Raw genomic sequence first — 57671 nt, 5'->3', positions numbered from 1 at the left:
CATCAACCACGCGATCGGGCAAGGCTTTAGAGCCAATCCTAATCGAAAACATTGCCTTAGGGTGAACGAGTCGTTTCAATTCACGGGAACCCTGTAACAGCAGTAAAATTACTCGAATGACCTTAATCCCACCCGCAGTTGAGCCACCACAGCCACCGATAAAACTCGAAAACATTAATAGTATGGGTAAAAATAAGGGCCACAGATGGAAGCTATCAGTGCCAAATCCAGCCGTAGTGGCAACTGAAACTGCCTGAAATAAAGCATGATCTAAGGTTTCTTCTGGCGAATCATAAATACCAGAACGATAAAGCGTGAAGAAACAAATCGCTGTGAGAATAAGTTGAATCGCCACCAGCATCTTAAATTCAGCATCTTTAAAATAGACTCTAACGTTAATCCCACGTCGTGAGAATGCCGCAAAATGCACGCTAAAGTTAACCGCAGAAACAATTAAAAAGAACACACAAATAAGATTAATAGTAGGACTATCGAAATAGCCCATACTGGCATCGTGGGTCGAAAAACCTCCGATGGCTATGGTCGAAAATGAATGACAAATGGCGTCAAAAATACTCATGCCCGCCCACCAATAAGCCGTCGCACAGGAAATCGTTAGCAGTAAATAGATATACCACAGTGCTTTAGCAGTTTCGGCTATCCGCGGGGTCATCTTACTGTCTTTCACAGGCCCCGGAATTTCAGCGCGATAAAGCTGCATTCCTCCCACACCGAGCACAGGTAAAATAGCCACTGCGAGCACAATAATCCCCATGCCGCCAAGCCATTGCAGCATATGGCGGTAAAACAAAATGGCCTTAGGTAAAAAATCGAGCCCGACAATGACAGTGGCTCCGGTGGTGGTTAACGCAGAAAAAGATTCAAAGAAGCTGTCTGTCCAGCTTAAGTCTGGCTGACTCGAAAAGATAAACGGCAAGGCACCAATAGAACCCAGTACAGTCCAGAACAGCACGACAATCAGGAAGCCCTCTCGCGTACGCAATTCTTCTTTGCAGTGGCGGTTCGGATACCAGAGCCAAAAACCAATAAATAGGCTAACAAAAAATGCCTGCATAAACGCCGTGCCGCCGCCATCGTTATACCAAACAGCGATCAGTGCTGGTGGCAGCATAGTGATTGAAAATAAACCAATCAGCAGGCCTATGATTCTAATTATGGTTTTATATTGCATTACGCGAGTTCAATTATTCCATTGGCTGTAAAGGTATTTTCAGCATTTGGGCTATTTTGGCATAATTTACGCAGGCATCACAGCTCAAACTCGGGCCTCAAACTTCCTTGACTCAGTGTCGCCAGCGACTCACAAAGCCATGCCTGTTGCTCTCGCCCTATCTCAAACACAATATCGACCGCTGCGGCAAATTGCTTATCGATGATCACGGCATCCACTTGCTGTAATAGATGCTCGACATCGCGCAACTGCGCATAATCACAATGCAACTTGGCGGGATACCGTAACTGTTTGAGTCGCGTCGGTAATTGAATCAAGCCTTGCCTTAAGCCCGACGTATAAGCCCGAACGAGTCCACCTACGCCTAGCTTAGTACCGCCATAGTAACGCACGACAACGGCGCCAACTTCGCCAATATGTGCCCCTTGCAACACAGCTAACATAGGGCGGCCTGCACTGCCAGCGGGCTCACCGTCATCACTCGAACCAATTAAGACGCTATCATCCGGTGCGCCAGCAACAAAAGCTGAGCAATAGTGGCTTGCGCCGGGATAGTCACGCTTTATGTCAGTAAGTACTAACTTTAATTTATCGACGCTATCGCAATGAAAGAGAAAAGAGATAAAGCGACTATGCTTTATCTCTTCTTCAATGACGATTTCATCACAGGGAACGTTATAACTTTCGAGCACGAATTCGCCCTAATCTATTTTCAAACATCAATCGGCTAAACCGAGCTCACGGGTCATGTTCTCGTTTCTATCTTGATGCACTATGACGTTATCTTCGATACGAATACCGCCAAAAGGCCTTAACTCATCAATCGTTTGCCAGTTGATCTGCAGGCCACGACTATCTTGTTTAAGCTCATTGAGCACAGTATCTATGATGTATAACCCAGGTTCCATAGTCAGCACTTGGTTTGGCGCTAAAATGCGGGTGCAGCGCAAGAATGGATGGGCCTCGGGCGCCGCAATATGGGTACCGCGCTCATCGTGGGAGAAGCCACCCACATCATGCACTTGTAAACCTAACATGTGGCCTAAACCATGGGGGAAGAAAGCACTGGTAATGCCTTGATCAACCAAACCTTGGGCATCACCCGTGGCTAAATCAAAATCCAATAGCATTTGCGCGACTTTAGCGTGAGTCGCTAAGTGTAAATCAGGATAACGCACGCCAGGGCGCATCATGTCGATGAGCTCCAGCTGCGCCTTATTCATCGCAGCGATCAACTCATCGAAACGATTCTTCTCAAATGCATAGGTTCTAGTGATATCAGACGCATAGCCAAAGTAACTCGCGCCCGCATCAATAAGAAAAGACAAACGTTTCGCAGGGCTTTGATGCTCGAGCGCGGTGTAATGCAAAATCGCCGCATTTTGATTAAGAGCGATAATATTGCCGTAAGGCACTTCATTTTCGCTCTGGCCCACGGCAGATAAATAATGCTGTTGGATCTCGAACTCACTCGCACCGTTATAAAACGCATTTTTAGCAGCCAAATGTCCCTGCACCGCAATTTGGTTGGCGCGGCGCATACATTCCAGCTCATATTCAGTTTTAGTGGTTCTGTGGTAATGCAAATAGCTCATCACAGCATCGGGATTGCGACTGGTAAAACCCAGCACTTCGGCTACATCTAAATGCTCACCCAAATAAGCCCAATTAACTGTGTCTTTAGGTAACAGCTCAGCGACCTTATCGGCCTTAGTTAACAGCTTAATATCAAAATGCTCGGTCCAGAACATATCCGGCACATCGGATACTTTGTGCCAAAAATCCACAGGACGATAAAAAATCAGCTGCGGCTTATCGCGACCATTGACGACTAACCAGCAATTCGGATTATCCAACACTGGCAACCATGCCTTGAAGTGCGGGTTTGCTTTAAAGGGATAATTGATATCATCCAAAAACATCCGATGCGGCTGACCCGAATGGATCACTAAACCAGACAAGGCTTCTCGAGACAAAATCTCTGCGACTCGGCGGTTTAACTCGGCAATATGGGCACGATAGTGATGAGCCAACTGATCCATTTGTCATCTCCTGCAATGAATAAAAGTTAATATTATGAGCCAAATTTGCCCACATAATCTTAATCTGATCATGAACAACAGATTCAATCAAAACGTTAAACTGTCACTCAATCTAAAATACATGGCTGCTGAATAAAGAGCATTAAAGCGATAACATCATGATTATTTTTAATAATTCTATTCAACCCTAGCATGGCTACAGCGTTTAAACGTCTAAGGAAAACAGCCACAAAGACCTATTTATCCACAAAGTGATTTAACGCATTCTAGGTGTTCTACACTCTGTGCAGTGTATCACAAAGGTGAAAAATCACTCTAGCCGACAAGAAATTAAACAGTCGTTTAAATTGGGTGTTGTAATTTATCGAATTTCGAAGCACACTGGCACACAACTGGTCAAATGATGGCCGAAGCTGCTGTGAGATAGAGAGTCGTACTAGCACCAACACATAATGGTGGGTATCACTTTTAAGCCAAAAGGAAGCAAGCAATGATCTACCAAAGTCCTACAATTCAAGTTGAGTTACTCGAGGATAATATTGCCAAGCTGTGCTTTAACGCACCCGGTTCGGTGAACAAATTCGACAGAGAAACCCTCGCTTCGCTCGATGCCGCATTAGACAGCATCAAGCAAAATTCCAATATCAAAGCGTTAGTGCTGACCTCAAGTAAAGATACCTTTATTGTGGGTGCCGACATTACCGAATTTTTAGGCCTATTCGCACAAGATGACGCCGTACTGCTCTCTTGGGTTGAACAAGCCAACGCTGTCTTCAACAAACTCGAAGACTTACCTTTCCCAACAGCATCTGCAATCAAAGGCTTTGCCTTAGGTGGCGGCTGTGAAACCATTCTGGCAACGGATTTTCGTATCGCAGATACCACAGCCAAAATCGGTTTACCTGAAACTAAACTCGGCATCATCCCAGGCTTTGGCGGCACAGTTCGTCTGCCACGTGTGATTGGTGCAGATAACGCACTTGAATGGATCACCACAGGTAACGACCAACGCGCTGAAGATGCACTGAAAGTCGGTGCTGTGGATGCTGTGGTTGCGCCAGAAGCATTAGAAGCGGCTGCGATTCAAATGCTCAAAGATGCTGTTGCTGAAAAGTTGGATTGGCAAGCGCGTCGTAACCGCAAGCTGTCTGCACTAACACTGCCAAAACTTGAAGCTATGATGTCATTCACCACAGCCAAAGGCATGGTGTTTGCGGTTGCGGGTAAACACTACCCTGCACCAATGGCCGCAGTAAGCGTAATTGAGCAAGCATCAACTAAAGGCCGCACCGAAGCACTGCAAATCGAGCATCAAGCCTTTATCAAACTGGCTAAAACTGACGTTGCTAAAGCGCTTATCGGTATCTTCCTTAATGATCAATTCGTTAAAGGCAAAGCGAAAAAAGCGGGTAAATTAGCCAAAGAAGTGAAAAACGCTGCCGTATTAGGTGCTGGCATTATGGGCGGCGGTATCGCCTACCAAAGCGCCAGTAAAGGCACACCGATTGTCATGAAAGACATTGCCCAGCCAGCATTAGATTTAGGCCTCAATGAAGCCGCCAAACTGCTGTCTGCCCAAGTTGCTCGTGGTCGTTCAACGCCAGAAAAAATGGCCAAAGTGCTGAACAACATCACGCCTTCATTGGATTATGCTGCGCTCAAACACAGTGATGTCGTCGTTGAAGCCGTTGTTGAACATCCAAAAATTAAAGCACAGGTTTTAGCCGAAGTTGAAGGCTATGTGAGTGAAGATGCAATTATCGCGTCAAACACCTCAACGATTTCAATCAACTTGCTCGCTAAGAGCATGAAGAAACCTGAGCGTTTCTGCGGTATGCATTTCTTCAACCCAGTGCACAAAATGCCGTTGGTAGAAGTTATCCGTGGTGAGCACAGTTCTGAAGAAACCATCGCCTCTGTTGTGGCTTACGCCAGCAAAATGGGCAAAACCCCAATCGTGGTAAACGATTGCCCAGGCTTCTTCGTTAACCGCGTACTCTTCCCTTACTTTGCAGGCTTTAACGGCTTACTTGCCGAAGGTGGCGACTTTGCTGCAATCGACAAGGTAATGGAAAAACAATTCGGTTGGCCAATGGGCCCTGCTTACCTGCTCGACGTAGTGGGTTTAGACACAGGTCATCACGCCCAAGCCGTTATGGCTGAAGGTTTCCCTGATCGAATGGGTAAATCAGGCACTGATGCGATTGATGTGATGTTTGAGAACAAACGTCTTGGCCAGAAAAATGGCAAAGGTTTCTATGTCTATTCAGTCGATAGCCGTGGTAAACCGAAGAAAGATGTCGATCCAACGAGCTACGGCCTATTGAAAGCGGCCTTTGGCGAGTTAAAAGCCTTTGAAGCCGATGACATTATTGCCCGTACTATGATCCCTATGATCATCGAAACCGTGCGCTGTTTAGAAGAAGGTATTGTCGCATCACCAGCCGAAGCGGATATGGGCCTAGTTTATGGCTTAGGTTTCCCGCCATTCAGAGGCGGCGTGTTCCGTTATTTGGATACCATGGGTGTCGCAAACTTTGTGGCCTTAGCAGACAAATATGCTCACTTGGGCGGTCTGTATCAAGTCACAGATGCGATGCGTACATTAGCAGCCAATAACGGTAGCTACTACCAAGCCTAATTAGCGGGAAAGGAATTTAATCATGAAACAAGCTGTTATCGTAGACTGCATCCGTACTCCGATGGGCCGCTCAAAGGCTGGCGTATTTCGTAATGTACGTGCAGAAACTCTGTCTGCCGAATTGATGAAAGGTCTGTTGCTGCGTAATCCGCAACTCGACCCAAACCTAATTGAAGACGTGATTTGGGGTTGTGTGCAACAAACCCTAGAGCAAGGCTTCAACATTGCCCGTAATGCTTCACTATTAGCCGGCATTCCAAAGACCGCTGGCGCTGTGACGGTTAACCGCCTATGTGGTTCGTCAATGGATGCTATCCATCAAGCTGCGCGGGCGATTATGACTGGCATGGGCGACACCTTTATTATTGGTGGCGTAGAACACATGGGCCACGTGCCTATGAGCCATGGTGTCGACTTCCACCCAGGTCTTGCTAATAACGTGGCAAAAGCCTCTGGCATGATGGGGTTAACGGCTGAAATGCTGGGTAAATTGCACGGTATTACCCGTGAGCAGCAAGATGCTTTTGCGGTACGTTCTCATCAACGCGCTTATGCAGCCACAGTTGAAGGCCGTTTTGCTAAGGAAATCTATGGCATTGAAGGTCACGATGCTAACGGTGCCTTAATTAAAGTCCTCCAAGACGAAGTGATCCGCCCAGAAACCACAATGGAATCTCTAGCAGCACTGCGTCCGGTATTTGATCCAGTCAACGGTACTGTCACTGCGGGTACTTCTTCTGCACTGTCTGATGGCGCTTCAGCCATGTTGATCATGGAAGAATCTAAAGCGCGCGCACTTGGCTTACCAATTCGTGCACGTATTCGCTCTATGGCGGTTGCGGGTTGTGATGCTGCGATCATGGGTTACGGCCCTGTTCCAGCCACGCAAAAAGCGCTGGCTCGTGCCGGTATCACAGTTGCCGATTTAGATGTGATTGAACTGAACGAAGCGTTTGCAGCTCAGTCTTTACCTTGTGTGAAAGATTTAGGCTTAGCGGATGTGGTTGACGACAAAATCAACCTCAACGGCGGCGCGATTGCACTAGGTCACCCACTGGGTTGTTCAGGTGCGCGTATCTCTACGACGCTGATCAACTTGATGGAAGACAAAGACGCGACCTTAGGTTTAGCGACCATGTGTATTGGTTTAGGCCAAGGTATCGCCACTGTGTTCGAACGTGTTTAATTCGTTAATCGAATAATTATCAAAGCCGGAACTTGTTCCGGTTTTTTTTATGCCAAATATTCTGCCATCGTAAATATTAATATTTCTCATTTCTTCTGCTGTTCATTTGAAAATCAGTCCGTTATCGACTTAACTACAAGGGCATTACTGGCTATTGTGGACGACAACAGGCAAGCAATCATCAGCCAAATCTAGGCAGTGTAGTGCAAGGATGCAATTCGTTGTTTTACCAGAGGAATGCCTGATGCTACAAACGGAACAGACCCTTTTCGAACAAATGCGGATCACTGAGCTGGAGATCGAGTCTCGTAAAGCGCTCTTCTCTTTTACTGGGGGAGATGTAAAGGCCCTGCAATCCTTTAAGCCTATCATCGAAGAAAACATCGATAAAATCGTCGATGACTTTTACGGCTTACAAACCAGTGTGTCAGAAATTGCGCTCTTGATTGGAGACTCAGACACCCTTGCCCGCCTGCGTACCGCACAGAGAAGATATGTGCTTGATTTATTTAATGGTGTTTATGATCTTGAGTACGTAAACAATCGCCTACGGATTGGTTTAGTCCATAAACGCATTGGTGTTGAGCCCAAACTTTACCTGTCTGCGGTACACACACTCAAGGAGTTGATCTATGCAGTGATCAACGGCTCAGTACAAGATGTACGTCAAGCCGAACGTATTCGAGCCGCAATTGATAAACTCGTGCTGTTTGATGTCACGCTAGTATTCGATACTTATATTCGCAGCTTAGTCTCCGAGATTGAGAACGCTAAAGATAAGGCTGAGAAATATGCCCAAAGCATGGAAAGCAAAGTCAAAGAGCGGACCCAGCAGTTAGAAGAACTCTCGCAAACCGATCCCTTAACAGGTTTGCTCAACGTAAGGCACTTACAAGAAACCGCAACTCGCATACTCAGAGCTGCCCAAAGACGCGCCGAGCCTGTATGTGTCATCTACTTAGATGTAGATGATTTTAAATTATTTAATGACACTCAAGGCCATAGATCAGGTGATGAAGTACTTTGTGCTGTCGCAAAAGCGATTAAAGAAACCACTCGTGCTGAAGATCATTGTTTTCGATATGGTGGAGATGAGTTCTGTATCATCATGCCTAATTGTCGTGAGGAACAAGCTCGCGAGAATTTCATCACTCGGTTTAATCAAAAAATAAAACTCAGTCTAAACAATATTTCCTTAAGCTTTGGCATTACAGATACTGGCCCCTATGAATATGAAGAAGCCAATAGCTTAATTCATAAAGCCGATCAAAAAATGTATAGCTACAAACGGGCGTCCAAATTGCAGCAACAAACTATGGCAGCTGCAAATGATTTAGCACCAGAGAATAGTACAGCTGTCATCCATCCAATCTCTCAATCTCAAAGCGCTGCTGATAAAGCCGTTGAGTAATGTTAATTACTATCAGCCATAAGTTTGTTCCACGTGGAACATTTTATCTCTAGCTTTGGTAACGACAAAAAGCACACCAATCAAACCACATCACAAATTGAGACCACCAACTTGGTTTATCATGGGGGCTGGAGTAACATTAGCTAATTCTGCTTAACCGTTCAGTAGAGGTAATATGAACGACGCTTTCTCAACCGCACAGCATAGGCTCGATGCACTTGGCTTACGTTGCCCAGAACCTGTAATGATGGTGCGTAAAACGGTAAGACAAATGGCTGCTGGCGAGACACTGCTGATCATTGCCGATGACCCTGCAACGACACGCGATATTCCAAGCTTCTGTGAGTTTATGGATCACACCCTTATCGCCAGCGAAACGGCTCAGACGCCATACCAATATTTGATCAAAAAAGGACTTTAAGTCGTATCGTTTTAGCGACTTAATCATTAAAAAAGGATGTGAGGAACTATGCCAAAACTGCTGGCAATTGCCTATAAAACTGTAAAGCGCGGCCCAATGAATGAGGTTCTCTGTGCCAATGTCACCCAGTTAAATGGTGTAGAGAAAGATGTATTTGGTCGTCCTGGCAAACGCCAAGTAACTGTGCTTTCCAAACTACAATGGCAACAAGCCTGTCGTGCTATCGAGGCAGAATTGCCTTGGACGACTCGCAGAGCAAATCTGCTCGTTGATGGTCTGGTATTTAGCAGCGCAGATGTTGGTAAACATTTACAGATTGGTGAGTTACTACTTGAAATTACAGGTGAGACCGATCCCTGTAAAAAAATGGAAATTGCACATGTCGGTTTAGAAGCCGCACTCACCCCAGATTGGCGAGGAGGTGTTACATGCAGGGTATTAAATGATGCCATGATCCACCTAGGTGATGAGATAGCAATTTTCTTTCCTCGCTAATCCAATCAGCCTATCTCAGCTAGTTCTCCATACTCCTCTATAAATAGAACCAAATAACTTGGTTCTATTTCTGTTGTCCCAATCCTAATATAAATATCAGCTTTCTAGCTCGAACATCAATTGAAACAGTATTTACGTTTTCCTTCCTATCTATTTATGCGATAACTACACCAAGTATTAACAAAACTTTATCTTGTGATTAATACCGATCATGTAGCCCATAAGAACGATAACAGGAAGTGACATGTTTAACTCTAAACTTACCCCGCTTTATATTGCCCTCACTCTTGGGATGAATACCCTCGCAGTTAACGCCACAGAAACGAAAGAATCGACTTGGAATGTTAACGCTCCAGCGAATGCTCCCTTAGTGCAAGTCAAAGTTGATGTTAATGAAGGCACTTGGATGAACTTAAGTGTCAGTCCAGATGGTAAGCATATCGTCTTCGACTTACTCGGTGACATCTACCAAATTCCAGTAACAGGCGGTGAAGCTAAGCCATTAGCCCAAGGCATAGCTTGGCAGATGCAGCCCGTCTATAGCCCTGATGGCAAGCACATTGCTTTTACGTCCGATGGTGATGGTGGTGATAACATTTGGATTATGGATGCTGATGGTAAAAACCCAAGAACAGTTACCCAAGAAACCTTCAGGCTGCTAAACAGTCCAGCTTGGAGCCCAGACTCCCAGTATCTGGTTGCCCGTAAGCACTTTACCGCCAGTCGTAGTTTGGGTGCGGGCGAAGTGTGGCTATACCACGTTGCGGGTGGTGAAGGCGTTAAATTGACCGAACGTCCTAATGATGAGAAAGATTTAGGTGAACCCGCGTATTCACCCGATGGTCGCTATATCTACTTTAGCCAAGATGACACGCCGGGTAAAACATTCCATTACTCAAAGGATTCGGTCAACGGTATCTACAAAATAAAACGCTACGATACTCAAACTGGTGAGATTGAAGTATTAATCGAAGGCACGGGTGGTGCAATTCGGCCAACGCCGAGCCCAGACGGCACTAAGCTCGCCTATATTAAGCGCGATGATTTTCAGTCATCACTCTACCTACTCGACCTTAAGTCGGGAGAGACGACTAAACTGTTTGGCGAACTTGACCGTGATATGCAAGAGACTTGGGCCATTCATGGCGTCTATCCAACAATGGCATGGACACAAGATAACAAGGATATTTTCTTCTGGGCTAAGGGAAAAATTAATCGTCTGAATGTTGCCAATAAAACACTCACAGATATCCCCTTTAGTGTAAAAACTGAGTTAGCCATACAACCCTCGGTGCGCTTTAAGCAAGATATCGATAAAGACGTTTTCGATGTAAAAATGCTACGTATGGCGCAAGTCTCACCGGATGGTAGCAAAGTCGCCTTCGAAGCACTGGGGAAAATTTGGTTAAAATCCTTACCCGATGGCAGAATGTCGCGCTTAACTGATCTAGACAAAAATATTGCAGAACTTTATCCCCAATGGTCGCGCGATGGTAAAAATATTGTTTTCACCACTTGGAATGACCAAGACCAAGGCACAGTACAAGTGATTAGCGCCAAAGGTGGCAAACCTAAGCAGCTAACATCTGAACCAGGAAAGTATGTCGAACCCACCTTTTCACCCAATGGTGAACTCGTAGTGTATCGTAAAACTCAAGGCGGTAACCTCACACCAAGAACTTGGTCGCAGGAGCCCGGGCTATATAAAGTCGATATTAAAGGTAAACAAAATAGCAAGATCAGTACCGATGGCTATCAAGCTCAATTCGGTGCCAATGCCGATCGCGTCTTTTTTATGAATAGCAGCGAAGATGAAACGCCGCAATTATCATCGATCAACTTAGACGGCTTCGATAAGCGGGTTCATTACAGCAGCAAACATGCAACTGAATTTAGGGTTTCACCCGATGGTGAGCAACTCGCCTTTGCTGAACGCTTTAAAGTTTGGGTAACACCTTTTGCTAAACACGGCGAGACAGTTGAGATTGGCCCCAATGCCAGCAATCTACCTGTAAGCCAATTGAGTGCCCGTGCGGGCGAAAGTATCAGTTGGAACAGTAAAAGCGACCAACTCTATTGGACTCTTGGCCCCGAGTTGTACCAAGCCAAGGTTGACACTCAATATCGCGACAAAGATGAAAAGGCACAACCAAGCATTATCGATTTAGGCTTTACCGAAAAGGCCGATGTTCCACGTGGAACAATCGCCTTCGTCGGCGGTAAAGTGATTACGATGGAAAATGACCAGGTGATTGATAATGGTGTGGTCATAGTCAAAGACAATCATATTGTCGCCGTAGGTGATGCCAATGTTGCGATTCCTAAGGATGCGCAGATCATCGACATCAAAGGCAAATCCATCATGCCAGGACTATTCGATGCCCACGCCCATGGACCGCAAGCAGATGATGAAATTGTGCCACAACAGAACTGGGCGCTGTATTCAGGCTTATCCTTGGGTGTCACCACTATTCACGATCCATCGAATGACACTACAGAAATCTTTGCCGCATCTGAGCAACAAAAAGCAGGCAATATTGTTGGCCCACGAATATTCTCCACCGGCACCATACTCTATGGCGCAAATGCACCGGGTTACACATCGCACATAGACTCATTGGATGATGCCAAATTCCATCTTGAACGTCTAAAAAAAGTCGGGGCGTTTAGCGTAAAAAGCTACAACCAGCCGCGCCGAAATCAGAGGCAGCAAGTTATCGCTGCCGCACGTGAACTTGAAATGATGGTTGTCCCTGAAGGTGGTAGCTTGCTGCAACATAATTTAAGCATGGTCGCCGATGGACATGCTACGATTGAGCACTCACTCCCCGTTGGTTCAATCTATAACGATATCAAACAGTTTTGGAGCCAGACTAAAGTTGGTTACACGCCAACCTTAGTGGTTGCCTATGGTGGTATTTCTGGTGAAAACTTCTGGTATGATAAAACCGATGTGTGGGCACATCCACGCCTATCCATGTATGTGCCAGCCGATATTTTACAAGCAAGATCAATGCGACGCCCCCATGCACCAGAGAGCCACTACAATCATTTCAATGTTGCTAAGGTTGCTAACGAGCTCAATAAGTTAGGGGTTCACCCAAATATTGGCGCCCACGGTCAGCGTGAAGGTTTAGCGGCACATTGGGAAATGTGGATGTTTGCCCAAGGCGGCATGAGCAATATGGAAGTGTTGAAAACGGCCACCATTAATCCAGCGACGACCTTTGGTATGGAGCAGCAACTCGGTTCTATCAAAGAAGGTAAGCTCGCAGACTTGATCGTTATTGATGGTGATCCATTAGCCGACATTCGAGTCACCGACAGAGTCACTCATACTATGGTCAATGGTAAGTTATTTGATGCAGAGACTATGAATGAACTTAATGGGGATAAAGCACAGCGTAAGCCGTTTTTCTTTGAGAAAATCTAAGGGCTACTTTTAAGTCTAAGGAGAATAGCTTTCCTGTTGAGACCGTTTAAGTTTAACAAGATGAGTTCCAGCGAAGCTCAAAAAGCATGTTCCACGTGGAACATGCTTTTTTGTATTTGGATACTCTACAAGAGTTTTCTTTAATATCAGTCAGCTCAACGATTAATGATTCTAGTGGCTATGCTCAGCACAAGAATCGACACAGGCCTGATAAGCAATACACTCGACAAGGTGATCGTTCACCATACCCACCGCCTGCATAAAGGCATAACAAATAGTTGGGCCGACAAAATTGAATCCGAGTTTCTTCAACGCTTTTGACATGGCTTCAGATTCTGGTGTTTGTGCCGGAACCTGCGACATTGCCCTAATTTGATTAACTATGGGCTTACCGCCCACAAAGCTCCATAAAAAAGCAGAGAAATCCTTCCCATCGGCAGTATAGGCTAAATAACCTTTGGCATTCTTGATGATAGAGTTCACCTTCAAGCGATTGCGCACTATACCGGGATTCAACATGAGCTCCTCTACTTTCGCCTCATCGAAAGTAGCAATAATCTCAGGTTCAAAATTAGCAAAGGCCTGTTCATAGTTTTGTTGCTTCTTCAGGATAGTTATCCAAGATAATCCGGCCTGTTGACCATCTAAACACAACTTAGCAAACAGCTCCTTTGGATCATAAACAGGTCGCCCCCACACTTTGTCGTGATACTCACGATACAAGGGATCATCACTTACCCAGCCACAGCGGATCTCTTCCATGGTATATAACCTTATTGTTTTAATTAAGAAGGTAAAAAATAACCTACATAAGCAGATATCTACAAGGTATAATCGAACCCATTTTCTATTCAGGCTGACGGCAGTAGACAAGTAGACATGACGACAAAACACGACGTAAAAACATTTCAGGGTTTCATTCTCACCCTGCAGGAATATTGGGCACAGCAAGGCTGTGCAATTGTTCAACCTTTAGATATGGAAGTCGGCGCGGGTACATTCCACCCACAAACTTTCCTACGTTCTTTAGGGCCTGAACCTATGAGCAGTGCCTATGTGCAGCCATCGCGCCGCCCTACGGATGGTCGTTACGGTGAAAACCCTAACCGTCTGCAGCACTACTACCAATTCCAAGTCGTGTTGAAACCTTCTCCTGACAATATTCAAGAGCTGTATTTAGGCTCACTGCAAGCACTGGGTATTGATACTCAAATCCACGATATCCGCTTTGTGGAAGATAACTGGGAATCACCAACACTAGGTGCTTGGGGCTTAGGCTGGGAAGTTTGGCTTAATGGTATGGAAGTGACTCAGTTTACGTACTTCCAACAGGTTGGCGGCATCGAATGCAGCCCAGTCACAGGTGAAATCACCTATGGCCTAGAGCGTCTGGCCATGTATATCCAAGGCGTAGATAGTGTTTATGATCTCGTATGGACCGATGGTCCACTGGGCCGCATCACCTATGGTGATGTGTTCCATCAAAATGAAGTCGAGCAATCGACCTATAACTTCGAGCACGCCGATGTGGACTTTATGTTCACCCTGTTCGATCAGTGCGAAAAAATGTGTCAGCATTTATTGTCGCTAGAAAAACCTTTACCTCTGCCCGCCTACGAGCAAGTGATGAAAGCCTCACACGCCTTCAACCTGCTCGATGCCCGCCATGCCATTTCAGTTACCGAGCGCCAACGCTACATCTTACGCGTTCGTACTATGGCGAAAGCGGTCGCTGAATCTTATTATCAGGCACGCGAAGCGCTTGGCTTCCCAATGTGTAAGTAGAGGTAAAAACATGAATTTTGAAAACTTACTCATAGAGTTAGGTACGGAAGAATTACCCCCTAAGTCACTGCGTAAACTGGCTGAATCCTTTTTAGCTAACTTTACTGAAGAACTCACCAAAGCCGATTTAGCGTTCAGCTCAGCCGTTTGGTACGCAGCGCCACGTCGTCTGGCAATTAACGTCACTGAACTTGCCCTTGCGCAAGCCGACAAAGTGGTTGAAAAACGCGGCCCAGCAGTGAGTTCAGCATTCGATGCTGAAGGCAAACCGACTAAAGCCGCCGAAGGTTGGGCACGTGGTAATGGTATTACTGTTGAACAAGCCGAACGTTTAGTTACAGATAAAGGCGAATGGTTAGTCCATAACGCCAAAGTTAAAGGCGTCGAAACAAAAAGTTTGATCGCTGCAATGGCTCAACGTGCGCTGGATAAATTGCCCATTCCTAAGCCAATGCGTTGGGGCAATAATAAAACCCAATTTATTCGCCCTGTGCACACAGCGACTATGTTGTTAGGCAATGAGTTGATTGAAGGTGAATTGCTGGGTATCAAATCGGCACGCACTGTTCGCGGTCACCGCTTTATGGGGCTCAAGCAGTTTGAATTAGCACACGCTGATCACTACCTTGCCGACCTAAAAGAAAAAGGCAAAGTCATAGCCGATTACGAAAGCCGTAAAGCATTAATCAAAGCCGATGCCGAAAAAGCCGCCGCTAAGATTGGTGGCACAGCCGATATCGAAGATAGCCTGCTTGAAGAGGTCACCTCTTTGGTTGAATGGCCTGTGGTATTGACCGCTAGCTTCGAAGAAAAATTCTTAAGTGTACCGTCTGAAGCTTTGGTCTATACCATGAAAGGCGACCAAAAATACTTCCCAGTCTTTAATGATGCAGGCAAGTTACTGCCAAACTTTATCTTTGTGGCCAATATCGAATCTAAAGATCCCGCGCAAATTATCTCAGGTAACGAGAAAGTCGTTCGCCCACGTCTTGCCGACGCCGAGTTCTTTTTTAATACCGATAAAAAACACTCGCTGGAATCGCGTTTACCTAGCCTAGAAACCGTCTTGTTCCAACAACAGCTCGGCACCTTAAAAGACAAAGTGAATCGTATTTCTGCCCTAGCCGCCTTTATTGCCGGACAAACTGGCGCGAATGCGGTTGATGCAGCCCGTGCAGGTTTGTTATCTAAAACCGATTTGATGACCAATATGGTGATGGAGTTTACCGACACTCAAGGCACTATGGGCATGCACTACGCCCGCCTCGATGGTGAAACCGAAGCCGTTGCAGTTGCAATGGAAGAGCAATACAAGCCTAAGTTCTCTGGCGATACAGTGCCTAGTGCTGGCGTATCTTGCGCTGTCGCATTAGCAGACAAGCTCGACACCTTAGTCGGTATCTTTGGTATTGGCCAAGCACCAAAAGGCGCAGCCGATCCCTTTGCCCTACGCCGTGCCGCCATCGGTGTGCTGCGTATTATCGTTGAGAACAAACTGCCACTGGATTTAGTAACGCTGATTGCTAAAGCTCAGGAGCTCCACGGCACTCACTTAAGCAACGTCAATGCAAGCGACGAAGTGTTAGAGTTCTTAATGGCTCGCTTCCGCGCTTGGTATCAAGATAAAGGCATTGGTGTTGATGTGATCTTAGCCGTGCTAGCACGTCGCCCAACACGCCCTGCTGATTTTGATAGCCGTATCAATGCGGTATCACACTTTAGAAGCCTAGAAGCTTCTGGCGCACTTGCAGCAGCGAACAAACGTGTATCCAACATTCTGGCTAAGGTTGAAGGCGCTTTACCAACTACTATCGATGCGAGTTTGTTAACCGAAGCCGCAGAGCAAGCATTAGCGGCCAAGTTGAATGAGCTGCAACCACAGTTGGCACCTTTATTTGCCAATGCCGATTACCAACAAGCCTTAACTTTGTTAGCTGGCCTGCGTGAAAGCGTGGATCAGTTCTTCGAAGATGTGATGGTTATGGCGGATGATGAAGCATTGAAAAACAATCGCTTAGCATTGTTGAATAATCTACGCGAGCAGTTCCTGCACGTAGCGGATATCTCATTACTGCAATAATGTGCCGCTAAGCACCAATAAAAAACGCGCTTTTAAGCGCGTTTTTTATTGGCCTGATTTCTTATACCAAACGTATTAAATTACCCAATCAGAACTGCAGCAGCTTTTGATGTAAGCCATCAAATTGGGTCTGTTCCAAGTTAACTTGCTGCAGTAAATTCGCCAGTATCTCAGGGGATAATTGCCCTGCTTGATGCAGCATAGAAATCTCGCTGATCACATTCGCCCGCCATACCACTGCAGCAAGCCCCGCTTGAGGACGCGAGTTCACAGTGGCGAGCCTGTCTAATTCTGTTTCAAAGGTATTAGGTAACTGCCAATGCTTAGCAAGCAATGAACTCAAGGTTAACGATTTGGTCGTCATAACTTGTCTAAATAACCCAGAATTAGGCTGCTCTCCCGGCTCCGCCAGCACAAATGCATCGAGGAGCATTTTAAAAATAGCCAACTTGCCGACATCGTGTAATAGGCCCAATAAAAAAGCTGTATCTTGATCTTCATCGCTTAACTCACTGGCAAGAAAAGCGACCTGCATCGAATGGCGCCAAATTTCAGCCCCAAAACGACGGAAATAAATTGGTTTGATATCTAACATTTCACGCACTAAACAAGTGGTGACAAACTTTCTCAGCTGTTCACGACCAAGCTGTACCAAAGCCTGCTGTAAACTGGTGATATCCCTATCGCTACGTTTAAACGCGGGAGAATTACACAGCTTAAGCACCTCAATACTCAATAAAGGATCTCGCTCGATAAGCGCCAATAGATCCTTAATATCAAATTGTGGGTCGGCCAATTTACGATCTAACTCCAATACCTTTGACGGCAGCTTTAACACTTTTTCGGCGATGACTTGTGGCGACGCTAGGGCCTGCTCTATCTCAGCCATGACTCTACGTTCAAGATTATTCGCTACACCGCCAGTGTCCTTAACCCGTGTCGGAAATAACAAACTATAAAAGAGTGCAGATAAATCAACAGATACCACGCTAATGTCTTCGAGAGATTTAGCTGGCTTTCGCGCAGGTTCAAGCGACTTACCTAAGTCTGTCGTTGAAAAACTTTTGGGTCTCTCAACGGTCGCCGTATCACGAATATTAAAGAGTTTGTTAAAAAGTGATTTAATCAAGAAGCATCAACCTGTCATTATAAATAATTGTTAAAAGTCAGTTAAATATTGCCCATCATAAATCCATTTTGATCAGCTCAAGCCATGTATTAAGACATTGTAGACAGGCTAATACTTAGCTTAAGTGTAACATATTCAATTCATTTCGGACTTCTTCTATCCCACCATTACTGCTTTTACAAAGACAATCTTGGTTACAAGTTGAAACCTCAAAAAACTTACATTTCAACATCATTTAACTGACAATATGCTTACCATTCATAAAGGGATACGTATTTTGTCTCCCTTTAAGTGATTAACAATCTACTCGCGAGCTAACAACGGAAAATTTGATGATCGAGGTAATAAAAGCGGGTGCACTAACCACAGTTCAAGATATCGGACGCATGGGATATCGACATTTAGGCGTAACCCAAGCTGGTGCCTTAGATAGACCTGCACTCTGTTTAGCAAACCGCCTACTCTCAAATCCAGACAATACACCCGTACTGGAATTGACCTTCGGACAATCAATTTTTTTATTTAAACGCGACGCTTGGATTGCCTTAACAGGTGCCGATTTCGATGCCCGCATAGACAATAAACCCATAGTTTGCGGCTGGCGCTACTCCATTAAGGCAGGACAAAAACTCAGTCTTAGAGGGGGGAATAAAGGCATGCGTGCCTATGTTGCGATTGATGGCGGCGTTAAAGTGCCGTTAGTGATGGATTCTGCTGCAACTGATTTAACCTCAGGTATCGGTGGATTTCATGGTCGCGCATTAGAAGCTGGCGATAACCTGACCTTAGGTTCAGCTCATCCACTAAGAAGGCAAGTTGGCGCAATTCAAAAAAGTTGGAATGGGCATATTCGCACACTCGCAACAAAGCATACCCAAGCCTTCTCGTTGAAATCGCAGCAAACATTCTGGCAAACACAGTGGCAACTTTCGGCAGAAAGCAATCGTGCAAGTGCAATACTCAACGGGGAAATATTGACCTTAGCAAAACCATTTCCCGTTCAATCCCATACAGTCAAGCCCGGAGTCATTCAAGTGTCAGCTTCAGGGCAACCTTTAGTGTTACTTGCCGATGCTAAGACCACCAGCAATCATCCTCAAATAGCCGTGATTATTGAAGCCGATCTGTGGAAACTCGCGCAAACTCGCCCAGGGCAAACAGTTAAATTCGAATTAGTCGACGATGAACAAGCCGCAACGGCGCAAGCGGAATGGCATGACTACTTCTACCGACTACAACGTAGCCTAGGTTAACGAACCACTGCATAATCAAATCTACAAAATATCACCCCGTATCCCTACTAACGCCCATATCGGTTTAATTCAAATAACACACGATACTCGCGCTAATTCGCACTTAGGTTCGGTGTAACTTGCTGGCTATAAAACAGCGCCACATCTTGTAATTTCTCAGAGCTTAACGCGCTGACTTGTGATTGCATCAAAGGATCGAGTCGTAAACCGGTTTTAAAATCGACGAGCTGTTTATTAAGATAAGCTAATTTTTGTCCCTTTAAGTTTGGGAATTGCTTGGCCATAGCGATCACCGCATTGCCATGGCATGACTCACACTGTGCCGTAGCCAATGCCTGACCTCGCTCTATATCTGCTTGATAAACCTCTCCATTAACCTCTGTAGATAAGCCACATAGCGCAATTAAACTTATGATAATCGCTTTCATTTTGGCTCCTTAGGGAAAGGTTTAACTAGCACAGGCTGCAGGCTCGGTTCTAAAGGTAGACGTCTGAAGATCGTCATATCCATTTCAGCCTGCCCATAATGAGTGCTTAGATAACTCAAGGTGGGCTCCCAAGTATCCGACAAGTCCCATAAACCCTGAGTGTCTATCATCCACTGCAAAGTCTCTTTCCAAAAGGCTTTATCGCCGTGGTTTTGCACGACTATCATACTGGTATGGCAGGCATTACATTGATAGTTCACTAACTCCCAGCCAGGAGCCATGATCAAACCCGATTTAGGGTCCACTGGATACTCAGCGGCTAGCGAAATACTGGATGCCACTAGCCCAAGCAATATCAGTTTATTAATATGCGACTTCATCACACCACCCTAACGGCAATACGGTGGCAGCCGTTAAACATATATCCCTTAGGATTCCATTGCGGTTGTACGACAGGCTGACTATCACCTTCACTATCGGTCGCTTTGGCCCAGATTTCATAATAACCCTGCGACGGTAATTGCAATTCAATCTTCCATTGCTGCCATGCTGTTATGTTTTTAGGTTTTTCTAATTCAGCGGCAAACCAACGAGTGCCATAATCGTAACTGACTTCCAGCTTAACCACTTCCCGCAATCCCGCCCAAGCATGACCTGCGATAGCCATCTTTTGACCTACAGCTAATTCGGTTCCAGATTGAGGTTGAGTGATCAATGACTTCACTATCATTTCTTCAATGATTTTATAGTCTTTATCATCAACAGACTCACCTGGCGCTATCGGATATTTAGGGAGTTGATACGCTGGTGCTTCCATTTTATGTCCATCATGAACTTTATTACGCACACTGATCCCCGTCGCCGCTTTTTGCGAAACGGATCCTGGCCGTCCACCAAACACAATACGTAAGGGATATCCATGTAGATAAGGAATGTCCTCACCATTCATCGACCATGCAATAAGCCCAAGCTCTTCGAGCGCCGCCTTTATTGGTACGCCGCGTGAAATCGCCTCACCTTTCCCGCTCAAATGCCGATCAACACCGTGATGGCCTGTGTAAACGGCATCAGCTTTAATACCGCAATCCTTAAGCACATCACTCACTAAGACACCTGTCCACTCAGAACAAAATACGCCGGCATTATTCCACTGATTACCCTTAGTACTAGGAAAAAAGCCAGAGCGACTATTACCGCCACATTCAATCAGCAACTGCAATGTGTAATGCTTAAAGCGACGCTTAAGTTCATCAATTGTGTAGGTTTTTGGGGTGATTACAGACTCACCATCCACTTGAAAAGTCCAAGTTTTAGCATCTAACGCCTTAAAGTCAGGCACTATGCCATTCCAACGGATAAACGAGGCATCTGCAGGCGTCACGGCAGGAGCGAGCTTATGCTCCGGTGGAAACGCATTCAGTGGATGAGTGTTTAACACTTTGAAATAACTCGGCAAGTCCTCACCCTTAGTCCAAGTTAATGCTGATATATCCAGAGGAATGACCTCTGCGGGAAGCTGATCGGCAAATACCCACTTAACGGGTAAGGCAGATAAAACAGAAGTCGCTACCGCACCTTTAATAAAAACCCGACGATTAAGATCCATGTTATTTATCCTTTCCGAGGTAAAAGTAATCCGCCATCAGCTGCATATCAGTCTCAGTCAAGAGTTGGGCGACTTTAGTCATAGTGGGATCTTGGCGATTCCCCGCCTTAAAGGCTCGCAGTTGCTTCAATAGGTATTCTGAGTTTTGCCATCCGATATTAGGAATATGCTCAAAACGACTCACACCGGACTCGCCATGACAGGCCTTACACATATTCAATAACTTATTTGCCTCATCGGCGTTTGCCACCGCCGATAGCATAAAAATCAGTGCACTTACGGGGTAAATCACTCGCTGCCACATCCATTTATCTCGCCAATTAGCCTTTATCTCGACAGAATCCATCGAACAAAGTAATTAAGATATGGTTAAATTATCTCAATGCTGTGGGTTGTTTAAATTCAATAAAAGTGACTCGTAAGCTCAAGAGAAATGACGCGTATTAGCGGATGTAGAAAGGGTAAAATATTCATTAGTCATAGGTGAAATGAGTCCATATAGTAGCTTTGCAGAAACACTGCATTTCACTCAAGGACAAACAATGGATCTTTATATTGGCAATAAAAATTACTCGAGCTGGTCACTGCGAGCTTGGTTAATGGCCGCAAAATCTGGCGTGCAGTTCAACGAAGTATTACTGCAACTCGATACCGACAGCTTCTATCAGCAACTCAAAGCCATTTCCCCGACTTTAAAAGTACCGACATTAGTCGATGGTGACATTACAGTATGGGATTCACTATCAATTTGTGAATACCTCAATGACACCTATCTTGCAGGTAGCGCATGGCCGCAAGATCCTAAACAAAAAGCCAAGGCTAGATCGATTGCCAGTGAAATGCATTCAGGCTTTAATGCCGTGCGTAACGCCCTACCAATGAACATACGCGCGAGGCGCTATGTTGAGCTCACTGATGCGGTCCGCAAAGACATTGAGCGCATCGATGCGATTTGGTCTGCACAGATGGCCGAGTTTGCCCCATCAAATTCCGAAGGTACTTGGTTATTTGGCCAATGGTCGATTGCCGACATGATGTTTGCCCCTGTGGTTATGCGTTTTCTTACCTACGATATTGAAGTCTCGCAGGCAAGCCGTGCCTATATGCAGCATGTGATCAGCTGTCCGGAAATGCAGGCGTGGATTAATGCGGCTAAAGCAGAGACTGAAATTGTTGCAGCGGATGAAGCGGGTACTAATCGATAAAGAGATAAATCATAGAGATAAAAAAGGGAAAGCCTTGGCTTTCCCTTAATCATTCAAGTACTAACGCGTGTCACTTAACACGCATTACACGTCTAATATTATACATCTAGCATTAAACGTCTAAGTTAGCCACGTTCAATGCGTTCGCTTCGATGAACTCACGACGAGGTTCAACTTGATCACCCATCAAACAAGTGAACAACTGATCGGCACCCACGGCATCATCAATCGTGACTTGCAACATACGGCGTGATTCAGGATCCATTGTAGTTTCCCACAATTGCTCAGGGTTCATCTCACCCAATCCTTTATAACGTTGAATGTATAAGCCGCGTTTGGCTTCAGAAATCGTCCAATCTAGCGCTTCGAGGAAGCTGCCGACTTCTTTAACACGATCGCCGCGTTGGACATAGCCGCCTTCTTCAATCATGCCATCTAACGCCGCACCTAACTTACCGATACGTTGATAATCGCTTGATTGGAAGAAGTCATAAGTAAACAGATAGTTAGTATCGATACCGTGCTTACGAATGGTGATCTTAGGCAGATACACTTTACGCTCAGGATCGAGAATCGGCTCAGCAGAATACAGTACACCGCTGTTTTCCATTTCCACCAGCTCATGGATAAAGGCATCGATCCACTCTTTCATCTTGCCTTCATCGGCCAACATCTCGTTGGTGATCATTGGGTGGTAAAGCATACGGTTAGTAATGTGCGTTGGATAGCGCTGTTCTAAACGAGCAACAATGGCTTCCACTTCACGATACTGAGTCACTAAACGCTCTAACGGCTCACCTGACATACCAATCGCACCTTGCGTTGGATACACAACAGTGCCATCCAATGCTTGAGTCGTGAGGTATTGAGTCAATGCTGGCTCATCTTTCAAATACTGTTCTTGCTTGCCCTTTTTCACTTTAAATAGTGGTGGCTGAGCAATATACACATAACCACGTTCAATCAATTCAGGCATTTGACGGAAGAAGAAGGTCAACAGCAAGGTACGAATGTGCGAGCCGTCGACGTCAGCATCCGTCATGATGATGATGTTGTGATAACGAGTTTTATCTGGGTTATATTCGTCGCGACCAATACCACAGCCGAGCGCCGTGATCAGTGTGGCCACTTCTTGAGAAGACAACATCTTATCGAAGCGTGCTTTCTCAACGTTTAGAATTTTACCTTTCAGTGGCAGAATAGCTTGGTTCTTACGGTTACGTCCCTGCTTAGCGCTACCGCCAGCAGAGTCACCTTCCACTATGTAAATTTCTGAAAGACCGGGATCTTTTTCTTGGCAATCGGCCAGCTTACCTGGCAAACCACCTAAATCGAGTGCGCCTTTACGACGGGTCATTTCACGGGCTTTACGCGCCGCTTCACGGGCACGGGCCGCATCGACAATCTTACCAACAATCAACTTAGCATCGGCTGGGTTTTCCAGCAGATAATCGTTCAGCTTCTCACCCATGGTTTGTTCAACCGCGGTTTTCACTTCACTAGAAACCAGTTTATCTTTGGTTTGCGAGCTGAACTTAGGATCAGGCACTTTAACAGAGATAACGGCAGTCAAACCTTCACGGGCATCGTCGCCAGTCGCGCTAGTTTTGCCTTTCTTGTTATAGCCTTCGTTTTCCATGTAGCTGTTGAGGTTACGTGTCAACGCACTACGGAAACCGACTAAGTGAGTACCACCATCACGCTGTGGGATGTTGTTGGTAAAACAGAAAATATTTTCCTGATAACCGTCATTCCACTGCATAGCCACTTCAACGGTAATGCCATCTTCACGCTCTTGCATAAAGTGGAATACATCTTTGTTGACTGGCGTTTTATTACGGTTCAGGTAATCGACGAATGCGCTAATACCACCTTCGTATTTAAAGAATTCATTTTTATTGTCACGTTCATCAACCAGACGGATACCCACGCCTGAGTTAAGGAAAGACAGTTCACGCACACGCTTTGCCAGAATTTCAAAGTGAAACTCAACATCGCTGAAGGTATCTTCACTTGGCCAAAAACGGATTTCAGTACCGGTTTTGGTTGCATCACCAATCTCTTTGATCGGCGCATCAGGCACACCGTGAGTATAAAACTGCTCGTATACTTTGCCAGCACGACGAATGGTCATTTGCAGCTTTTTAGATAAAGCGTTTACAACCGATACACCCACGCCGTGGAGACCGCCAGACACTTTATAGGAGTTATCGTCGAACTTACCGCCGGCATGCAATACCGTCATAATAACTTCTGCCGCCGATACGCCTTCTTCCTCATGGATAGAGACCGGGATACCACGGCCGTCATCCTTAACAGAAACCGAACCATCTACATGGATAGTAATCGTAATATCGCTACAGTGGCCGGCTAAGGCTTCATCGATAGAGTTATCGACTACTTCGAACACCATATGATGTAGACCCGTACCGTCGTCGGTGTCACCAATATACATCCCAGGTCTCTTACGTACTGCATCAAGGCCCTTAAGGACCTTAATACTCGAAGAATCGTAACTATTCTCTGACATATTATTCTCTCAATGGTTATTCAATTACCGTTACACGTCCCTGTTCCACATGAAACATCCTACTGGGAGGCGTGTGTAACGAATCGACTATTGCAGCAGGATCAATGGCGGTCACAAAAACTTGTGCTCCGGTATCCGTTAACTGCTTAAGCAATAGCTGCCTATGCTGTGCATCCAACTCGGACGGAAGATCGTCCACAAGATAAATACTGTTTTTATCTATTTGTTGTTTGAGCAACTTTCCCTGTGCAATACGCAGTGCACAGACTAATAATTTCAATTGACCACGGGACAGGGCATCCTGCGCCGGCAAAGTGCCTACACGAAGTCTAAGGTCAGCTTTATGGGGACCGCTGACGGTATGACCTGTGGCCAAATCTCTGGAATATTGGTTTTCGAGTAGTTCTGCAAAATCCGTTTTACTATCCCAGCCGCGCGTAAATGAAACCTTCACATCTACACTCGGTAAAAACTCCCCGATTATACCCTTAAGTAGCTCATTTAACGAGTCTACATAATGGTTTCGTATTTCGGTGACCTGCTCGGCATAGCGCACAAACTCTTGGTCCCAAAATTGAATATGACTGTAAGCTGAACCGTTCTTAAGTAATTGATTTCTTTGCTTAAGAACGCGACGAACATTCGTCCAAGCGCCATAAAACTGTGGGTCAGCATGAAATGCGCCCCAATCAATAAATTGTCGACGGGATTTTGGGCCTTCAAACAGTAAAGAAAAGCTTTCAGGTGTGATCACTTGAATAGGTAAAGCTTCGGCTAAGGTCGACAGACGTTTGACTTTTTCGCCGTCGATTTTCACTTCCGTCTCACCATTGCGAAATCGGCGTAAACCAATTTTACTGTCACCGCGCGCTAAATTTAAAGTCGCAAATAGCGTTAACTTATCGTCATCGTGATTAATCACTCGTTGGGATAAATGACTGCGAAACGAGCGCCCCATACCGAGGAAATAAATGGCTTCTAAAATACTGGTTTTTCCGCTGCCATTTTGACCATAAATCACGTTAATCCCAGGTGCTGGGATTAACTGTGCGGACTGAATGTTGCGAAACGCTTCGATATTGAGACGGGTCAGGCTCATGCATTACTCATTAAGCCGCGTAAACGGCGTAGGCAAGGATTCATAGCACTTAACGAGCAACTCAATCGCTGCCACAGGCTAAGACTATCGGTAAATGAGTGAAAGAATGGCCAATGCTGTGCATTAAACACTGTGCCGCCGTTAAGCGGCATAGACATCGAAGACAGAGGTACAGACACGGGTAACGTAAAAATCGATGGTTTATAAGCGCATCGGCATAACCACATACATGGAATCTTCTTCCAAATGGTTTTCGATTAGGGCGCTGGAGTTACCATCAATGAGCGTGATACGCACATCATCGGACTTAAGGTTGTTGAGCACGTCCAGTAAGTAACTGACGTTAAAACCAATTTCTAAGGCCTGATTGTTGTATTCCACATCGATGATTTCTTCCGCTTCTTCCTGTTCAGGGTTATTAGCGGTGATCTTGAGCAGACCATTTTCGAGTTGAATACGCACACCACGGAATTTTTCATTGGATAAAATAGAAGCCCGCGTCAGCGCTTGCTTCAGGTGATTACGACTCGCAATCACAATTTTATCACCGCCCTTTGGCAATACACGGCGATAATCAGGGAAGCGACCATCGACTAATTTACTGGTAAATACTGTGTTAGCCGTGGTGGCACGAATAGCATTATCACCAATAGCAATGGTGATATCGAGATCGTCAGACTCCAATAAGCGCGCCATTTCAATTACGCCTTTACGAGGCACAATGACTTGTTTTTCCGGTAATTGTGCTTCAATCGTACGATGACTTAAGGCTAAACGATGGCCGTCGGTCGCTATCGCACGCAACACATTACCTTCAGTTTCAAACAATAAACCGTTGAGGTAATAGCGTACATCTTGGTTAGCCATTGAAAACTGCGTCGAGTCGATAATTGACTTCAACACGCCCTGCTTCAAGCTAAATTCAATCTCAGCTTGGAAGGCTTCAACGTTGGGGTATTCTTCTGCGGGCAAAGTCGCTAAGGAAAAACGGCTACGACCTGAACGCAGCAACCATTTATTATCTTGTTGTTCGACTTTCAGTTCGCTTTGTTCTGGCAAAGACTTAACAATATCGAGCAGTTTCTTCGCCGGAACCGTAGTACGACCTTCTTCGATATCACCGTGAACCACTGCTTGGCCCACGAGTTCGACTTCTAAATCTGTACCAGTCAGCTTAAGTGAGTGACCACTTACTTCTACAAGGAGGTTAGACAAAATGGGCAAGTTATGGCGTCTTTCTACCGCACCACACACCAATTGCAACGGCTTTAATAGGGCATCCCTATCAATTGAGAATTTCATCGTGTCCAAATTCCTTGTTTTAAGAAGATAAGGTTCTAATCAAATTAGCATAATCTTCTTTAATGTCGTGGCTCTCTTCCCGTAGCTGAGCAATCTTACGACAGGCATGCAACACTGTGGTGTGATCTCGACCACCAAAAGCATCACCAATTTCCGGCAAGCTTTGGTTAGTTAATTCTTTGGATAACGCCATTGCAACTTGCCTTGGGCGCGCGACACTGCGTGAACGACGCTTAGACAACATATCAGCCATCTTGATCTTGTAGTATTCAGCTACGGTTTTCTGAATATTGTCTATAGTGACTAATTTTTCTTGAAGTGCCAAGAGGTCACGTAAGGCTTCACGAACAAAATCAATAGTAATTGGCCGACCCGTGAAGTTAGCGTTGGCGATAACGCGGTTTAATGCCCCTTCTAGCTCGCGTACGTTTGAACGTAAACGCTTAGCAATAAAGAAAGCCACTTCATCGGGCAAGTTAATGCCGCTCTCTTGAGCTTTACGCATCAAAATCGCTACGCGGGTTTCTAACTCTGGTGGCTCAATTGCCACAGTTAAACCCCAACCGAAACGCGATTTCAATCTGTCTTCAACACCGTCGATCTCTTTTGGATAACGATCTGAAGTCAAAATAATTTGGTGATTTCCTTCAAGCAACGCATTGAAGGTATGGAAGAATTCTTCTTGGGATCTGTCTTTATTGGCAAAAAATTGAATATCATCGATAAACAAGGCATCGACGCTACGGTAATAACGTTTAAATTCTTCGATCGCGTTGTTTTGCAGCGCTTTAACCATGTCCTGGACAAAACGCTCGGAATGCATGTAAACCACTTTGGCATTAGGATTATTTTTAATGATCCCGTTACCGACAGCGTGCAACAAGTGAGTCTTACCTAGACCTGTTCCGCCATATAAAAATAGTGGGTTATAAGCACCACCCGGATTTTCAGCCACTTGTAACGCCGCAGCCTTACCTAATTGGTTAGACTTACCTTCTACGAAGTTATCAAACTGGTAGCTCGGATTAATGTTACTGCGGTGATTCGCGTTCGCCATAGGCTCGGCTTGGACATTAAACGTCGTGCCTACCGTCGCTTTAGTTTGGGTATTCGCTACACGAGTTGGCGCAATCGGTGCTGGAACACTAGGCTTTTTCGCCGAAGGACGACTACCTATATCGAAACGCAATTTAGGCGCGTCGCTACCCATTTGCTCAGTAAAGAACTGATTAATGATATTGATGTACTTATCTCTGACCCAATCAAGCACGAAGCGGTTGGGCGCATAAAGCACCAGAGTATCTCCATCCATTTCGGCTTGTAACGGTCTGATCCACATACTGAACTGCTGAGCAGAAAGCTCATCTTGCAGTCGTCCGATACATTGTTGCCAAAGTGAAACAGCCACTTAGTTATCCCCAAAAGATCATCAAAAAAGAAATGTATTCTATAGCGAGATCTCAAGGATCGCTATCCTTAAAAAATATTTATCCCCAGCGAGATCATTCTATGTGGATATCCTCGATCATCAAAGATCCAAAACGATCCTTTTATTCAGCACTAACCGCAAATCCTGCTTTATTAAGCGATCCACATTGATCTATAATGGCGCCCCTTCGATCGGCTCGAAGATCCCCTGCACTACTACATGTAGTGTCCGTACACAGAGTTATCCACATCTTATGGTGTATTCTGGGGGTTGATCTAAGGATACGCTGGCAGAAATAAAGCACTTACTTACTTTCGTTGTTGACGTGACTAAGTATTGTGATTACAATTCGGCCTCTTTTTTGCCCTTACCTCTATCCTAGAGATAAGGATATGTTCACTAATAACAAAGACGGATTGCCATCATGAGTAAACGTACTTTTCAACCTAGCAACCTGAAGCGCAAGCGTTCTCACGGCTTCCGCGCTCGTATGGCTACTGTAGGCGGCCGTAAGGTGCTTGCACGTCGTCGTGCGAAAGGTCGCGCTCGTTTATCTGCTTAATAAGTGGGTAACTAGTTGACTAGCTATACCTTTTCGCGGGAGTTACGTTTGTTAACTCCCGCGCAATTTAAATCTGTATTTTCCAATCCCATCAAAGCATCTTCTGCTGAAATTACCTTGCTCGCTATTCCTAACACGGAACAACATCCGCGTATGGGCCTTACTGTTGCTAAACGCTATGTAAAACGCGCCAATCAACGTAACCGTATTAAGCGCGTGATCAGAGATAGTTTTCGCTTGAATCAACACGACATTCCTCATCTTGATATTGTTGTGCTTGTCAGAAATGGCGTGATGGAAATGGAAAACGCTGAAATCAACAAATTGATAGAAAAGCTATGGCGCAAACTCAGTCGCCGCTACAATGGCTAGCGACCACGTTAATTCGTGGCTATCAAGTATTCATAAGCCCTATACTGGGCCCTCGATGCCGTTTCAATCCCACCTGCTCTCACTACGCTATTGAAGCAATAAAAGTGCATGGAACCGCGAAAGGTTGTTGGTTTGCATTGAAACGCATATTAAAATGTCACCCTTTACATCCCGGCGGTAGTGATCCCGTCCCCCCTAAAAATGATAGGTGTAATAAATAGGCTATGGAATCTCAACGCAATATATTGCTCATAGGACTACTGTTTGTCAGCTTTTTGCTGTGGCAACAGTGGCAAGCAGACAAAGCTCCTAAACCCGTTGCAACCGAATCGTCCTTAGTGGCGAACGCGGCAAGCTCGCACAGTGCCGATGTTCCAGAAGCTGATACAGGTGTTCCTGCTGCAGCAGTTACTGCAAACAGCAAACTGATTACGGTAAAAACAGATCAGTTAGACATTCAGATCAATCCAGTGGGTGGTGACATCGTTTTTGCTGCGTTAGTTTCGCACAAAAAAGAACTAGAGAAAGATCAACCATTCGTATTGCTTGAGCAAACGAATGATTTCACTTATATCGCTCAAAGCGGCCTAATTGGTCGCGATGGTATCGATAGCAGCGCAAAAGGCCGTGCCGCATTTAGCACAACGGCAACTGAATATACCTTAGCCGAAGGCCAAGATACCTTAGAAGTACCGTTAACTTATATCGCTGACAATGGTGTGACTTACACTAAAGTGTTCGTATTCCATCGCGGTAAGTTCAACATAGATGTTGACTATAAAATCAACAACACTTCAGCAGCACCACTGCAAGTTCAGATGTACGGTCAGATTAAACAAACGATCAAGCCATCTGAAAGCAGCATGATGATGCCTACCTATCGTGGTGGTGCGTTCTCAACGAATGATGTGCGCTATGAAAAATACAACTTTGACGACATGGCCAAAAGTAACCTGAACCAAGCCACTTTAGGCGGTTGGGCAGCCATGTTACAACACTATTTCGTTTCAGCTTGGGTGCCACCCGCAACTGACAGCAACACTATTTTTTCTAGTGTCAGTGCTGGCGGTTTAGCTAATATTGGTTTCCGCGGCGCGGTATACGATATTGCACCTGGTGCCAGCCAAGAAATTAGCTCACAGTTCTATGTTGGTCCTAAGGATCAAGCGGCACTGTCAGCGATTTCTGAAACCTTAAATCTCGTGGTCGATTACGGTTTCTTATGGTGGTTAGCAGTTCCTATTCACTGGCTATTGATGTTCTATCAATCATTCGTCGGTAACTGGGGTGTGGCAATTATTCTGATCACGTTAACCGTTCGTGGTTTACTGTTCCCGCTGACAAAAGCACAGTACACCTCAATGGCGAAGATGCGTAATCTGCAACCTAAGCTGACAGATTTGAAAGAACGCTTTGGTGATGACCGTCAAAAGATGGGTCAAGCCATGATGGAACTGTATAAGAAAGAAAAAGTTAACCCTATGGGTGGCTGTTTACCTATTATTTTACAGATGCCAATCTTCATTGCCTTATACTGGGTATTGCTAGAAAGCTTCGAATTACGTCATGCACCATTTATGCTGTGGATCCACGATTTATCGGTACAAGATCCTTACTACATACTGCCGCTGCTGATGGGCGTCTCTATGTTTGTAATGCAGAAGATGCAACCAATTGCGCCGACAATGGATCCAATGCAAGTGAAAATGATGCAATGGATGCCAGTAATCTTTACCGTATTCTTCCTGTGGTTCCCATCAGGTCTAGTACTGTACTGGTTAGTAGGTAACATAGTTGCCATCACGCAGCAGAAGATTATTTATGCAGGTCTTGAGAAAAAAGGCTTAAAATAAGCCCTACCTTTAGCAAAGCATAAAGTGAAAATAATACTAAAGGCGGCTAAATTAGCCGCCTTTTCCTTTACATGATTTGGTAGATATTAGTTTGGTGGGTATTTCCGTGACAACTGACACTATCGTGGCTCAAGCCACCGCGCCCGGACGTGGCGGCGTTGGCATCATCCGAATTTCAGGCAACAAGGCCAGTGATGTCGCTATGGCCGTATTGGGTCATCTTCCTAAAACAAGATATGCCGATTATTGCGACTTTAAAAGTGCAACAGGCCAAGTAATCGACCAAGGCATAGCGCTGTTTTTTAAAGGCCCCAATTCCTTTACTGGCGAAGATGTATTGGAGCTTCAAGGCCACGGCGGCCAAATCGTTCTAGACATGCTGATCAAACGTGTAATGGAAGTCGGTGGTATTCGAATAGCCAAACCCGGTGAGTTCAGCGAACAAGCCTTTATGAACGACAAGCTAGACTTAACCCAAGCCGAAGCGATTGCCGATCTTATCGATGCCACCAGTGAGCAAGCGGCTAAAAGCGCGCTGCAATCACTCCAGGGTGAATTTTCTAAGGAAGTCCATGAGCTGGTGGATCAAGTCACTAACCTACGTTTATATGTAGAAGCTGCGATTGATTTCCCCGATGAAGAAGTCGACTTTTTAAGTGATGGTAAAATTGCCAATGCACTCTACAAAATCATCGACAAACTTGACCTAGTGCAAGCCAGTGCTAAACAAGGTTCTATCATCCGCGAAGGCATGAAAGTCGTGATCGCGGGTCGTCCTAACGCTGGAAAATCCAGCTTATTAAACGCCTTAGCCGGTAAAGAATCGGCTATCGTTACCGAAATTGCTGGTACAACACGGGATGTATTACGCGAGCACATCCACTTAGATGGCATGCCGCTGCACATTATCGATACCGCAGGTCTACGCGATACGACAGATACCGTTGAACAAATTGGTATAGAACGCGCTTGGAATGAAATAAACAGTGCTGATCGAGTGCTATTCATGGTGGATGGCACCACCACTGCCGCCGTTAATCCCCATGATATTTGGCCTGATTTTGTCGATCGCCTGCCCTCAAATTTAGGTGTAACAGTGATCCGCAATAAAGCCGATCTCACTGGCGAAGACTTAATGATGACCGAAGAACAAGGTTATAGTGTTTACCGGATCTCGGCTAAAACGGGCTTAGGTGTTGAACAGTTAAAGCAGCATTTAAAATCACTCATGGGCTACCAGAGTAACCTCGAAGGTGGCTTTATCGCCCGGCGTCGTCACTTAGAAGCCCTTGAACTCGCCGCAAGCCATCTGCAATTGGGTAAAGAACAATTAGAAGTGTATCTAGCAGGAGAACTGCTGGCAGAAGAGTTACGCATGTGCCAATTAGCACTATCAGAAATCACTGGCCGCTTCACTTCTGACGATTTACTCGGCAAGATTTTCAGCTCTTTCTGTATCGGAAAATAACTAACCTTAATATTATTTCCATATAAATCAGCCCATACAATATGGGCTGATTTTTTATCTACAACCGAATATTTCCACTCATCGGCTAACTCATGATTCGACGTGGCGGTAATGATCTTGCATTTGATAGGATCTTGCATAAAGCGCGAATATCAATGCCGCCAAGATGGCAAAACCTGCGAAGAAAAACATCTGAAATGCGGTAATACTGATCCCCGTCTGGGCAATTTGTTCGGTCACAGCCGGACTTTTCACACTGACGTTCGCCAGTAACACCCATAAGTTACCGACAGTCACAGATAAGGTCCAAAAACTCATAATAGTGCCTTTCATGGCTTTAGGCGCTTGGCTGTAGGCAAACTCTAGCCCAGTGGCTGAGACTAATACTTCACCAAAGGTGAGCAAAGCATAGGGCACAATCTGCCAAAATATTGATAATACCGAGCCGCCATCCATCACCAATTGAATGCTACCAACCACTATCCAACTCACGCCCGTGATGGCAATCCCAGCCCCCATTTTACGCAAAGCAGTTAACTTTATCCCCATGCGTTCAATCGCCGGATATAACACAAAGTTATTAAATGGGATCAATAACATAACTAGTAATGGGTTTAAAGCTTGCATCATGGCGGGTTCAAACCATTGCGGTTTAGACATGTCATTGGCTTGCAATATCCATGTGGACGCTTTCTGATCGAACAAAGACCAAAAAGGAGTCACTAACGCAAATAAGATTAAGATCCGTAGTACTGAACGCACCCCATCAACGGCGATATCCGGATGGATCCCCCTAGCCCGTTCGAGTTGCAATGAAGCTCCAGCGCCAACAAATCCCATCACTAGCACTAACGCACAACACAAACCAGCAACGATACCTAAGGTTGGAATATTCACTAAGGCATACGCTGCAGAAATTATCCCAACTAAAGCTAACACTAAACCTATGTTGGCTTGGCCAGCGATTTTAGTGAGCAATGCGGTACGAATAACGGGTAAAAAACCATGGGGATTTTTCGGTTCGGGTGGCATATGCACATAACGTTTGCGGCCTAACCAGAAGAACACAGTTGCAATAAACATCAACACACCAGGGATCCCAAATGCGACCGCAGCACCATAATATTTCAATAGTAATGGCATAGATAACGAGGCGAAGAAGGAGCCAAAGTTAATCGTAAAATAAAACAGATCAAACGCTTTCTGCGCCAATGTTTTATTGGTTTGATCAAATTGATCCCCCATAAAGGAAGAAACCAAGGGCTTAATCCCACCCGATCCGAGCGCAATTAAAAATAATCCCGTATAAAACCCTTGAATGCTGTGTTCAAAAATAGCGAGAAACGCATGACCAACACAGTAAATCAAGCTTAACCATAAGATAGTATTGTATTTACCGAAAAAACGATCGGCAATCCAACCACCGAGTAACGGGAAAAAGTACACTCCAATGACAAAGGAATGGAACACATCCTTAGCCATAGTTCCACGCAGTTCTTCTGGAATAGACAACAAAAGTGCTGTCATCAAGAATGGGGTAAGAATATTCCGCATACCGTAAAAGCTAAAACGTTCACAAGCTTCACTGGCTATGATGTAAGGAATTTGCCGTGGCCACTGGGGCGCATTTACGGGTGTTGTCATGGATCATCCTATTATAATTATTTGATTTTAAATGAAATTAACTTTTTAAATATATTAATTATGTATCAAGAAACTAAAGGTAACATGTAAGCGAAACCAACCTTATATAAAGGATGCAAAAACTGCAAAAATCACGTATTGCTTCTGTGGTCCTATCCACATTTCCTTTATGATGAACATAATAATAGCCATTCAGCTATCTATTTAATTGAAATTAGTTTTAAAAACAACAACACACTGAGAAATCATAATGGCAAAGATTGAAGTAATCGTTGGTACAACATTGGGCAGTGCAGAGTATGTTGCCGACGAAATGATGGCCCAGTTAACGGAGCAAGGACACCAAGTTCAAGTTCATTTAACCCCAACATTGTGCGAAATAGACACCCATGCACTGTGGATTATCGTGTCATCAACTCATGGAGCTGGTGATCTTCCAGATAATATTCAGCCTTTTTTCAACGAAATTACCGAGCAAAAACCGGATCTCAGCCAAGTAAACTTTGCCTTATGTGCAATTGGTGACTCAAGTTACGATACCTTTTGCCAAGGCCCAGAAAAATTAATTTCGGCCATTCAAGACTGCGATGCAAAAGCCTTTGTGGATAAGATCCAGATCGATGTACAGCTTGATCCTGTGCCGGAAGACCCAGCCCTTGCATGGTTAGTACAATGGCAACAGGACATTTAAGATCGCTTATTGGATAAGGTCCCGATCTATGTACAGTTTAGATCCTATTTATCCACAATTTACTTATTTAAAGTATAAACATGTGGATAAGCTATTATTTAGATCTGATCAACCTCTGTACTATTCACAGTCCGATCTGCTTAATGATCCGCCTTGTGGATAAGTAGGCGATCTATCCCCATGTTTAATGACATTAGATCGCGATCAGATCACAGGATCAAGATCGCGCTAATTAATGATTTATATCATGAATTTGGGTTATGCACAGAAAAACGCGATCCTAATAGTAAACATAATAAGAAGATCTATATAAAGATCTTAAGATCTATTAGTCCGGATCATCTCGATCGAACAGCGTAAAATGATCATTCACCTAAGACGAAGCAAATGCTAAAATGCTCGGCTCGTACTGAGTCTCTTAGCAATTGAAGGTAGTGGCATGCATTTTCATGAACGGTTTGATGTTATTGTTGTTGGTGGTGGTCATGCCGGAACTGAAGCCGCGTTGGCAGCAGCAAGAATGGGATCAAAAACATTATTACTAACGCACAATATCGATACGTTAGGACAAATGTCATGTAATCCAGCGATCGGTGGCATAGGCAAAGGCCATTTAGTGAAAGAAATTGACGCCTTAGGTGGTGCAATGGCAATCGCAACCGATTATGCAGGGATCCAATTTAGAACCTTAAATTCAAGTAAAGGCCCAGCAGTACGAGCAACACGAGCACAGGCTGACCGTGCACTGTATCGTCAAAAAATCCAAAATATATTACAAAACCAACCTAACTTACGTATTTTCCAACAAGCAGTAGATGACTTAATTGTTGAAAATCATCAAGTAGTTGGTGTAGTTACCCAAATGGGTTTAGCTTTTGAATCTCCAGCTGTTGTATTAACAACAGGTACATTCTTAAGCGGCAAAATTCATATAGGCTTAGAAAACTACAGCGGTGGCCGTGCAGGCGATCCACCAGCGATTGCTTTAGCAAATCGATTACGTGAATTACCGATCCGAGTCGGCCGTTTAAAAACAGGTACACCGCCACGTATCGATGCAAACACGATCGATTTTTCTCAAATGGCTGAACAGAAAGGCGATTCTCCGTTACCTGTCATGTCATTTATGGGGGATGTCAGTCATCATCCAAAACAGATTTCTTGCTGGATCACTCACACCAATGAAAAAACCCATGAAATTATTCGTGGTGGTTTAGACAGAAGCCCTATGTATTCAGGCGTCATCGAAGGTATTGGTCCACGTTATTGCCCATCGATTGAAGACAAGATCCACCGCTTTGCGGATAAATCTTCGCATCAGATCTTCATCGAACCAGAAGGTTTAAATACCAATGAGATCTATCCTAACGGGATCTCTACTAGCTTACCTTTCGATGTACAGTTGAATTTAGTTCGTTCGATCAAAGGCATGGAAAACGCAGAAATCATGCGTCCAGGTTATGCGATCGAATACGATTATTTCGATCCAAGAGATCTGAAAAACTCATTAGAAACCAAAGCAATCAACGGTTTATTCTTCGCTGGACAAATAAACGGTACTACAGGTTATGAAGAAGCCGGTGCTCAAGGTTTGTTAGCAGGCATGAATGCCTCGCTGCAAGTGCAAGGCAAAGAAGCCTGGTGTCCACGCCGTGACGAAGCGTATCTTGGAGTACTAGTTGACGATTTATCGACTCTGGGTACCAAAGAACCGTACCGTATGTTTACTAGCCGTGCCGAATACCGTTTGCTACTCCGTGAAGATAACGCTGATATTCGCTTAACGGCAAAAGGTCGCGAATTAGGTTTAGTTGACGACACTCGCTGGGCGGCATTTAGTGAGAAGTTAGAATCGATCGAACTTGAGTTACAACGTTTGCGCGCTCAATGGGTACATCCAAATTCACCTTTGATCCATGCGTTAAACCCACATTTGAATACGCCGATCTCTCGCGAAGCATCATTTGAAGAATTACTGCGTCGTCCAGAAATGGATTACAGCAAGTTGATGCAGATCGAAGGTTTTGGTCCAGGGCTTGAAGATCCACTGGCGGCTGAGCAAGTTCAGATCCAAGTGAAGTACTCTGGTTATATTCAACGCCAGCAGGAAGAGATCAACAAAGCCGTGCGTAATGAGAACACAGGTTTACCTTTGACGCTCGATTACAAAGAAGTACCGGGCTTGTCGAATGAAGTGATTGCTAAGTTAAATAACCATAAACCAGAAACCATAGGTCAAGCGTCACGGATCTCTGGTATTACGCCTGCGGCTATTTCAATTTTGTTAGTTCACCTCAAAAAGCGTGGCTTATTACGTAAGAGTGCGTAAAAGCTAGCTTAATCGCTGCTTAGGTCATAGAAGGGAAGCATTCAGGCTTCCCTTCATCGTTTTCGGGCTTCATAATAGCCTTCGCGTTCATAATCGTATCTTTGTTGAGGTTGCTCAGTGTTATCTGCCCAGTTAGAGGCTTATTTAGCCGAAATTAATTTGCCCGCAACCGTCGAGCAGAAAAAACAACTAATTGATTTTGTTGGCATGCTCAACAAATGGAATAAAGCCTATAACCTGACATCGGTGAGAGATCCCGAAGCTATGCTGATCCGTCATATCATGGACAGTTTAGTGGTTTCAAAACACCTGCAAGGTGAACGTTTTATCGATGTAGGCACTGGACCGGGTTTACCTGGGATCCCGTTAGCCATTATGAACCCCGATAAACAATTTGTGTTATTGGACAGCTTAGGTAAACGTATTCGTTTTCAAAAACAAGTGTCTTTTGAATTAGGCATACATAACATCAGCTCAGTTGAAAGCCGCGTAGAAGCTTATCAACCGGAGGATAAATTCGACGGCGTATTAAGTCGTGCATTTGCCTCAATCCAAGATATGCTGACTTGGTGCCATCATCTCCCCGCCGAACATGGACAGTTTTATGCACTTAAAGGCCAGTTGAATGATGAAGAGATGCAACATATTCCAAATGGATTTGTGGTAAAAGAAGTTATCGAGCTTAAGGTGCCTAAACTCGATGAAAAAAGACATTTATTGAAGATAATCAAAGAATAACAGGCTTAAAAGTGATAAATAAATCATTTATAAGCAAGGGCAATAAACCAGCATTTACATACAGGGTGATATTGTGGGTAAAGTGATTGCCGTGGCTAACCAGAAAGGTGGCGTAGGAAAAACAACTACTTGCGTTAACCTCGCCGCTTCGTTAGCAGCAACAAAACGTAAAGTATTATTGATAGATCTCGATCCTCAAGGTAATGCCACCATGGGGAGCGGTGTCGATAAGTATGACGTAGCTAATACAGCCTATGAATTATTGGTTGAAGAAAAATCTTTCGACGAGATCGTCATTAAAAACACTGCGGGTAAGTATGATCTGATCGCCAGTAATGGCGATGTCACTGCGGCAGAAATCAAATTGATGGAGTTTTTTGCCCGTGAGATCCGTTTGCGTAACGCGCTCGCACCGATCAAAGATCAATATGATTATATCTTTATCGACTGCCCTCCTTCATTGAACATGTTGACCGTAAACGCTATGTCTGCGGCCGACTCTGTACTCGTGCCTATGCAGTGTGAATATTATGCCCTCGAAGGCTTAACTGCACTGATTGATACCATCACTAAGCTTGCTGCTATGGTTAATCCTGGACTTGGCATCGAAGGCATTTTACGTACTATGTATGATCCGCGTAATCGTTTATCTAATGATGTGTCCGATCAGCTAAAACAGCATTTTGGTGACAAAGTCTACCGTACTGTTATCCCACGTAATGTGAGGCTGGCAGAAGCACCAAGTTTTGGAGCGCCTGCTATGTATTACGATAAATCGAGTGCTGGCGCTAAGGCGTATCTAGCGCTTGCGGGTGAAATGATCCGTCGTTCAGAACAACAAACTCAGGCTAAGCAAGCGTAAAGGATCACCATGACGTTAAAGAAAAGAGGATTAGGCAAAGGGTTAGATGCCCTACTGAGTAACAGCCATGCCGCCAGTAAAAAGCACACTGACGAAGCTGATGTTGTCGATAAAAAAGAAGAGCTTATCCATCTCGATTTAGACTTATTACAGCCAGGTAAGTATCAACCTCGTAAAGACATGTCCCCCGAAGCGTTGGAAGAACTGGCACACTCTATCCGCAATCAAGGCATTATTCAGCCTATCGTTGTGAGACAAGTGACGAATAACATGTATGAGATCATTGCGGGTGAACGTCGTTGGCGTGCTGCGCAACTTGCTGGCTTGAATAAAATCCCCTGCATAGTAAAGCAAGTAGCTGATGAAGCCGCTGTTGCTATTGCTTTGATTGAAAACATCCAGCGTGAAGACTTAAATGCCATGGAAGAAGCTATTGCATTGCAACGTTTAATGCAAGAATTTGAACTGACTCACCAACAGGTTGCCGATGTTGTGGGAAAATCCAGAGCGAGTGTATCTAACTTGTTACGTTTAAACGGCTTAAATGAGCCTGTTAAGCGTCTACTCGAGTATGGCGACATTGATATGGGTCATGCTCGCGCTTTGTTGGCAATTGAGGGAGAAGAACAAACAAATCTTGCGAGATTAGTGGCTGCTAAGGAATTAACCGTTCGCGAAACTGAACGATTAATTAATCAAACCTTAAATCCGCCTAAACAAGCCGAAACTACGACTAAAGATCAAGATGTTTGTCGTTTAGAGCAGCAGTTAATTGAAAGATTAGGTGCCAAGGTTTCGATCGCTCATAGCAGTAAGGGTACGGGTAAAATTGTAATTAACTATCAGAATCTGGCTGAATTAGACGGAATTCTTAGTAAAATTCATTAATGTCTGTAGATTAACAGTTTTTAATGTAAATTTGTGACAGATGCTAATCTTACATTTTAACTCGTTTGGCGCGAGATCACGTTAAAAGTGTTGTTTTTCCTTATCTCAAAGTTGCAATGAAGGCGTGAAAAGGTATACTTTCGCAAGCTTTTTGTGCATCGACATAAATACGGGTATTTGTCATCCGGTCATCGAAACAAAAAGTATGAATGCGGAGAGGATGAATTGAGTAAGGTTTTAGCGCGTCGTGGCCGGTGGTCAGCCTATAAATTGGTGATGATGCAGGCGGCGGTCGCTGGGGGTGCTTCAATTCTCTTTTTCGCCGTGTGGGGAGTTCAGTTTGGCTATTCTGCATTAGCAGGTGGTTCAATCGCTGTGCTCCCTAATTTTGTATTCGCAACCCTCGCTTTCTCCCACACGGGAGCAAGTTCAGCTGCAAAAGTCATAAAGACTTTTTACTGGGGGGAAGCGGTAAAGTTGCTGTTAACCATCGCAATGTTTTCGTTTGTGTTTATCAATCTTAAGGTCGCTTTTATGCCGCTTTTTGTTTGTTATGTGCTGACGCTAATCGTGCATTGGACAGCTCCTTTATACTTCAAGCAAAGTTAAGTGGGATGAATCATGGCTGCAACTGGTGAAGCGTTAACACCGCAGGGCTATATCCAACATCACCTTACCAACTTAAGTGTTGGTGAAGGCTTTTGGACATGGCACATTGATTCGTTGTTCTTTTCGGTTGGTCTTGGTGTTCTGTTCCTGTGGATTTTCCGCAGCGTTGGTAAAAAAGCGACTTCCGGTGTTCCTGGCAAACTGCAATGTTTTGTTGAGATTATCGTCGAGTTCGTAAATAACAGCGTGAAAGAAAGTTTTCATGGCCGCAATGCTCTGATCGCGCCTTTAGCTCTGACCATTTTTGTATGGGTATTCATGATGAACTTCATGGATATGATCCCTGTAGATTGGCTGCCTCACGCAGCAAGTTTAATGGGTATTCCCTATCTAAAAGCGGTTCCGACGACTGACGTTAACATTACTTTTAGCTTAGCTATTGGTGTGTTCGTGCTGATTATTTTTTACAGCATTAAGGTCAAAGGTGTGTCTGGGTTTGTTAAAGAATTGACACTACAGCCCTTTAACCATAAGGCAATGATACCCGTCAACCTCCTATTAGAGACTGTTACTTTGATTGCTAAGCCAATTTCATTGGCATTGCGACTCTTTGGTAACTTGTACGCAGGTGAGTTGATCTTCATCCTTATTGCGCTGATGTATGGTACCAACTTGTTATTATCTACCCTAGGTGTGACTCTGCAACTGGGCTGGTTAATATTCCACATTTTGGTTATCACGCTGCAGGCGTTTATCTTCATGATGTTGACTATTGTTTATTTAAGCATGGCGCATGAAGATCATTAAGGATTGCTGAAGAAATTTTAAACTAAATCATCAACTAATATAGATTTAGATACTGGAGATACAGATGGAAACGATTTTAGGCATGACAGCTATAGCTGTTGCTCTGCTGATTGGTATGGGTGCTCTTGGTACTGCAATCGGTTTCGGCTTATTAGGCGGTAAGTTCTTGGAAGGCGCTGCGCGTCAACCAGAAATGGCTCCTATGCTACAAGTTAAAATGTTCATCGTAGCGGGTCTTCTTGACGCCGTAACTATGATCGGTGTTGGTATCGCATTATTTATGCTATTTACCAACCCACTGGGTGCAATGCTGTAAAAAACGCTTCTGTCTTAACTCTAAATAGGAGGCTGTTGTGAATTTCAACGCTACCCTAATCGGTCAGACGGTCGCCTTTATCATCTTCGTGTGGTTTTGCATGAAGTTTGTATGGCCCCCTTTGATGAATGCCATCGAAGAGCGCCAAAAAAGGATTGCTGACGGTCTAGCTGATGCTGATCGTGCGGTAAAAGACCTGGAGTTGGCACAAGCGAAAGCGACTGACCAACTAAAAGAAGCCAAGGTAACGGCTAATGAAATTATTGAGCAAGCTAACAAGCGTAAAGCTCAAATAGTTGAAGAAGCCAAAACCGAAGCAGACGCTGAGCGTGCTAAAATCATCGCTCAGGGTAAAGCAGAAATTGAAGCTGAACGTAATCGCGTCAAAGAGGATCTGCGTAAGCAGGTTGCTACTCTTGCCATCATGGGTGCTGAGAAGATCCTTGAGCGTTCTATTGATCCAGCCGCCCACAGTGACATAGTTAATAAACTAGTCGCTGAAATTTGATAAGGGAGTTGAGTTATGGCTGAATTAACCACCATCGCTCGCCCTTACGCAAAGGCAGCTTTTGACTTTGCTATTGAACAAGATGCAGTGGATTCTTGGGCTGAAATGCTCACGTTTGCCGCATTGGTGAGTGAAAACGAAACCATGCAACCACTGTTAGCTGGCTCTTTAGCCAGCACTAAGCTCGCAGCACTCTTTATTAGTGTGTGTGGTGAGCAAGTCAATGTGCAAGGTCAGAACCTGATAAAGGTAATGGCTGAAAACGGTCGCTTAAAGGTGCTACCTGCTGTATCTCAGTTATTTACTGAATACCGTAATGAGTGGGCAAAAGAAGTAGAAGCCGATGTGGTTTCTGCAACTGAGCTGAGCTCTGAACAACAACAGCAGATTAGTATTTCTTTAGAGAAACGTCTCGCACGCAAAGTTAAGCTGAATTGTAGCACTGACGCCGCGCTCATCGCCGGTGTAATCATTAAGACAGGAGACCTAGTCATCGATGGCTCGGTCCGCGGTAAGTTATCGCGTCTGTCTGATAAGCTGCAGTCGTAATTGGGAGTTTGAGCATGCAACTGAATTCCACTGAAATCAGCGATCTGATTAAGCAGCGGATCGAGCAGTTCGAAGTCGTTAGCGAATCTCGTAACGAAGGTACTATCGTTGCGGTAAGTGACGGCATCATCCGCATCCACGGCCTAGCCGACGTGATGCAAGGTGAGATGATCGAACTGCCTGGTAACCGTTTTGCAATCGCGTTGAACCTTGAACGTGATTCTGTCGGTGCCGTAGTAATGGGTCCTTATGCTGATTTAGCAGAAGGCGTAAAAGTGAAAACGACTGGCCGTATTCTGGAAGTTCCAGTTGGCCGCGGTCTTCTTGGCCGCGTTGTTAACACTCTAGGTGAGCCAATTGACGGTAAAGGACCTATCGATAACGATGGTTTCTCGCCAATTGAAGTTATCGCACCAGGTGTTATTGAACGTCAGTCTGTTGATCAACCAGTTCAAACTGGTTATAAAGCCGTTGATGCCATGATCCCTATCGGTCGTGGCCAGCGTGAATTGATCATTGGCGACCGTCAAACTGGTAAAACAGCAATGGCGATCGACGCAATTATCAACCAGAAAAATTCTGGCATTAAATGTGTGTACGTCGCGATTGGCCAAAAGGCTTCTACTATCGCTAACGTAGTACGCAAGCTAGAAGAACACGGTGCTTTAGCTAACACTATCGTTGTTGTTGCAACTGCTTCTGAAGCCGCTGCTCTACAATACTTAGCGCCATATTCTGGTTGTTCTATGGGTGAATACTTCCGTGACCGCGGTGAAGATTCTTTGATCGTATACGATGATTTGTCTAAGCAAGCAGTTGCTTATCGTCAAATTTCGTTACTGCTCAAGCGTCCACCAGGCCGTGAAGCTTACCCAGGTGACGTATTCTATCTACACTCACGTTTATTAGAGCGTGCATCACGCGTTAACGCGATTTATGTAGAAAAGTTCACTAAAGGTGCAGTAACTGGCAAAACTGGTTCTTTAACCGCGCTGCCGATTATTGAAACGCAAGCGGGTGACGTTTCTGCATTCGTACCGACCAACGTAATTTCTATTACCGATGGTCAGATCTTCCTTGAGACCGATCTGTTTAACTCTGGCCTACGTCCAGCGGTTAACCCAGGTATTTCTGTTTCTCGTGTTGGTGGTGCGGCTCAGACTAAGATCATCAAGAAACTGTCTGGTGGTATTCGTACCGCACTAGCACAGTATCGTGAGCTTGCTGCGTTCTCGCAATTTGCATCTGATCTTGACGATGCAACACGTGCTCAGCTTGAGCATGGTGTGCGTGTTACCGAACTGATGAAGCAAAAGCAATATGCTCCTATGAGCGTAGCCGCTCAAGCTGTGTCTATTTTCTCAGCTGAAAAAGGTTACCTGAAGAGTGTTGAGCTGAATAAGGTCGGTAATTTCGAAGCCGCTCTGCTCTCGTTCATGAACAGCGAGCATGCTCCTTTAATGAAGCTTATCAACGAAACTGGCGATTATAGCGCTGATATCGAAGCTGAATTAAAAGCTGGCCTCGACAAGTTCGTAGCAACCCAAACCTGGTAACAATGATAGAGGTGTCTTAAGACACCTCAGGTCCAGATTGGAGAGTAGAGATGGCCGGCGCTAAAGAGATTAAAACCAAGATCGCGAGTGTGAAAAACACTCAGAAGATCACGTCCGCCATGGAAATGGTGGCAGCCAGCAAAATGCGCAGAGCGCAGGAACGCATGGCTGCGAGCCGTCCATATGCGGAAAGCATGCGTAAGGTGATCGGTCACGTCGCGCAAGGTTCTCTCGAGTATAAACACCCCTATTTGGAGGTGAGAGAGGCTAAGCGGGTTGGTTACATTGTTGTAGCAACCGACCGTGGCCTTTGTGGTGGTCTGAACGTTAACCTTTTCAAAAAGGTTATTGCAGACGTGAAAAGCTGGAAAGCCCAAGGTGCAGAATTTGAATTTTGCCCTATCGGTGCACGTAGTGTGCAGTTTTTCAAAAACTTCGGTGGACAAGTGTCTGCTCACGCTTCAGGTTTAGGCGATGCTCCAAAGCTCGCTGACTTGATCGGGACAGTCGGTGTCATGCTAGAAGCTTACAACGAAGGCAAGCTGGATCGTCTGTACGTGGTATTTAACAAATTTGTGAATACTATGACGCAGACTCCTGTGATCGAGCAGCTGCTACCTTTGCCTAAATCAGAAGATGATGAAACTGCTCATCGTTGGGATTATATCTACGAGCCAGATCCAAAAGCACTTTTGGATACTTTATTGGTCCGTTATGTAGAATCTCAGGTTTACCAAGGTGTTGTTGAAAACATTGCCTCTGAACAAGCTGCCCGTATGGTGGCAATGAAGTCGGCAACAGACAACGCGGGTGAGCTTATCAACGACTTGCAACTGGTCTATAACAAGGCCCGTCAGGCTGCGATTACGCAGGAACTGTCGGAAATTGTTTCTGGTGCCTCTGCGGTTTAGGTTAGGTAACGAATACAAGTTTTAGAGGATTAATCATGAGCACAGGTACTGTTGTCCAAGTGATTGGCGCGGTTGTGGACGTAGAGTTCCCACAAGATGCCGTACCTCAAGTATATGACGCTCTGAAAATCGTAGGTGAAGGCCCGTGTAATGGTTTGGTGCTGGAAGTTCAGCAACAGCTAGGTGGTGGTGTAGTTCGTACCATCGCTATGGGTTCTTCTGACGGTCTGCGTCGTGGTCTTGAAGTAGTAAACTCAGGTTCACCTATTACTGTTCCTGTTGGTACCGCCACTCTTGGCCGTATCATGAACGTATTAGGCGAGCCTATTGATGAAGCGGGTCCAATCGGTGAAGAAGAGCGTTATGTCATTCACCGTACAGCTCCTTCATACGAAGATCAATCAAGCTCTACTGAACTGTTAGAGACTGGCATCAAGGTTATCGACCTTGTTTGTCCATTCGCTAAGGGCGGTAAAGTCGGTTTGTTCGGTGGTGCGGGTGTTGGTAAAACAGTTAACATGATGGAACTGATTAACAACATCGCCAAAGCCCACTCGGGTCTTTCTGTATTCGCCGGTGTAGGTGAACGTACTCGTGAAGGTAACGACTTCTACTACGAGATGAAAGATTCTGGCGTTCTCGACAAAGTGGCCATGGTTTATGGTCAGATGAACGAGCCTCCAGGTAACCGTTTGCGCGTTGCACTGTCTGGTCTGACTATGGCAGAGAAGTTCCGTGACGAAGGTCGTGACGTACTGTTGTTCGTTGACAACATCTACCGTTATACCTTAGCCGGTACTGAAGTATCTGCACTGTTAGGTCGTATGCCTTCTGCGGTAGGTTATCAACCAACATTGGCTGAAGAGATGGGCGTTCTGCAAGAGCGTATCACTTCAACTAAGACGGGTTCTATTACTTCTGTACAAGCGGTATACGTACCTGCGGATGACTTGACCGATCCGTCACCAGCAACAACCTTCGCTCACTTAGATGCGACTGTTGTACTGTCACGTCAAATTGCTTCTCTGGGTATTTACCCAGCGGTTGACCCATTGGATTCGACTTCACGTCAATTAGATCCATTGGTTGTTGGCCAAGAGCATTATGACGTTGCTAACGGCGTGCAAACTGTACTGCAACGTTACAAAGAGCTGAAAGACATTATTGCGATTCTGGGTATGGATGAATTGTCTGATGAAGACAAGACTGTCGTATTCCGTGCTCGTAAGATTGAGCGTTTCTTATCTCAGCCTTTCTTCGTAGCAGAAGTCTTTACTGGATCTCCTGGTAAGTACGTTTCTCTGAAAGACACTATCCGTGGCTTTAAGGGTATTTTGAACGGTGAGTTTGATCACCTGCCAGAACAAGCGTTCTACATGGTTGGCTCAATCGATGAAGTCATCGAGAAAGCGAACAAAAAGAAATAACTAAGTATTCATACTTAGTTTTTTAAGGAGAACGGGATGGCAGCCATGACAGTACATCTTGATATTGTAAGCGCAGAGAGCAAAATCTTCTCTGGTCGTGTAGCTTCGCTGCAAGTGACTGGTTCTGAAGGTGAGTTGGGCATAATGCATGGCCACGCTCCTTTGCTTAGTTATATCAAACCTGGCATGGCGCGCATCGTCAAGCAAGACGGCAGTGAAGAAGTGTTTTACCTTTCAGGTGGTATTCTGGAAGTGCAGCCTTCTTCTGTCTCCGTATTGGCTGATGTGGTTATGCGTGCCAAAGATATTGATGAGCAAGCGGCATTAGAAGCTAAGCGTCGTGCAGAAGCCCATATGGCAACTGCTGGCGCTGACTTCAATTATGACGCGGCTATGGTTGAGTTAGCTAAGGCTATGGCTCAATTACGTGTTGTTGAAACCATCAAGAAAAACATTGCCAGATAAGGTTATTGTTTGTGAAAAAAGGCGACCATAAGGTCGCCTTTTTTGTGTCTAAAAATGGGATAGATTGGCATTCTTGCATGTCTTTGATTGATTAGCATCGCTATCTACTTCGCTTTTCGATGTGCTTTCCGTTAAAATTGTGCCACAAAATCGACCGTAATTTTTCACCCTCTTGGGTATTTGTTCAAGGATATGGTAATGGCATTAAATGTAGTGATCTTAGCGGCTGGCAAGGGAACACGGATGCGCTCTGATCTTCCTAAGGTATTACATCCCATCGCCCATAAGAGCATGGTGCAACATGTCATCGATACCGCTAATAAAGTTGGCAGTGACTCTATTCAGTTAGTCTATGGTTATGGCGCCGACAAGCTACAAGCCTGTTTGGGTGAGCAGCAACTTAACTGGGTATTGCAAGCCGAGCAATTAGGCACAGGTCATGCGGTTGCACAGGCTAGCCCACATATAGCCGACAGCGATACAGTGCTTATTCTTTATGGCGATGTGCCGTTGATCCAAACATCGACTCTCGAAGCCTTACTCGCCGCCCGTCCTGAAAATGGCGTTGCTATTTTAACAGTGAATTTAGCGAATCCTATGGGTTATGGCCGTATTGTCCGTGAGCAAGGAAAAGTCATTGGAATTATTGAGCAAAAAGATGCGACAGCAGAACAGTTGCTGATCAACGAAATTAACACCGGCATCATGGCGGTTCCGGGTAAACAACTTAAAACTTGGTTGAGCCGTTTATCGAACAATAATGCTCAAGGCGAATATTATCTAACGGATATTATTGCTATGGCGCACGCTGATGGCGTTGCCATTGATACTGCTCAGCCACAATCGGCCATTGAAGTCGAAGGCGCCAATAATCGCGTGCAATTAGCGCAACTTGAACGTGCTTACCAAGCTCGTGAAGCCGAAAAGCTCATGTTGGCGGGGGCGAACCTTCGCGACCCAAGCCGTATCGATATCCGTGGTGAAGTCACTGTTGGTATGGATGTGATGATCGATATCAACGTGATATTCGAAGGCAAAGTGACCTTGGGTAATAATGTCACTATTGGCGCAGGCGCGATTTTAATTGATTGCGAGATTGCCGATGATGCTGAGATCAAGCCTTACTCTATTATCGAAGGTGCTACGCTTGGCGTTGCTGCCAGTGCTGGCCCATTTGCACGTTTACGTCCCGGCGCAGAGCTTAAGCAAGATGCACATATAGGCAACTTTGTTGAAGTGAAAAAAGCGGTGATTGGCGTTGGATCCAAAGCTGGACACTTAGCCTATTTAGGCGATGCCATCATTGGTGATGGCGTCAACATTGGTGCTGGTACTATTACCTGCAACTATGATGGCGCGAATAAGCATCTTACTGTTATCGGAGATAACGTCTTTGTCGGCTCTGACACTCAGTTGGTGGCTCCAGTGACCATAGGTAAAGGGGCAACTTTAGGGGCCGGTTCAACGATTACCCGTGATGTGGGTGAGAATGAGTTAGTGATCACTCGTGTTAAACAAAAACACCTCACAGGTTGGCAACGTCCAGTGAAAATTAAAAAGTAAGTTTTAAAACTCAACTTAATGTCAAAAAAGCGGCCATGTGCCGCTTTTATCTTTATTGTGTTCAATGTGTTGCACTAAAAAGCCTTTTTATTAAGTAACGCTTAATAATTAAGATTTGCTTCATGTTTTTGTGGTAGGTGCAAATTATTGGTTTTTAAGTTAATTTGATCACTATCACACTCAATTGTAAATTTTCGTAAAGAAGAGAAAATAAAAACACTTCTCATTTATATTGCCTGCAATTCTAAGACGAAAGGTCTATTTGAGGTGTTGGCAATGGTATTTAAATATTCAGTTATAGGTTTAGCTGTAGGCTCGGCATTAATGGCTATGCCGGTTATTGCAGAAGTGGCGAGCGATAAAAATATTGAGCGCATCAATGTGACTGGCCGTACTTTTAATGACTATAAAGTCGGTAGTGCATCGGGTGCCATGCGTGGCGATATCAACTTAATGGATACTCCACAGTCAGTTAATGTGATCCCAGATTTTGTGACTGATGAACAGTTGGCAACCAATCTAGCGGAAGTATTAGTTAATGATTCGAGTGTGACGGCGGGAACCACGCGCTGGAACCGTCAAGTCTTCAGTATCCGCGGTTTTGAGATTGATTCGGGTAACGGTTATCTTATTAATGGCCATCAACAATGGTCTCACTACGTACAACCAATTGAAACTTTACAGCAAGTCGAAGTATTGAAAGGTCCTTCGAGCATGTTGTACGGCCAATCTGGCCCTGGTGGTTTAGTGAATATGGTCACTAAGAAACCGACCTATGATTCAATGTTAGATCTTGGTTTTGATACGGATGGCTACGGTTCAACCCGTGCTCAGCTAGATGCGGGCGGCAGTTTAAATGATGCTCAGAGTCTTCGTTACCGCGGCGTGTTAGTGAAGCAAGATACTAAATACTGGCGTGAATATTCGACCACAGATGAGAACCAAGAGCGTGACCGTTGGTTGGGCTACTTAAACTTAGAATTTGATGTCAGTGATGATGTTCTGTTATCGGTTAAGTACGATCATACCCAAGATAAAGCGGGCATTGATGCGGGTGGGTGGTTAGATAAACAAGGTAATGTTATCGGTGAACGTAAAACAGTATGGGATGCACCTTGGGCCTTTACCGATAACACAGTCTCTAACTTAGGTGCCGATCTAACTTGGCAGATGAGTGATGATTGGAAAGTTAAAGTCGGCTATAACGATCAACAATTTAATCGTCAACGTTTTGATTCTGCTCCCCAATATACGGAAGACCCATTCACTAAGGGGTATAGCATCAAACCATTCGATCGTTACGACGATTGGCAGCATAAAACCGCTTTCGTGGACTTTACGGGTGAATTTACCTTAGCGGGCATGGAGCACCAATTCCTTATTGGTGCTAACTACTTAGACTATTTCTACCAGCAGCAAATTCAGCGTGGGGCAACTCAAACCGTTATTCCTGGGCAAACGGTAATTGAGCCAGATCTTGATTACCACAATGGCAAAAAAGGTACCCCAAGCGAATACAAGTATTACGGTTTTTATTTACAGGACTTAATGACGCTTAATGAGCAATGGAAATTGCTTGCTGGCGTGCGTTACGACGAACAGAAAAAAGATGGTTATGGCGAAAATAGCTATGCCGTATCGCCTAAGTTTGGTGTGATCTACTCGCCAATGAGTAATGGCAATATTTACGTTAACTATTCAAAAAGCTTTACACCACAAGGCGCGGTAAATAACGAATTCGATGTCAACGATGGCCTGAATTTAAAGCCAGAATACGGTATTCAATATGAACTGGGTACTAAGTGGGAATTGTTTGACGATAGCCTGTTATTAACCGCAGCGGTATTCGATATTACGCTCGAAAACATCACAATTTCAGAGAAATTATCAACACCAATTGGTGATTATACCGATATCACTACTCAGGGTGGTGAACAGAAACATCGTGGCTTTGAAATGGGAGCACAGGGTCAAATCGGTGATAGCTGGTTTGTGACTTCTTCCATGATGTATTTAGATGCAGAGTATCAAACGGGAGATGCCCGTGAAGGTAAAACTCCGATTGATGCCCCTGAGTGGTCGGCCAATATCTGGACCCGTTACGAAGTGACTGACAATTTTGCGATGAACTTCGGTGCTATCTATGTGGGTGAGCGTTTTGCCGATCTCGATAACACTATTACTAAAGATGGTTATGTGCGTTTCGATATAGGTGCAGCCTACACTATGGATATCATGGGCAAAGATGTGAGCCTTCGCGCCAACGTGAGAAACCTCTTCGATACCGATTATATCGATGGTGGTCAGTACAATATGGTCACTATTGGCCAAGACCGTAACTTCAGTGTTGCAGTTGAAGCTAAGTTCTAATACTTATTAGGATTTTTAATCCATTTAAAGCAGTTTATCCCTAAAGGATAAACTGCTTTTTTATGGGCTAATTTCCAAGTTGACTGGCTAGACAGATAAAAAAATTGCTTGGATCATGCAAAAGTGTGTTTCGTATGACTAGCAAAAAAGTTTCGTTTCACTATAATGCACCTTTCGAATCGAAACTTAACTGAAAGGTTTTATGAATAAACGAAACACACAGCAGCGTCGCCACAGCATAATCACCATATTGAACGAACAGGGTGAAGTGAGCGTTGATGAACTGTCGTTACGTTTTGAAACCTCAGAAGTGACGATTCGTAAGGATCTCGCCGCGCTTGAGAAAACTGGCCTGCTATTGCGCCGTTACGGTGGCGCCGTGGCGATTCCAGACGAAGTTACTCAACAGTTCTCTGCCAAGATCGCGCCTAATAAACTTTCTATTGCGAAAACTGCCGCGCAGCTGATTAAAGATCACAATCGCATCATTATCGATAGCGGCACTACGACGTCAGGCTTGATTGAACAGCTGAACGATAAGCGTGGGCTGGTGGTCATGACGAATGCGCTACACCTTGCAAATGCCATCCATGAACTCGAAAACGAGCCAACCTTATTGATGACCGGTGGCACTTGGGACCCGCATTCTGAATCCTTTCAAGGTCAAGTCGCCGAGCAAGTGTTGCGTTCATATAATTTCGACCAACTGTTTATTGGTGCCGATGGTATCGATCTTGAACGCGGGACCACCACCTTTAACGAGTTAACAGGCCTAAGCAAAGTGATGGCAGAAGTTTCCCGCGAGGTAATCGTTATGGTGGATTCAGACAAAATCGGCAAGCGGATCCCTAACTTAGAGTTACCGTGGGCCAAGGTCAGTGTGTTGGTCACCGACTCACGTATCGACGAGAGTGCGTTAAAACAAATTTCAGATCAGGGCGTGCGAGTTATGTTAGCGCCCTATGCTCATTAGACAAAATAGCTTAACAACTTCATTTTAATTTATAGGTAAAGACTATGTGTGGAATCGTAGGCGCCGTGGCGCAAAGGGATGTGGCTGAAATTCTGGTAGAAGGCTTACGCCGTTTAGAATATCGCGGATATGACTCCGCAGGCGTTGCCGTTATTCACAATGGTGAACTCAACCGTACGCGCCGCGTTGGCAAAGTACAAGAGTTGTCGGCTGCGCTTGAAACTGACCCATTAGCAGGCGGAACCGGTATCGCGCACACTCGTTGGGCGACCCACGGTGAGCCGAGTGAGCGTAATGCTCATCCGCATTTATCGGAAGGTGATATTGCCGTGGTGCACAACGGTATTATCGAAAACCACAATAAACTGCGCGAAATGCTTAAAGGTTTAGGTTACAACTTTAGTTCAGATACCGATACCGAAGTGATTTGTCACTTAGTGCACCATGAGCTGAAAACCCATAACACTCTACTTGGTGCCGTACAAGCCACGGTTAAACAACTCGAAGGCGCCTATGGCACAGTCGTTATCGACCGTCGTGATAGTGAACGTATGGTTGTTGCTCGCTCTGGTAGTCCATTGGTGATTGGTTTTGGTCTAGGTGAAAACTTTGTCGCTTCAGATCAACTCGCCTTATTACCCGTCACTCGCTCATTTGCTTTCCTCGAAGAAGGTGATGTGGCCGAAGTGACCCGTCGCAGCGTGAGTATTTTCGACTTAAACGGTAATGCTGTTGAGCGTGAAGTAAAAGAATCTGAAATTACCCACGATGCCGGTGACAAAGGCGAATATCGCCACTATATGCTTAAAGAAATTTACGAGCAGCCATTGGCACTGACGCGCACAATTGAAGGTCGTATTGCTAATAAGCAAGTGCTAGACACGGCTTTTGGTGACAACGCTGCTGAGTTTTTAAAAGATATCAAACATGTGCAAATCATCGCCTGTGGTACTAGTTACCATGCGGGCATGGCGGCACGTTACTGGTTAGAAGATTGGGCTGGCGTGTCTTGTAACGTCGAAATTGCCTCTGAATTCCGTTATCGCAAGTCGCACTTATTCCCAAATAGCCTGTTGGTGACGATTTCACAATCGGGTGAAACTGCCGATACTTTAGCGGCCATGCGTTTAGCGAAAGAAATGGGTTACAAAGCCACATTGACGATTTGTAATGCGCCAGGTTCATCACTGGTTCGCGAATCTGACATGGCTTACATGATGAAAGCAGGCGCAGAGATTGGCGTGGCATCGACTAAAGCTTTCACAGTTCAGCTTGCTGGCTTATTAATGTTGACTGCGGTGATCGGTCGCCACAATGGTATGTCTGATCAAATGCAGGCCCAAATTACTCAAAGCCTACAATCTATGCCTGCAAAAGTGGAACAAGCTTTAGGTTTAGATGCTGCGATTGCTGAACTGGCTGAAGATTTTGCCGATAAACACCATGCATTATTCCTTGGCCGTGGCGATCAATATCCGATTGCGATGGAAGGCGCGTTAAAGCTGAAAGAGATTTCTTATATTCATGCTGAAGCTTATGCCTCTGGCGAATTAAAACACGGCCCACTAGCGCTTATTGATGCCGATATGCCAGTGATTGTCGTTGCGCCAAACAATGAATTGCTCGAAAAACTGAAATCGAATGTTGAAGAAGTGCGTGCCCGTGGCGGCTTAATGTATGTGTTTGCCGATGTGGATGCCGAGTTCGAGTCGGATGACACGATGAAAGTGATCCCTGTGCCACACTGTGACATCTTTATGGCGCCACTGATCTACACTATTCCTTTACAGCTATTGTCGTACCATGTTGCATTAATCAAAGGTACTGACGTGGATCAACCACGTAACTTGGCAAAATCTGTAACAGTAGAATAAATAGAGGTATTTAAATGAAAACCGCCTTTATTGGCGGTTTTTTCATTTAGATTCACGACAAAATGACGATTAACTTACAGCAATAGCAAATGCTGGTGGCTTAGCTTTCTATGCTGGAATGGCATCTAGCTCGTGCTGCTTTTTTGCCTCAATGCGTTTCCACACTTTGTCATGGAAGTAAAACACTACAGTGTTAATCGCGGGTTCTACTAAGGCTACTGCGCCACCGACGACCACGCTGCCAGTTAATAAATAGGTTACGGTAAAAGCGACGCTAAAATGTAGTACAGCAAAAGTGAGTGTCTTAGTCATGATCTTGTCCTCTAAATAGGCTCCCATCGGGAATATCTAGATGATAACAATTCTCATTAAAATTAAAAGCTGTGTTTTCAGATTAGTTTAAACGGTTTTATCTATTTATCCGTTGTAAAAAACATAAAGCCCTCACGATGGAGGGCTTTGAGTATTTAAACGTAAATTAATACGATTCTAAAATTAGTAGTGCCAAGGGAAGGCTGAAAAATCTTGATCGCGTTTTTCGAGGAAGGCATCGCGTCCTTCCTGTGCTTCGGCGCTCGCATAGGCTAAACGCGTCGCTTCACCGGCAAATAATTGCTGACCGACCATACCATCATCAGTCATGTTGAAGCCGTATTTAAGCATACGCATAGCCGTAGGTGATTTAGAGTTAATCTCTTTCGCCCACATTAATGCTTCGGTTTCTAGCTCTGCATGGGGAACGGATTTATTAACCATACCCATGTCGAAGGCTTCATCAGCACTGTAGTTAAATCCGCAGAAGAAGATTTCGCGGGCACGTTTTTGACCTATCATTTTGGCGAGATAAGCACTGCCATAACCTGAGTCGAAGCTCGCAACATCGGGATCGGTTTGTTTAAATATTGCGTGTTCTTTCGAGGCTAAGGTTAAGTCGCACACTACGTGTAAACTATGGCCGCCACCCACCGCCCAGCCCGGCACAACGGCGATGACCACTTTAGGCATAAAGCGGATAAGGCGTTGTACTTCTAATATATGTAAGCGGCCCATTCTGGCTTGATCGGCCTTACCTTCTTCGGCGCCTTCATATTTATAGCCATCTTTGCCGCGAATACGTTGATCGCCACCCGAACAGAACGCCCAGCCACCATCTTTTGCCGAAGGACCGTTACCCGTAAGCAGTACGCAACCCACATCAGACCATTGGCGTGCATGGTCGAGTGCGATAAATAATTCATCAACGGTTTTAGGTCGGAAGGCGTTGCGGCACTCTGGGCGATTAATGGCAATGCGTACTGTGCCGTGCGCTTTGGCTCTGTGGTAAGTAATATCGTCGAAATGAAATCCACTGACTTCATCCCATAGGGTGGGATCAAAAATGTCTGATACTTGTTGGGTCATGATTCATAGGCCTTTATGCTGTAATGCCTCAAAGGCTAGGCGGAATCATATATAAGGTCAATCACCTAAGTCTAAACCTTAGCGCTATATAGCAAAATCCCGTTTGCCTATGAGTCTGTAATGATTAGAGGTGATCACATAGATAAAGCTGATTATCTTTGCTAAACACTGGATGTTGAGGTGCCATAGTACCGCAATAGTTAGCCTTAAAGTCGGCAATAGACTCGGGTGTCATTGGAATTTGATTGAAGGCTTCGAGTTCTAATGAGGATAAACGTTCTATTATGTCGGTTCTTACCTTAGTCAGTTTATGGTCGATTTTAATAATTTTTGTTCCTGTCATAGAGTCAACTTTATTCTCTATTTCTTTGATCATCGCCTCAGTCTTTGCAATAGGAACATCTAATTTATCTGTTTCTGTGTATAAGTAATATAAAGCACCCGCGAGTAGCGCCAATATGATCCAACCTTTCATCTTTTAGTCCAACATAAGTGAATAACCATTAAGAATATGGGTATAATAAGCTAGTTTTCGTCCAATATTAAAGCAGTAAAAGGCTGTAACGATGAACTCAGAATCTAACAACAAGGACTATTCGAAAACCAATCGAATTAAGATTCACCAGCCAGATGCGAGTAAAGCCGATCGCTTTAATCCTCGTAATCGGATTTATGTCCGAGCCATAGACGGTTTGTGGAGTAGCGTACGTCGCCGCATGGGCTGGATCGCCATGTTATTTTTCCTGCTTTTACCTTGGATCCCTTGGGGCGACCGTCAAGCCGTATGGTTTAACTTGGGCGAACAAAAGTTTCACGTCTTCGGTTTAACGATTTGGCCGCAGGATCTCACCTTGCTTGCAGCGTTGTTTATGATCGCTGCCTTCGCTCTGTTTTTTGTGACTACCTATCTTGGCCGTGTTTGGTGTGGATACACTTGCCCTCAAACAGTATGGACCTTTATGTTCATCTGGTTCGAGGAAAAACTTGAAGGCGCACGCAATAAACGCATTAAGTTAGATCAAATGCCATGGAGCTTTGACAAACTTTGGCGTAAAACGGCAAAACATACGGCCTGGCTATTGCTCTCACTGATGACGGCGATGACCTTTGTGTCCTATTTTGTGCCAAGTCGTGAAGTCTATGTCGATGTATTTACGCTTAATGCTTCTGGCGGTATCTACTTCTGGGTCGTGTTCTTTACACTTGCCACATACGGCAATGCGGGTTGGATGCGTGAAATCATGTGTATCCACATGTGCCCTTATGCTCGTTTCCAAGCGGCCATGTTCGATAAGAATACTTTTATCGTGGGTTACGATACTAAACGTGGTGAGACTCGTGGTCCGCGCTCACGCAAAGATGACCCTAAAGAGCTAGGGCTTGGCGACTGTATCGACTGTGACTTGTGTGTGCAGGTATGTCCTACGGGAATCGATATTCGTAATGGTCTGCAATATGAGTGTATTAACTGCGGCGCTTGTATCGATGCCTGCGATCAAACCATGGATCGTATGGGATATGAAAAAGGGCTTATCAGTTATACCACCGAGAACAAGTTAGAAGGAATTAAGCAAAAAGTGCTGCGACCTAAACTTGTCGGTTATGGCGTGGTACTGATAGCGATGATATTAGTCTTTATATACTCCAGTGCGACCATAGCGCCTGTGCGTATGGACATCATTCGTGACCGCAACCAGCTCTATAGAGAGAACAATCAAGGTTTGATTGAAAACACCTTCACCTTGAAGATTCTTAATAAGACAGAGCAATCCCACGAATACACTATGAGTGTCGAAGGATTAGACAACTATAAATGGTACGGTCCAACTTCGGTCACTATTGCGGGTGGTGAAGTGTTAACTCTCCCTATTAGCGTGGGTATCGATCCGGTTGAGCTGTCTCGTTCAGTTACTAATATCGAGATAAAAGTGAAAACTCATATCGACGGTGAAGAAGTCGAAGTTGAGCAAGAATCTCGCTTCTTTAGTCCATAGATAACAGTATTTATGATGATCTAGCTGAGCGTGACTCATATAGATTGTCAGACTTAATCGAGATAAAGGGGCTTTTTAGCCCCTTTTTTATACGTATCGTTTGATAAGTAAACGTCTAAACCATTAATCGTTATTTTCCTACAAAAAGCCCTTGCGGACTTTCTTAATCTCCCTATAATGCGCATCCACTGACACGGCAGACGGCGTTAAGCAGCCTGACGAGTTAGGTTGAATTGAGTCGCTTTTAAGCACTTAATTCAAGCGCAGCAAGAAG

The 57671-nt window shown here is 44.9% G+C and carries 52 protein-coding genes (1 of these 52 running past the window's edge); 34 read left to right on the top strand and 18 right to left on the bottom strand.

Annotation, left to right across the window (positions count from 1 at the left end; all coding sequences use genetic code 11):
- The 3 genes from KO537_RS21385 to pepQ all read right to left on the bottom strand — a co-directional run.
- Positions 1 to 1192 carry the 5' portion of a TrkH family potassium uptake protein gene (locus KO537_RS21385; RefSeq protein WP_105250821.1) on the bottom strand. It extends 266 nt beyond the left edge of the window, so 1192 of the gene's 1458 nt are visible here — the first part of the coding sequence; it begins with the start codon at positions 1190 to 1192; the stop codon falls past the left edge of the window.
- Between the two features lie 77 nt (positions 1193 to 1269).
- Positions 1270 to 1884 (bottom strand): YigZ family protein, encoded by a 615-nt coding sequence (locus tag KO537_RS21380; protein WP_105250820.1) that lies wholly within the window; start codon positions 1882 to 1884, stop codon positions 1270 to 1272.
- 27 nt (positions 1885 to 1911) lie between these two features.
- The gene (gene pepQ / locus KO537_RS21375; RefSeq protein WP_219235740.1) at positions 1912 to 3234 is read right to left on the bottom strand and encodes a Xaa-Pro dipeptidase; all 1323 of its coding nucleotides are present in this window, start codon (positions 3232 to 3234) and stop codon (positions 1912 to 1914) included.
- A 490-nt stretch (positions 3235 to 3724) separates the two neighbouring features.
- Between pepQ and fadB the strand changes: the two genes are divergently transcribed.
- From fadB to KO537_RS21345, 6 genes are all read left to right on the top strand, one after another.
- Positions 3725 to 5875 carry a fatty acid oxidation complex subunit alpha FadB gene (gene fadB / locus KO537_RS21370; protein ID WP_219235738.1) on the top strand — a complete coding sequence of 717 codons (2151 nt, stop codon included), beginning with the start codon at positions 3725 to 3727 and terminating at the stop codon, positions 5873 to 5875.
- A 22-nt stretch (positions 5876 to 5897) separates the two neighbouring features.
- Positions 5898 to 7061, top strand: a complete 1164-nt coding sequence (gene fadA / locus KO537_RS21365; RefSeq protein ID WP_006083808.1) for an acetyl-CoA C-acyltransferase FadA — start codon at positions 5898 to 5900, stop codon at positions 7059 to 7061.
- A 244-nt stretch (positions 7062 to 7305) separates the two neighbouring features.
- Positions 7306 to 8472: a diguanylate cyclase gene (locus tag KO537_RS21360; protein WP_105250818.1), complete on the top strand. Its 1167-nt coding sequence runs from the start codon at positions 7306 to 7308 to the stop codon at positions 8470 to 8472.
- Positions 8473 to 8647: 175 nt separating this feature from the next.
- On the top strand, positions 8648 to 8893 hold the full coding sequence (gene tusA / locus KO537_RS21355) for a sulfurtransferase TusA (RefSeq protein WP_105250817.1): 246 nt from the start codon (positions 8648 to 8650) through the stop codon (positions 8891 to 8893).
- Between the two features lie 48 nt (positions 8894 to 8941).
- Complete coding sequence (locus tag KO537_RS21350; RefSeq protein ID WP_113941403.1) at positions 8942 to 9388, top strand: MOSC domain-containing protein; 447 nt, start codon at positions 8942 to 8944, stop codon at positions 9386 to 9388.
- A gap of 244 nt (positions 9389 to 9632) precedes the next feature.
- Complete coding sequence (locus tag KO537_RS21345) at positions 9633 to 12821, top strand: amidohydrolase family protein (RefSeq protein WP_219235736.1); 3189 nt, start codon at positions 9633 to 9635, stop codon at positions 12819 to 12821.
- Between the two features lie 171 nt (positions 12822 to 12992).
- Here the strand turns inward: KO537_RS21345 and KO537_RS21340 are convergent, their stop codons facing one another.
- Complete coding sequence (locus KO537_RS21340; protein ID WP_168827609.1) at positions 12993 to 13583, bottom strand: DNA-3-methyladenine glycosylase I; 591 nt, start codon at positions 13581 to 13583, stop codon at positions 12993 to 12995.
- A 117-nt stretch (positions 13584 to 13700) separates the two neighbouring features.
- On the opposite strand from KO537_RS21340, the gene glyQ reads away from it, so the two are divergent.
- Entirely contained in the window at positions 13701 to 14606 is a 906-nt protein-coding gene (glyQ, locus tag KO537_RS21335) for a glycine--tRNA ligase subunit alpha (protein ID WP_219235734.1), read from the top strand.
- A gap of 10 nt (positions 14607 to 14616) precedes the next feature.
- Positions 14617 to 16686 carry a glycine--tRNA ligase subunit beta gene (gene glyS / locus KO537_RS21330; RefSeq protein WP_219235732.1) on the top strand — a complete coding sequence of 690 codons (2070 nt, stop codon included), beginning with the start codon at positions 14617 to 14619 and terminating at the stop codon, positions 16684 to 16686.
- 88 nt (positions 16687 to 16774) lie between these two features.
- Here glyS and KO537_RS21325 read toward each other — a convergent pair whose 3' ends face one another.
- Entirely contained in the window at positions 16775 to 17815 is a 1041-nt protein-coding gene (locus tag KO537_RS21325; RefSeq protein WP_219235730.1) for an HDOD domain-containing protein, read from the bottom strand.
- A 332-nt stretch (positions 17816 to 18147) separates the two neighbouring features.
- Between KO537_RS21325 and KO537_RS21320 the strand changes: the two genes are divergently transcribed.
- Positions 18148 to 19068, top strand: coding sequence for a biotin-dependent carboxyltransferase family protein (locus KO537_RS21320; protein WP_219235728.1), 921 nt, complete (start codon positions 18148 to 18150; stop codon positions 19066 to 19068).
- A gap of 92 nt (positions 19069 to 19160) precedes the next feature.
- On the opposite strand, the gene KO537_RS21315 is transcribed toward KO537_RS21320, so the two are convergent.
- The 4 genes from KO537_RS21315 to KO537_RS21300 are packed head-to-tail and all read right to left on the bottom strand — an operon-like array spanning position 19161 to position 21406.
- Positions 19161 to 19496 carry a c-type cytochrome gene (locus tag KO537_RS21315; protein WP_219235726.1) on the bottom strand — a complete coding sequence of 112 codons (336 nt, stop codon included), beginning with the start codon at positions 19494 to 19496 and terminating at the stop codon, positions 19161 to 19163.
- Positions 19493 to 19876, bottom strand: a complete 384-nt coding sequence (locus KO537_RS21310) for a cytochrome C (protein ID WP_105250809.1) — start codon at positions 19874 to 19876, stop codon at positions 19493 to 19495. The genes KO537_RS21315 and KO537_RS21310 overlap by 4 nt, the downstream gene beginning before the upstream one ends.
- Positions 19876 to 21102, bottom strand: coding sequence for a sulfite oxidase (locus KO537_RS21305; protein ID WP_219235723.1), 1227 nt, complete (start codon positions 21100 to 21102; stop codon positions 19876 to 19878). The genes KO537_RS21310 and KO537_RS21305 overlap by 1 nt, the downstream gene beginning before the upstream one ends.
- A 1-nt stretch (position 21103) precedes the next feature.
- Positions 21104 to 21406 (bottom strand): cytochrome C, encoded by a 303-nt coding sequence (locus KO537_RS21300; protein WP_219235722.1) that lies wholly within the window; start codon positions 21404 to 21406, stop codon positions 21104 to 21106.
- 238 nt (positions 21407 to 21644) lie between these two features.
- Here KO537_RS21300 and KO537_RS21295 point away from each other — a divergent pair, with 238 nt between their 5' ends.
- A complete protein-coding gene (locus tag KO537_RS21295; RefSeq protein ID WP_219235720.1) occupies positions 21645 to 22307 on the top strand; it encodes a glutathione S-transferase family protein in 663 nt (220 codons plus the stop codon).
- Positions 22308 to 22419: 112 nt separating this feature from the next.
- Here the strand turns inward: KO537_RS21295 and gyrB are convergent, their stop codons facing one another.
- The 5 genes from gyrB to dnaA are packed head-to-tail and all read right to left on the bottom strand — an operon-like array spanning position 22420 to position 28646.
- Positions 22420 to 24837, bottom strand: coding sequence for a DNA topoisomerase (ATP-hydrolyzing) subunit B (gyrB, locus tag KO537_RS21290; protein ID WP_113941413.1), 2418 nt, complete (start codon positions 24835 to 24837; stop codon positions 22420 to 22422).
- Between the two features lie 16 nt (positions 24838 to 24853).
- Complete coding sequence (gene recF / locus KO537_RS21285; RefSeq protein ID WP_219235718.1) at positions 24854 to 25936, bottom strand: DNA replication/repair protein RecF; 1083 nt, start codon at positions 25934 to 25936, stop codon at positions 24854 to 24856.
- The gene (locus KO537_RS21280) at positions 25933 to 26163 is read right to left on the bottom strand and encodes a hypothetical protein (RefSeq protein ID WP_219235716.1); all 231 of its coding nucleotides are present in this window, start codon (positions 26161 to 26163) and stop codon (positions 25933 to 25935) included. Before KO537_RS21280 ends, recF begins: the two co-directional genes overlap by 4 nt.
- A complete protein-coding gene (dnaN, locus tag KO537_RS21275; RefSeq protein ID WP_105250803.1) occupies positions 26138 to 27238 on the bottom strand; it encodes a DNA polymerase III subunit beta in 1101 nt (366 codons plus the stop codon). The genes KO537_RS21280 and dnaN overlap by 26 nt, the downstream gene beginning before the upstream one ends.
- Positions 27239 to 27257: 19 nt before the next feature.
- Entirely contained in the window at positions 27258 to 28646 is a 1389-nt protein-coding gene (gene dnaA, locus KO537_RS21270; protein ID WP_006083826.1) for a chromosomal replication initiator protein DnaA, read from the bottom strand.
- Positions 28647 to 29091: 445 nt separating this feature from the next.
- On the opposite strand from dnaA, the gene rpmH reads away from it, so the two are divergent.
- From rpmH to mnmE, 5 genes are all read left to right on the top strand, one after another.
- A complete protein-coding gene (gene rpmH, locus KO537_RS21265) occupies positions 29092 to 29229 on the top strand; it encodes a 50S ribosomal protein L34 (RefSeq protein ID WP_006083827.1) in 138 nt (45 codons plus the stop codon).
- Between the two features lie 15 nt (positions 29230 to 29244).
- Positions 29245 to 29601, top strand: coding sequence for a ribonuclease P protein component (gene rnpA, locus KO537_RS21260; protein WP_105250802.1), 357 nt, complete (start codon positions 29245 to 29247; stop codon positions 29599 to 29601).
- Complete coding sequence (gene yidD / locus KO537_RS21255) at positions 29568 to 29822, top strand: membrane protein insertion efficiency factor YidD (RefSeq protein ID WP_006083829.1); 255 nt, start codon at positions 29568 to 29570, stop codon at positions 29820 to 29822. The genes rnpA and yidD overlap by 34 nt, the downstream gene beginning before the upstream one ends.
- Before the next feature lie 3 nt (positions 29823 to 29825).
- Positions 29826 to 31454: a membrane protein insertase YidC gene (gene yidC, locus KO537_RS21250; protein ID WP_105250801.1), complete on the top strand. Its 1629-nt coding sequence runs from the start codon at positions 29826 to 29828 to the stop codon at positions 31452 to 31454.
- A gap of 106 nt (positions 31455 to 31560) precedes the next feature.
- Positions 31561 to 32922 carry a tRNA uridine-5-carboxymethylaminomethyl(34) synthesis GTPase MnmE gene (gene mnmE, locus KO537_RS21245; RefSeq protein WP_131524518.1) on the top strand — a complete coding sequence of 454 codons (1362 nt, stop codon included), beginning with the start codon at positions 31561 to 31563 and terminating at the stop codon, positions 32920 to 32922.
- A gap of 90 nt (positions 32923 to 33012) precedes the next feature.
- On the opposite strand, the gene KO537_RS21240 is transcribed toward mnmE, so the two are convergent.
- On the bottom strand, positions 33013 to 34566 hold the full coding sequence (locus KO537_RS21240) for an oligopeptide:H+ symporter (RefSeq protein ID WP_219235714.1): 1554 nt from the start codon (positions 34564 to 34566) through the stop codon (positions 33013 to 33015).
- A gap of 250 nt (positions 34567 to 34816) precedes the next feature.
- On the opposite strand from KO537_RS21240, the gene mioC reads away from it, so the two are divergent.
- From mioC to glmS, 18 genes are all read left to right on the top strand, one after another.
- Positions 34817 to 35257 carry an FMN-binding protein MioC gene (gene mioC, locus KO537_RS21235; RefSeq protein WP_219235712.1) on the top strand — a complete coding sequence of 147 codons (441 nt, stop codon included), beginning with the start codon at positions 34817 to 34819 and terminating at the stop codon, positions 35255 to 35257.
- Positions 35258 to 35696: 439 nt separating this feature from the next.
- Positions 35697 to 37586: a tRNA uridine-5-carboxymethylaminomethyl(34) synthesis enzyme MnmG gene (gene mnmG, locus KO537_RS21230; RefSeq protein WP_219235711.1), complete on the top strand. Its 1890-nt coding sequence runs from the start codon at positions 35697 to 35699 to the stop codon at positions 37584 to 37586.
- A gap of 117 nt (positions 37587 to 37703) precedes the next feature.
- On the top strand, positions 37704 to 38324 hold the full coding sequence (gene rsmG, locus KO537_RS21225; RefSeq protein ID WP_105250797.1) for a 16S rRNA (guanine(527)-N(7))-methyltransferase RsmG: 621 nt from the start codon (positions 37704 to 37706) through the stop codon (positions 38322 to 38324).
- 73 nt (positions 38325 to 38397) lie between these two features.
- Positions 38398 to 39186, top strand: a complete 789-nt coding sequence (locus tag KO537_RS21220) for a ParA family protein (RefSeq protein WP_105250796.1) — start codon at positions 38398 to 38400, stop codon at positions 39184 to 39186.
- A 9-nt stretch (positions 39187 to 39195) separates the two neighbouring features.
- Positions 39196 to 40074: a ParB/RepB/Spo0J family partition protein gene (locus tag KO537_RS21215; RefSeq protein ID WP_105250795.1), complete on the top strand. Its 879-nt coding sequence runs from the start codon at positions 39196 to 39198 to the stop codon at positions 40072 to 40074.
- A gap of 225 nt (positions 40075 to 40299) precedes the next feature.
- A complete protein-coding gene (locus tag KO537_RS21210) occupies positions 40300 to 40683 on the top strand; it encodes an ATP synthase subunit I (protein ID WP_105250794.1) in 384 nt (127 codons plus the stop codon).
- A 12-nt stretch (positions 40684 to 40695) separates the two neighbouring features.
- The gene (gene atpB, locus KO537_RS21205; protein ID WP_105250793.1) at positions 40696 to 41490 is read left to right on the top strand and encodes a F0F1 ATP synthase subunit A; all 795 of its coding nucleotides are present in this window, start codon (positions 40696 to 40698) and stop codon (positions 41488 to 41490) included.
- Between the two features lie 64 nt (positions 41491 to 41554).
- A complete protein-coding gene (gene atpE / locus KO537_RS21200; RefSeq protein WP_006083840.1) occupies positions 41555 to 41806 on the top strand; it encodes a F0F1 ATP synthase subunit C in 252 nt (83 codons plus the stop codon).
- Positions 41807 to 41843: 37 nt separating this feature from the next.
- Positions 41844 to 42314, top strand: a complete 471-nt coding sequence (atpF, locus tag KO537_RS21195) for a F0F1 ATP synthase subunit B (RefSeq protein WP_006083841.1) — start codon at positions 41844 to 41846, stop codon at positions 42312 to 42314.
- 15 nt (positions 42315 to 42329) lie between these two features.
- Positions 42330 to 42863, top strand: a complete 534-nt coding sequence (gene atpH, locus KO537_RS21190) for a F0F1 ATP synthase subunit delta (protein WP_006083842.1) — start codon at positions 42330 to 42332, stop codon at positions 42861 to 42863.
- Between the two features lie 14 nt (positions 42864 to 42877).
- Positions 42878 to 44419 carry a F0F1 ATP synthase subunit alpha gene (gene atpA, locus KO537_RS21185; RefSeq protein WP_105250792.1) on the top strand — a complete coding sequence of 514 codons (1542 nt, stop codon included), beginning with the start codon at positions 42878 to 42880 and terminating at the stop codon, positions 44417 to 44419.
- A 50-nt stretch (positions 44420 to 44469) separates the two neighbouring features.
- The gene (atpG, locus tag KO537_RS21180) at positions 44470 to 45330 is read left to right on the top strand and encodes a F0F1 ATP synthase subunit gamma (RefSeq protein WP_006084762.1); all 861 of its coding nucleotides are present in this window, start codon (positions 44470 to 44472) and stop codon (positions 45328 to 45330) included.
- Between the two features lie 35 nt (positions 45331 to 45365).
- Positions 45366 to 46757, top strand: a complete 1392-nt coding sequence (gene atpD, locus KO537_RS21175; RefSeq protein ID WP_105250791.1) for a F0F1 ATP synthase subunit beta — start codon at positions 45366 to 45368, stop codon at positions 46755 to 46757.
- A gap of 36 nt (positions 46758 to 46793) precedes the next feature.
- The gene (locus tag KO537_RS21170) at positions 46794 to 47222 is read left to right on the top strand and encodes a F0F1 ATP synthase subunit epsilon (protein WP_105250790.1); all 429 of its coding nucleotides are present in this window, start codon (positions 46794 to 46796) and stop codon (positions 47220 to 47222) included.
- 198 nt (positions 47223 to 47420) lie between these two features.
- Positions 47421 to 48785: a bifunctional UDP-N-acetylglucosamine diphosphorylase/glucosamine-1-phosphate N-acetyltransferase GlmU gene (glmU, locus tag KO537_RS21165; protein WP_173248470.1), complete on the top strand. Its 1365-nt coding sequence runs from the start codon at positions 47421 to 47423 to the stop codon at positions 48783 to 48785.
- A gap of 276 nt (positions 48786 to 49061) precedes the next feature.
- Positions 49062 to 51155, top strand: coding sequence for a TonB-dependent receptor (locus KO537_RS21160; protein WP_173248468.1), 2094 nt, complete (start codon positions 49062 to 49064; stop codon positions 51153 to 51155).
- Between the two features lie 202 nt (positions 51156 to 51357).
- On the top strand, positions 51358 to 52128 hold the full coding sequence (locus KO537_RS21155) for a DeoR family transcriptional regulator (protein ID WP_007652285.1): 771 nt from the start codon (positions 51358 to 51360) through the stop codon (positions 52126 to 52128).
- 44 nt (positions 52129 to 52172) lie between these two features.
- Positions 52173 to 54002 carry a glutamine--fructose-6-phosphate transaminase (isomerizing) gene (gene glmS, locus KO537_RS21150; RefSeq protein WP_105250786.1) on the top strand — a complete coding sequence of 610 codons (1830 nt, stop codon included), beginning with the start codon at positions 52173 to 52175 and terminating at the stop codon, positions 54000 to 54002.
- A 108-nt stretch (positions 54003 to 54110) separates the two neighbouring features.
- On the opposite strand, the gene KO537_RS21145 is transcribed toward glmS, so the two are convergent.
- The 3 genes from KO537_RS21145 to KO537_RS21135 form a co-directional block, all read right to left on the bottom strand.
- The gene (locus KO537_RS21145; protein ID WP_105250772.1) at positions 54111 to 54314 is read right to left on the bottom strand and encodes a DUF2061 domain-containing protein; all 204 of its coding nucleotides are present in this window, start codon (positions 54312 to 54314) and stop codon (positions 54111 to 54113) included.
- Positions 54315 to 54497: 183 nt separating this feature from the next.
- On the bottom strand, positions 54498 to 55403 hold the full coding sequence (locus tag KO537_RS21140; protein WP_113941423.1) for a 1,4-dihydroxy-2-naphthoyl-CoA synthase: 906 nt from the start codon (positions 55401 to 55403) through the stop codon (positions 54498 to 54500).
- Positions 55404 to 55527: 124 nt separating this feature from the next.
- Positions 55528 to 55878, bottom strand: coding sequence for a hypothetical protein (locus tag KO537_RS21135; RefSeq protein WP_173248466.1), 351 nt, complete (start codon positions 55876 to 55878; stop codon positions 55528 to 55530).
- A 91-nt stretch (positions 55879 to 55969) separates the two neighbouring features.
- Here KO537_RS21135 and ccoG point away from each other — a divergent pair, with 91 nt between their 5' ends.
- The gene (gene ccoG, locus KO537_RS21130) at positions 55970 to 57397 is read left to right on the top strand and encodes a cytochrome c oxidase accessory protein CcoG (protein ID WP_105250769.1); all 1428 of its coding nucleotides are present in this window, start codon (positions 55970 to 55972) and stop codon (positions 57395 to 57397) included.
- Positions 57398 to 57671: the final 274 nt, after the last annotated feature.

This window comes from Shewanella sp. NKUCC01_JLK, from assembly GCF_019345615.1.
GTDB classification, from domain to species: Bacteria; Pseudomonadota; Gammaproteobacteria; order Enterobacterales; family Shewanellaceae; genus Shewanella; species Shewanella oncorhynchi.
The sequence above is the reverse complement of the archived record's forward strand: the minus strand, read 5'-3'. Positions and strand labels throughout refer to the sequence as shown.

Excerpts from the sequence above, each read along its gene's own strand:
- pepQ (WP_219235740.1), bottom strand. The coding sequence starts at position 3,234 with ATGGATCAGTTGGCTCATCACTATCGTGCCCATATTGCCGAGTTAAAC.
- fadB (WP_219235738.1), top strand. The coding sequence starts at position 3,725 with ATGATCTACCAAAGTCCTACAATTCAAGTTGAGTTACTCGAGGATAAT.
- fadA (WP_006083808.1), top strand. The coding sequence starts at position 5,898 with ATGAAACAAGCTGTTATCGTAGACTGCATCCGTACTCCGATGGGCCGC.
- KO537_RS21360 (WP_105250818.1), top strand. The coding sequence starts at position 7,306 with ATGCTACAAACGGAACAGACCCTTTTCGAACAAATGCGGATCACTGAG.
- tusA (WP_105250817.1), top strand. The coding sequence starts at position 8,648 with ATGAACGACGCTTTCTCAACCGCACAGCATAGGCTCGATGCACTTGGC.
- KO537_RS21350 (WP_113941403.1), top strand. The coding sequence starts at position 8,942 with ATGCCAAAACTGCTGGCAATTGCCTATAAAACTGTAAAGCGCGGCCCA.
- KO537_RS21345 (WP_219235736.1), top strand. The coding sequence starts at position 9,633 with ATGTTTAACTCTAAACTTACCCCGCTTTATATTGCCCTCACTCTTGGG.
- KO537_RS21340 (WP_168827609.1), bottom strand. The coding sequence starts at position 13,583 with ATGGAAGAGATCCGCTGTGGCTGGGTAAGTGATGATCCCTTGTATCGT.
- glyQ (WP_219235734.1), top strand. The coding sequence starts at position 13,701 with ATGACGACAAAACACGACGTAAAAACATTTCAGGGTTTCATTCTCACC.
- glyS (WP_219235732.1), top strand. The coding sequence starts at position 14,617 with ATGAATTTTGAAAACTTACTCATAGAGTTAGGTACGGAAGAATTACCC.
- KO537_RS21320 (WP_219235728.1), top strand. The coding sequence starts at position 18,148 with ATGATCGAGGTAATAAAAGCGGGTGCACTAACCACAGTTCAAGATATC.
- KO537_RS21315 (WP_219235726.1), bottom strand. The coding sequence starts at position 19,496 with ATGAAAGCGATTATCATAAGTTTAATTGCGCTATGTGGCTTATCTACA.
- KO537_RS21310 (WP_105250809.1), bottom strand. The coding sequence starts at position 19,876 with ATGAAGTCGCATATTAATAAACTGATATTGCTTGGGCTAGTGGCATCC.
- KO537_RS21305 (WP_219235723.1), bottom strand. The coding sequence starts at position 21,102 with ATGGATCTTAATCGTCGGGTTTTTATTAAAGGTGCGGTAGCGACTTCT.
- KO537_RS21300 (WP_219235722.1), bottom strand. The coding sequence starts at position 21,406 with ATGTGGCAGCGAGTGATTTACCCCGTAAGTGCACTGATTTTTATGCTA.
- KO537_RS21295 (WP_219235720.1), top strand. The coding sequence starts at position 21,645 with ATGGATCTTTATATTGGCAATAAAAATTACTCGAGCTGGTCACTGCGA.
- gyrB (WP_113941413.1), bottom strand. The coding sequence starts at position 24,837 with ATGTCAGAGAATAGTTACGATTCTTCGAGTATTAAGGTCCTTAAGGGC.
- recF (WP_219235718.1), bottom strand. The coding sequence starts at position 25,936 with ATGAGCCTGACCCGTCTCAATATCGAAGCGTTTCGCAACATTCAGTCC.
- KO537_RS21280 (WP_219235716.1), bottom strand. The coding sequence starts at position 26,163 with ATGTGGTTATGCCGATGCGCTTATAAACCATCGATTTTTACGTTACCC.
- dnaN (WP_105250803.1), bottom strand. The coding sequence starts at position 27,238 with ATGAAATTCTCAATTGATAGGGATGCCCTATTAAAGCCGTTGCAATTG.
- rpmH (WP_006083827.1), top strand. The coding sequence starts at position 29,092 with ATGAGTAAACGTACTTTTCAACCTAGCAACCTGAAGCGCAAGCGTTCT.
- yidD (WP_006083829.1), top strand. The coding sequence starts at position 29,568 with ATGGCGCAAACTCAGTCGCCGCTACAATGGCTAGCGACCACGTTAATT.
- yidC (WP_105250801.1), top strand. The coding sequence starts at position 29,826 with ATGGAATCTCAACGCAATATATTGCTCATAGGACTACTGTTTGTCAGC.
- KO537_RS21240 (WP_219235714.1), bottom strand. The coding sequence starts at position 34,566 with ATGACAACACCCGTAAATGCGCCCCAGTGGCCACGGCAAATTCCTTAC.
- mioC (WP_219235712.1), top strand. The coding sequence starts at position 34,817 with ATGGCAAAGATTGAAGTAATCGTTGGTACAACATTGGGCAGTGCAGAG.
- mnmG (WP_219235711.1), top strand. The coding sequence starts at position 35,697 with ATGCATTTTCATGAACGGTTTGATGTTATTGTTGTTGGTGGTGGTCAT.
- KO537_RS21215 (WP_105250795.1), top strand. The coding sequence starts at position 39,196 with ATGACGTTAAAGAAAAGAGGATTAGGCAAAGGGTTAGATGCCCTACTG.
- atpB (WP_105250793.1), top strand. The coding sequence starts at position 40,696 with ATGGCTGCAACTGGTGAAGCGTTAACACCGCAGGGCTATATCCAACAT.
- atpE (WP_006083840.1), top strand. The coding sequence starts at position 41,555 with ATGGAAACGATTTTAGGCATGACAGCTATAGCTGTTGCTCTGCTGATT.
- atpH (WP_006083842.1), top strand. The coding sequence starts at position 42,330 with ATGGCTGAATTAACCACCATCGCTCGCCCTTACGCAAAGGCAGCTTTT.
- atpA (WP_105250792.1), top strand. The coding sequence starts at position 42,878 with ATGCAACTGAATTCCACTGAAATCAGCGATCTGATTAAGCAGCGGATC.
- atpG (WP_006084762.1), top strand. The coding sequence starts at position 44,470 with ATGGCCGGCGCTAAAGAGATTAAAACCAAGATCGCGAGTGTGAAAAAC.
- atpD (WP_105250791.1), top strand. The coding sequence starts at position 45,366 with ATGAGCACAGGTACTGTTGTCCAAGTGATTGGCGCGGTTGTGGACGTA.
- KO537_RS21170 (WP_105250790.1), top strand. The coding sequence starts at position 46,794 with ATGGCAGCCATGACAGTACATCTTGATATTGTAAGCGCAGAGAGCAAA.
- glmU (WP_173248470.1), top strand. The coding sequence starts at position 47,421 with ATGGCATTAAATGTAGTGATCTTAGCGGCTGGCAAGGGAACACGGATG.
- KO537_RS21160 (WP_173248468.1), top strand. The coding sequence starts at position 49,062 with ATGGTATTTAAATATTCAGTTATAGGTTTAGCTGTAGGCTCGGCATTA.
- KO537_RS21155 (WP_007652285.1), top strand. The coding sequence starts at position 51,358 with ATGAATAAACGAAACACACAGCAGCGTCGCCACAGCATAATCACCATA.
- glmS (WP_105250786.1), top strand. The coding sequence starts at position 52,173 with ATGTGTGGAATCGTAGGCGCCGTGGCGCAAAGGGATGTGGCTGAAATT.
- KO537_RS21145 (WP_105250772.1), bottom strand. The coding sequence starts at position 54,314 with ATGACTAAGACACTCACTTTTGCTGTACTACATTTTAGCGTCGCTTTT.
- KO537_RS21140 (WP_113941423.1), bottom strand. The coding sequence starts at position 55,403 with ATGACCCAACAAGTATCAGACATTTTTGATCCCACCCTATGGGATGAA.
- KO537_RS21135 (WP_173248466.1), bottom strand. The coding sequence starts at position 55,878 with ATGAAAGGTTGGATCATATTGGCGCTACTCGCGGGTGCTTTATATTAC.
- ccoG (WP_105250769.1), top strand. The coding sequence starts at position 55,970 with ATGAACTCAGAATCTAACAACAAGGACTATTCGAAAACCAATCGAATT.